62 protein-coding genes and 1 tRNA gene (1 of these 63 only partly in view) are annotated in these 56,250 nt (G+C 42.9%); 29 read left to right on the forward strand and 34 right to left on the reverse strand.

Annotation, left to right across the window (positions count from 1 at the left end):
• The 3 genes from IM515_RS10165 to IM515_RS10175 form a co-directional block, all read right to left on the reverse strand.
• Nucleotides 1-1,573, reverse strand: a 1,573-nt coding sequence (locus tag IM515_RS10165; protein WP_287697979.1) for a tetratricopeptide repeat protein, incomplete at its 3' end; no start/stop codon positions are given.
• Nucleotides 1,574-1,735: 162 nt separating this feature from the next.
• Nucleotides 1,736-2,140, reverse strand: a complete 405-nt coding sequence (locus IM515_RS10170) for a hypothetical protein (RefSeq protein ID WP_287627535.1) — start codon at nucleotides 2,138-2,140, stop codon at nucleotides 1,736-1,738.
• Nucleotides 2,141-2,268: 128 nt separating this feature from the next.
• A complete protein-coding gene (locus tag IM515_RS10175; RefSeq protein ID WP_287627536.1) occupies nucleotides 2,269-2,487 on the reverse strand; it encodes a hypothetical protein in 219 nt (72 codons plus the stop codon).
• Nucleotides 2,488-2,815: 328 nt separating this feature from the next.
• Between IM515_RS10175 and IM515_RS10180 the strand changes: the two genes are divergently transcribed.
• On the forward strand, nucleotides 2,816-3,472 hold the full coding sequence (locus IM515_RS10180; protein WP_002765229.1) for a nuclear transport factor 2 family protein: 657 nt from the start codon (nucleotides 2,816-2,818) through the stop codon (nucleotides 3,470-3,472).
• Nucleotides 3,473-3,811: 339 nt separating this feature from the next.
• On the opposite strand, the gene IM515_RS10185 is transcribed toward IM515_RS10180, so the two are convergent.
• Nucleotides 3,812-4,468 (reverse strand): class I SAM-dependent methyltransferase, encoded by a 657-nt coding sequence (locus tag IM515_RS10185; protein WP_287627538.1) that lies wholly within the window; start codon nucleotides 4,466-4,468, stop codon nucleotides 3,812-3,814.
• 220 nt (nucleotides 4,469-4,688) lie between these two features.
• Between IM515_RS10185 and lysS the strand changes: the two genes are divergently transcribed.
• On the forward strand, nucleotides 4,689-6,296 hold the full coding sequence (lysS, locus tag IM515_RS10190) for a lysine--tRNA ligase (RefSeq protein WP_287627539.1): 1,608 nt from the start codon (nucleotides 4,689-4,691) through the stop codon (nucleotides 6,294-6,296).
• Between the two features lie 59 nt (nucleotides 6,297-6,355).
• Here the strand turns inward: lysS and IM515_RS10195 are convergent, their stop codons facing one another.
• The 3 genes from IM515_RS10195 to IM515_RS10205 all read right to left on the reverse strand — a co-directional run bounded on the left by IM515_RS10195 (nucleotide 6,356) and on the right by IM515_RS10205 (nucleotide 8,785).
• On the reverse strand, nucleotides 6,356-6,709 hold the full coding sequence (locus IM515_RS10195) for a DUF1257 domain-containing protein (RefSeq protein WP_002731874.1): 354 nt from the start codon (nucleotides 6,707-6,709) through the stop codon (nucleotides 6,356-6,358).
• Between the two features lie 134 nt (nucleotides 6,710-6,843).
• Entirely contained in the window at nucleotides 6,844-8,355 is a 1,512-nt protein-coding gene (ycf46, locus tag IM515_RS10200; RefSeq protein WP_287627540.1) for a stress-responsive protein Ycf46, read from the reverse strand.
• 79 nt (nucleotides 8,356-8,434) lie between these two features.
• A complete protein-coding gene (locus IM515_RS10205) occupies nucleotides 8,435-8,785 on the reverse strand; it encodes a slr0373 family blue light stress response protein (protein WP_228021039.1) in 351 nt (116 codons plus the stop codon).
• A 112-nt stretch (nucleotides 8,786-8,897) separates the two neighbouring features.
• On the opposite strand from IM515_RS10205, the gene IM515_RS10210 reads away from it, so the two are divergent.
• Nucleotides 8,898-9,023: a hypothetical protein gene (locus IM515_RS10210; protein ID WP_287633123.1), complete on the forward strand. Its 126-nt coding sequence runs from the start codon at nucleotides 8,898-8,900 to the stop codon at nucleotides 9,021-9,023.
• A 142-nt stretch (nucleotides 9,024-9,165) separates the two neighbouring features.
• On the opposite strand, the gene IM515_RS10215 is transcribed toward IM515_RS10210, so the two are convergent.
• Nucleotides 9,166-9,921, reverse strand: a complete 756-nt coding sequence (locus tag IM515_RS10215) for an amino acid ABC transporter ATP-binding protein (protein WP_287627542.1) — start codon at nucleotides 9,919-9,921, stop codon at nucleotides 9,166-9,168.
• Between the two features lie 198 nt (nucleotides 9,922-10,119).
• Here IM515_RS10215 and IM515_RS10220 point away from each other — a divergent pair, with 198 nt between their 5' ends.
• From IM515_RS10220 to IM515_RS10225, 3 genes are read left to right on the forward strand one after another with little or no spacing between them, the layout of a single operon-like run.
• Nucleotides 10,120-11,631, forward strand: a complete 1,512-nt coding sequence (locus tag IM515_RS10220; RefSeq protein WP_287627544.1) for an ABC transporter permease subunit — start codon at nucleotides 10,120-10,122, stop codon at nucleotides 11,629-11,631.
• Between the two features lie 39 nt (nucleotides 11,632-11,670).
• Complete coding sequence (locus IM515_RS25890; protein WP_071824355.1) at nucleotides 11,671-11,808, forward strand: BrnT family toxin; 138 nt, start codon at nucleotides 11,671-11,673, stop codon at nucleotides 11,806-11,808.
• Nucleotides 11,762-12,004: a hypothetical protein gene (locus tag IM515_RS10225; protein ID WP_287627545.1), complete on the forward strand. Its 243-nt coding sequence runs from the start codon at nucleotides 11,762-11,764 to the stop codon at nucleotides 12,002-12,004. Before IM515_RS25890 ends, IM515_RS10225 begins: the two co-directional genes overlap by 47 nt.
• A 677-nt stretch (nucleotides 12,005-12,681) precedes the next feature.
• On the opposite strand, the gene thiD is transcribed toward IM515_RS10225, so the two are convergent.
• The 3 genes from thiD to IM515_RS10240 all read right to left on the reverse strand — a co-directional run bounded on the left by thiD (nucleotide 12,682) and on the right by IM515_RS10240 (nucleotide 15,750).
• Nucleotides 12,682-13,482 (reverse strand): bifunctional hydroxymethylpyrimidine kinase/phosphomethylpyrimidine kinase, encoded by an 801-nt coding sequence (gene thiD / locus IM515_RS10230; RefSeq protein ID WP_287627547.1) that lies wholly within the window; start codon nucleotides 13,480-13,482, stop codon nucleotides 12,682-12,684.
• 6 nt (nucleotides 13,483-13,488) lie between these two features.
• On the reverse strand, nucleotides 13,489-14,736 hold the full coding sequence (gene ftsZ, locus IM515_RS10235) for a cell division protein FtsZ (RefSeq protein ID WP_287627548.1): 1,248 nt from the start codon (nucleotides 14,734-14,736) through the stop codon (nucleotides 13,489-13,491).
• A 192-nt stretch (nucleotides 14,737-14,928) separates the two neighbouring features.
• Nucleotides 14,929-15,750: a cell division protein FtsQ/DivIB gene (locus IM515_RS10240; protein ID WP_287627549.1), complete on the reverse strand. Its 822-nt coding sequence runs from the start codon at nucleotides 15,748-15,750 to the stop codon at nucleotides 14,929-14,931.
• A 245-nt stretch (nucleotides 15,751-15,995) separates the two neighbouring features.
• Between IM515_RS10240 and ctpC the strand changes: the two genes are divergently transcribed.
• On the forward strand, nucleotides 15,996-17,288 hold the full coding sequence (gene ctpC, locus IM515_RS10245; RefSeq protein ID WP_287627550.1) for a carboxyl-terminal processing protease CtpC: 1,293 nt from the start codon (nucleotides 15,996-15,998) through the stop codon (nucleotides 17,286-17,288).
• On the opposite strand, the gene IM515_RS10250 is transcribed toward ctpC, so the two are convergent.
• The gene (locus IM515_RS10250) at nucleotides 17,278-17,463 is read right to left on the reverse strand and encodes a hypothetical protein (RefSeq protein WP_002789307.1); all 186 of its coding nucleotides are present in this window, start codon (nucleotides 17,461-17,463) and stop codon (nucleotides 17,278-17,280) included. The genes ctpC and IM515_RS10250 overlap by 11 nt on opposite strands.
• Before the next feature lie 206 nt (nucleotides 17,464-17,669).
• Here IM515_RS10250 and IM515_RS10255 point away from each other — a divergent pair.
• Nucleotides 17,670-17,742 (forward strand) — tRNA-Gln (locus IM515_RS10255).
• A gap of 1 nt (nucleotide 17,743) precedes the next feature.
• On the opposite strand, the gene IM515_RS10260 is transcribed toward IM515_RS10255, so the two are convergent.
• Together IM515_RS10260 and IM515_RS10265 are read right to left on the reverse strand one after the other, a co-directional pair.
• Entirely contained in the window at nucleotides 17,744-18,793 is a 1,050-nt protein-coding gene (locus IM515_RS10260) for an AI-2E family transporter (RefSeq protein ID WP_287627551.1), read from the reverse strand.
• A 21-nt stretch (nucleotides 18,794-18,814) separates the two neighbouring features.
• The gene (locus IM515_RS10265; RefSeq protein ID WP_167341553.1) at nucleotides 18,815-18,988 is read right to left on the reverse strand and encodes a hypothetical protein; all 174 of its coding nucleotides are present in this window, start codon (nucleotides 18,986-18,988) and stop codon (nucleotides 18,815-18,817) included.
• 403 nt (nucleotides 18,989-19,391) lie between these two features.
• Between IM515_RS10265 and IM515_RS10270 the strand changes: the two genes are divergently transcribed.
• Nucleotides 19,392-19,793, forward strand: a complete 402-nt coding sequence (locus tag IM515_RS10270) for an FHA domain-containing protein (RefSeq protein WP_002765209.1) — start codon at nucleotides 19,392-19,394, stop codon at nucleotides 19,791-19,793.
• A 154-nt stretch (nucleotides 19,794-19,947) separates the two neighbouring features.
• Nucleotides 19,948-20,340: a DUF4278 domain-containing protein gene (locus IM515_RS10275; RefSeq protein WP_002765208.1), complete on the forward strand. Its 393-nt coding sequence runs from the start codon at nucleotides 19,948-19,950 to the stop codon at nucleotides 20,338-20,340.
• 135 nt (nucleotides 20,341-20,475) lie between these two features.
• On the opposite strand, the gene IM515_RS10280 is transcribed toward IM515_RS10275, so the two are convergent.
• Together IM515_RS10280 and IM515_RS10285 are read right to left on the reverse strand one after the other, a co-directional pair.
• Nucleotides 20,476-21,066 carry a DUF4276 family protein gene (locus IM515_RS10280; RefSeq protein ID WP_002789303.1) on the reverse strand — a complete coding sequence of 197 codons (591 nt, stop codon included), beginning with the start codon at nucleotides 21,064-21,066 and terminating at the stop codon, nucleotides 20,476-20,478.
• Nucleotides 21,066-22,250, reverse strand: a complete 1,185-nt coding sequence (locus tag IM515_RS10285; protein WP_287627553.1) for an AAA family ATPase — start codon at nucleotides 22,248-22,250, stop codon at nucleotides 21,066-21,068. Before IM515_RS10285 ends, IM515_RS10280 begins: the two co-directional genes overlap by 1 nt.
• Nucleotides 22,251-22,582: 332 nt before the next feature.
• On the opposite strand from IM515_RS10285, the gene IM515_RS10290 reads away from it, so the two are divergent.
• A complete protein-coding gene (locus tag IM515_RS10290) occupies nucleotides 22,583-23,719 on the forward strand; it encodes a geranylgeranyl reductase family protein (RefSeq protein WP_287627554.1) in 1,137 nt (378 codons plus the stop codon).
• On the opposite strand, the gene aroB is transcribed toward IM515_RS10290, so the two are convergent.
• Complete coding sequence (aroB, locus tag IM515_RS10295; protein ID WP_287627555.1) at nucleotides 23,696-24,796, reverse strand: 3-dehydroquinate synthase; 1,101 nt, start codon at nucleotides 24,794-24,796, stop codon at nucleotides 23,696-23,698. The two genes, IM515_RS10290 and aroB, sit on opposite strands and share 24 nt — an antisense overlap.
• Nucleotides 24,797-25,039: 243 nt before the next feature.
• Nucleotides 25,040-25,435: a hypothetical protein gene (locus tag IM515_RS10300; protein ID WP_287627556.1), complete on the reverse strand. Its 396-nt coding sequence runs from the start codon at nucleotides 25,433-25,435 to the stop codon at nucleotides 25,040-25,042.
• Between the two features lie 414 nt (nucleotides 25,436-25,849).
• On the opposite strand from IM515_RS10300, the gene petN reads away from it, so the two are divergent.
• The 4 genes from petN (at nucleotide 25,850) to IM515_RS10320 (ending at nucleotide 28,936) form a co-directional block, all read left to right on the forward strand.
• A complete protein-coding gene (gene petN, locus IM515_RS10305) occupies nucleotides 25,850-25,939 on the forward strand; it encodes a cytochrome b6-f complex subunit PetN (RefSeq protein ID WP_012265708.1) in 90 nt (29 codons plus the stop codon).
• 16 nt (nucleotides 25,940-25,955) lie between these two features.
• Nucleotides 25,956-26,099, forward strand: coding sequence for a hypothetical protein (locus IM515_RS10310; protein WP_002768280.1), 144 nt, complete (start codon nucleotides 25,956-25,958; stop codon nucleotides 26,097-26,099).
• 42 nt (nucleotides 26,100-26,141) lie between these two features.
• Nucleotides 26,142-27,395 carry an exonuclease subunit SbcD gene (gene sbcD, locus IM515_RS10315; RefSeq protein ID WP_193959184.1) on the forward strand — a complete coding sequence of 418 codons (1,254 nt, stop codon included), beginning with the start codon at nucleotides 26,142-26,144 and terminating at the stop codon, nucleotides 27,393-27,395.
• Nucleotides 27,396-27,490: 95 nt separating this feature from the next.
• Entirely contained in the window at nucleotides 27,491-28,936 is a 1,446-nt protein-coding gene (locus IM515_RS10320; RefSeq protein WP_287627590.1) for a serine/threonine-protein kinase, read from the forward strand.
• 6 nt (nucleotides 28,937-28,942) lie between these two features.
• Here IM515_RS10320 and IM515_RS10325 read toward each other — a convergent pair whose 3' ends face one another.
• From IM515_RS10325 to IM515_RS10345, 5 genes are all read right to left on the reverse strand, one after another.
• Complete coding sequence (locus IM515_RS10325; protein ID WP_287627558.1) at nucleotides 28,943-29,395, reverse strand: ATP-binding protein; 453 nt, start codon at nucleotides 29,393-29,395, stop codon at nucleotides 28,943-28,945.
• Nucleotides 29,382-30,377, reverse strand: a complete 996-nt coding sequence (locus IM515_RS10330; protein WP_190719505.1) for an anti-sigma factor antagonist — start codon at nucleotides 30,375-30,377, stop codon at nucleotides 29,382-29,384. The genes IM515_RS10325 and IM515_RS10330 overlap by 14 nt, the downstream gene beginning before the upstream one ends.
• 114 nt (nucleotides 30,378-30,491) lie before the next feature.
• A complete protein-coding gene (locus IM515_RS10335) occupies nucleotides 30,492-31,142 on the reverse strand; it encodes a DUF3318 domain-containing protein (RefSeq protein WP_002756971.1) in 651 nt (216 codons plus the stop codon).
• 368 nt (nucleotides 31,143-31,510) lie between these two features.
• Complete coding sequence (locus tag IM515_RS10340; protein WP_287627559.1) at nucleotides 31,511-32,140, reverse strand: ribonuclease D; 630 nt, start codon at nucleotides 32,138-32,140, stop codon at nucleotides 31,511-31,513.
• 206 nt (nucleotides 32,141-32,346) lie between these two features.
• Entirely contained in the window at nucleotides 32,347-33,348 is a 1,002-nt protein-coding gene (locus IM515_RS10345; RefSeq protein WP_004159947.1) for a CAP domain-containing protein, read from the reverse strand.
• A gap of 363 nt (nucleotides 33,349-33,711) precedes the next feature.
• Here IM515_RS10345 and IM515_RS10350 point away from each other — a divergent pair, with 363 nt between their 5' ends.
• Nucleotides 33,712-34,098, forward strand: a complete 387-nt coding sequence (locus IM515_RS10350) for a hypothetical protein (RefSeq protein ID WP_002756975.1) — start codon at nucleotides 33,712-33,714, stop codon at nucleotides 34,096-34,098.
• A 91-nt stretch (nucleotides 34,099-34,189) separates the two neighbouring features.
• Here IM515_RS10350 and IM515_RS10355 read toward each other — a convergent pair whose 3' ends face one another.
• A complete protein-coding gene (locus IM515_RS10355; protein WP_287627560.1) occupies nucleotides 34,190-34,948 on the reverse strand; it encodes a GAF domain-containing protein in 759 nt (252 codons plus the stop codon).
• Nucleotides 34,949-35,184: 236 nt separating this feature from the next.
• On the opposite strand from IM515_RS10355, the gene lnt reads away from it, so the two are divergent.
• Nucleotides 35,185-36,711 (forward strand): apolipoprotein N-acyltransferase, encoded by a 1,527-nt coding sequence (gene lnt, locus IM515_RS10360; RefSeq protein WP_287627561.1) that lies wholly within the window; start codon nucleotides 35,185-35,187, stop codon nucleotides 36,709-36,711.
• A gap of 60 nt (nucleotides 36,712-36,771) precedes the next feature.
• Nucleotides 36,772-37,014 (forward strand): DUF8620 family protein, encoded by a 243-nt coding sequence (locus IM515_RS10365; RefSeq protein ID WP_193959178.1) that lies wholly within the window; start codon nucleotides 36,772-36,774, stop codon nucleotides 37,012-37,014.
• 393 nt (nucleotides 37,015-37,407) lie between these two features.
• Here IM515_RS10365 and IM515_RS10370 read toward each other — a convergent pair whose 3' ends face one another.
• Nucleotides 37,408-39,795, reverse strand: a complete 2,388-nt coding sequence (locus IM515_RS10370; protein WP_287627562.1) for an ATP-dependent Clp protease ATP-binding subunit — start codon at nucleotides 39,793-39,795, stop codon at nucleotides 37,408-37,410.
• A 661-nt stretch (nucleotides 39,796-40,456) separates the two neighbouring features.
• Between IM515_RS10370 and IM515_RS10375 the strand changes: the two genes are divergently transcribed.
• A complete protein-coding gene (locus IM515_RS10375) occupies nucleotides 40,457-41,002 on the forward strand; it encodes a PEP-CTERM sorting domain-containing protein (RefSeq protein ID WP_287627563.1) in 546 nt (181 codons plus the stop codon).
• 346 nt (nucleotides 41,003-41,348) lie between these two features.
• Here IM515_RS10375 and IM515_RS10380 read toward each other — a convergent pair whose 3' ends face one another.
• On the reverse strand, nucleotides 41,349-42,302 hold the full coding sequence (locus IM515_RS10380; protein ID WP_287627565.1) for a branched-chain amino acid ABC transporter permease: 954 nt from the start codon (nucleotides 42,300-42,302) through the stop codon (nucleotides 41,349-41,351).
• Between the two features lie 688 nt (nucleotides 42,303-42,990).
• Here IM515_RS10380 and IM515_RS10385 point away from each other — a divergent pair.
• Entirely contained in the window at nucleotides 42,991-43,563 is a 573-nt protein-coding gene (locus IM515_RS10385) for a manganese efflux pump MntP (RefSeq protein WP_004159957.1), read from the forward strand.
• On the opposite strand, the gene queC is transcribed toward IM515_RS10385, so the two are convergent.
• The 4 genes from queC to IM515_RS10405 all read right to left on the reverse strand — a co-directional run bounded on the left by queC (nucleotide 43,552) and on the right by IM515_RS10405 (nucleotide 45,822).
• Nucleotides 43,552-44,280, reverse strand: a complete 729-nt coding sequence (gene queC / locus IM515_RS10390) for a 7-cyano-7-deazaguanine synthase QueC (RefSeq protein WP_004159959.1) — start codon at nucleotides 44,278-44,280, stop codon at nucleotides 43,552-43,554. The two genes, IM515_RS10385 and queC, sit on opposite strands and share 12 nt — an antisense overlap.
• Nucleotides 44,280-44,642 carry a hypothetical protein gene (locus IM515_RS10395; RefSeq protein WP_002781773.1) on the reverse strand — a complete coding sequence of 121 codons (363 nt, stop codon included), beginning with the start codon at nucleotides 44,640-44,642 and terminating at the stop codon, nucleotides 44,280-44,282. The genes queC and IM515_RS10395 overlap by 1 nt, the downstream gene beginning before the upstream one ends.
• Complete coding sequence (locus tag IM515_RS10400; RefSeq protein WP_002736011.1) at nucleotides 44,639-44,956, reverse strand: hypothetical protein; 318 nt, start codon at nucleotides 44,954-44,956, stop codon at nucleotides 44,639-44,641. Before IM515_RS10400 ends, IM515_RS10395 begins: the two co-directional genes overlap by 4 nt.
• 248 nt (nucleotides 44,957-45,204) lie before the next feature.
• Nucleotides 45,205-45,822 carry a 7-carboxy-7-deazaguanine synthase QueE gene (locus IM515_RS10405; protein WP_287627566.1) on the reverse strand — a complete coding sequence of 206 codons (618 nt, stop codon included), beginning with the start codon at nucleotides 45,820-45,822 and terminating at the stop codon, nucleotides 45,205-45,207.
• Here IM515_RS10405 and IM515_RS10410 point away from each other — a divergent pair.
• From IM515_RS10410 to IM515_RS10445, 8 genes are all read left to right on the forward strand, one after another.
• Nucleotides 45,799-46,356 carry a Ycf51 family protein gene (locus IM515_RS10410; RefSeq protein WP_002789277.1) on the forward strand — a complete coding sequence of 186 codons (558 nt, stop codon included), beginning with the start codon at nucleotides 45,799-45,801 and terminating at the stop codon, nucleotides 46,354-46,356. The genes IM515_RS10405 and IM515_RS10410 overlap by 24 nt on opposite strands.
• Nucleotides 46,357-46,375: 19 nt before the next feature.
• Nucleotides 46,376-47,485: an iron-containing alcohol dehydrogenase family protein gene (locus IM515_RS10415; protein ID WP_287627568.1), complete on the forward strand. Its 1,110-nt coding sequence runs from the start codon at nucleotides 46,376-46,378 to the stop codon at nucleotides 47,483-47,485.
• Between the two features lie 171 nt (nucleotides 47,486-47,656).
• Nucleotides 47,657-47,866, forward strand: a complete 210-nt coding sequence (locus IM515_RS10420) for a type II toxin-antitoxin system HicB family antitoxin (protein ID WP_002739801.1) — start codon at nucleotides 47,657-47,659, stop codon at nucleotides 47,864-47,866.
• Nucleotides 47,867-47,897: 31 nt separating this feature from the next.
• Nucleotides 47,898-47,987, forward strand: a complete 90-nt coding sequence (locus tag IM515_RS10425; protein WP_287627591.1) for a type II toxin-antitoxin system HigB family toxin — start codon at nucleotides 47,898-47,900, stop codon at nucleotides 47,985-47,987.
• Between the two features lie 4 nt (nucleotides 47,988-47,991).
• Nucleotides 47,992-48,213 (forward strand): hypothetical protein, encoded by a 222-nt coding sequence (locus tag IM515_RS10430; RefSeq protein ID WP_287627570.1) that lies wholly within the window; start codon nucleotides 47,992-47,994, stop codon nucleotides 48,211-48,213.
• A gap of 182 nt (nucleotides 48,214-48,395) precedes the next feature.
• On the forward strand, nucleotides 48,396-48,590 hold the full coding sequence (locus IM515_RS10435; protein WP_502881971.1) for a hypothetical protein: 195 nt from the start codon (nucleotides 48,396-48,398) through the stop codon (nucleotides 48,588-48,590).
• 240 nt (nucleotides 48,591-48,830) lie between these two features.
• Nucleotides 48,831-49,271: a hypothetical protein gene (locus IM515_RS10440; RefSeq protein ID WP_287627571.1), complete on the forward strand. Its 441-nt coding sequence runs from the start codon at nucleotides 48,831-48,833 to the stop codon at nucleotides 49,269-49,271.
• Between the two features lie 419 nt (nucleotides 49,272-49,690).
• Nucleotides 49,691-50,689 (forward strand): hypothetical protein, encoded by a 999-nt coding sequence (locus tag IM515_RS10445; protein WP_287627573.1) that lies wholly within the window; start codon nucleotides 49,691-49,693, stop codon nucleotides 50,687-50,689.
• A gap of 67 nt (nucleotides 50,690-50,756) precedes the next feature.
• Here the strand turns inward: IM515_RS10445 and IM515_RS10450 are convergent, their stop codons facing one another.
• The 4 genes from IM515_RS10450 to IM515_RS10465 form a co-directional block, all read right to left on the reverse strand.
• Entirely contained in the window at nucleotides 50,757-51,623 is an 867-nt protein-coding gene (locus IM515_RS10450; RefSeq protein ID WP_287627574.1) for a hypothetical protein, read from the reverse strand.
• An 18-nt stretch (nucleotides 51,624-51,641) separates the two neighbouring features.
• A complete protein-coding gene (locus tag IM515_RS10455) occupies nucleotides 51,642-52,286 on the reverse strand; it encodes a hypothetical protein (RefSeq protein WP_287627575.1) in 645 nt (214 codons plus the stop codon).
• Between the two features lie 9 nt (nucleotides 52,287-52,295).
• Nucleotides 52,296-53,318, reverse strand: a complete 1,023-nt coding sequence (locus tag IM515_RS10460) for a GUN4 domain-containing protein (RefSeq protein ID WP_287627576.1) — start codon at nucleotides 53,316-53,318, stop codon at nucleotides 52,296-52,298.
• Nucleotides 53,319-53,390: 72 nt separating this feature from the next.
• Nucleotides 53,391-54,599 (reverse strand): hypothetical protein, encoded by a 1,209-nt coding sequence (locus IM515_RS10465; RefSeq protein ID WP_002739520.1) that lies wholly within the window; start codon nucleotides 54,597-54,599, stop codon nucleotides 53,391-53,393.
• 775 nt (nucleotides 54,600-55,374) lie between these two features.
• Between IM515_RS10465 and IM515_RS10470 the strand changes: the two genes are divergently transcribed.
• Nucleotides 55,375-56,250, forward strand: partial view of a HetZ-related protein 2 gene (locus IM515_RS10470; RefSeq protein ID WP_002767266.1) — the 5' portion only. It continues 258 nt past the right edge of the window; the window shows 876 of its 1,134 coding nt (coding positions 1-876); it begins with the start codon at nucleotides 55,375-55,377; the stop codon falls past the right edge of the window.

Genomic DNA, 56,250 nt, shown 5'->3' on the forward strand with positions numbered 1-56,250 from the left:
ACGCTTCACCCCCCCGATCACCGATTTCCCGTTCGATTGCTAAGGACTGTTGATGAAACTCGATCGCTTTTTGGTATTCTCCTAGGGAATAGTAAACATTGCCTAAATTACCGTAGGAAGACGCTTCACCCCCCCGATCACCGATTTCCCGTTTGATTGCCAAGGACTGTTGATAAAACTCGATCGCTTTTTGGTATTCTCCTAGGGAATAGTAAACATTGCCTAAATTATTGTAGGATGCCGCTTCACCCTCCCGATCACCGATTTCGCGTGTGATTGCTAAGGATTGTTGATGAAACTCGATCGCTTTTTGGTATTCTCCTAGGGAATGGTAAACATTGCCTAAACTGGTGAGGGATGCGGCATATTTCCAGTTGGTTTGCTCCTCCTGTTGTTGGTAAACAGTGACTAATTCAAGGTAATAATCCGCTAGGGTTTGATAATACCCCCGTCGGGTGAGAAAATCCTCGATAGCACGGAGAATATCAAAAGCATTGTCGTACTCGGTTAACTGATAGCGATGATAGAAAATTTCTAGGTAAGGTTGCACATCGTTGAGGATTTCCCAGGAGTCGGGTTGAGCAATAGAAAGATAATAGGCGATCGCTTTTTGGTGTAATTCCCTTTGATCACCGGCTTTGTATTGTGCATATTCCCAAACTAAAGGCTGAAAACTAAAAATTCGCTGGCGATTTTCCTCTTTTTCTTCTAATAATGATCGTCGCTGTAATTCTCGCAGATCTGCCGTGATCTCGGATAGTGCGATCTCTGGGTAATTATCCATCACCGCTTTGGCTGCCGGAGAATCAAATTCTCGGCGATAAATGCTGGTTTTAGTGAATAATTCCTGCTGTCTTTGGCTAAGTCGCTGAAAACTAGCATCTAAAACTAAAGCAATTCCCACTGTCTCTTGACGATGACTCCCCACCACCTGCGGATCGCTCAAAAGTTGCGATAAATTTCCTAATCCTAAATCCGCTAACCTTTCTAAACTGGGGTTTTGCGGAAATTCTGCTAAGATTAAATCCGCCACCAATCGCAGGAGTAATGGATGACCATCCACCCGTCGAGAAAAGTTCTCTAGATCCCCTGTTATTTGCGATTCTGCTAACAATTGCGCCCCTTCAGGAGGTTTCAAACCTTTTAGCTCAATCCAACGGTTAAAACCCCTAGTTTTTGGCTTTTCTCTGGTGGTGACTATAATTTTGCTGGTGTCACCTTTTTCTATCCAAGCAGTGAAAAACTGCTGATAAAATTCATTATTCCAAGAACCATCTTCCCCTAATAAACTCTCTAGATTATCGATAATAATTAGGTGGCGATGGCGTTGCAATTGTCTGATTAAAGCTTCCTGTAAATCTATTTCTTTTTCGGGGACAGGATAACCAAATTCCGTCAGGAATTGGCGAGCTAAACCACTAAATCCCCCCAGATTTCCCGCTTCCCACCAAAAGCGTTTTGGGAATAAATCTTCATCGTCCCCTAGGGAAGGATCGAGGGGAATTTCCTCCTCAAAAATTTTACTGGCTAGGGTAGATTTTCCAATTCCTCCAACTCCTTTGATGCCAATCATCGCAACATTTGGATCAGTAAACCACTGCTTAATTTGGGTGATTTCCTCCTTCCTTCCCTGCCAATAGGCGAGACGTTTTCGAGCATTTCCTCCCTTGTAAATACTCCTTTGACTACTGCGATTATTTTCTATTGCGTCTGCTTTTGCGTGCAGATCCGCCAGTCATTCAGGAGGGATTCCTAGATTTAAATCACCCTTAACTTCTTGAATGTTCAATTGTTGTTTAATATCTTTGTTAATTTGCATACCAATTTGAGTTTTCGTTTCTGTTTGATTCTGATTAATTGTCATAATTTGTTGTGCTAGGGTTTGGATTTCTTGGGCAAAATTGGGGTCTTTGAGCATTTCTACCTGTAAAAAGGGAACCACTTGCTGTTCAATCATCGCCTCGGATTTAGTTTGTTCGGCTGCCGCTAAAACCTTGGCTGCGGTGGGTTCCTTTTGTAACTTTTGCTTAATTTTTTGCCACAATTCTACACCTTTATCCATTGCTCCTTCCGTTAATTTACCGATAACAGCTTCAAAGGCAATTTTAGCGATTTCGGCGGCGGCTAACTCTGCTAACATAATCATCAATGGGGAGAATTTTTCGCCATTCTAGCACAACGGCAACAGCAGTTGTGGACGGTTTAAATGTTTGGTTGACTGTTCAAGAAGTAAAGAACAAAACTCTGATATCGTTGCCACAACAGGATTTAGATTAGGGCGAAGCGGACGCGCTGGTAAGCTAAGACATATTTAGGGTTTGCGGCAAAAAGTACGGGCGAAGCATTCGGATAGAAAATCTCCGGTTTCACCGATAGGTTATTGCCCGAATGCTTCGCCCCTACAGGACGCGGGCCGATGAAGACGCAAAAATCTTGCACCTGTTTCGCTCGTAAAGCCACAAAACCCCTACCTTGCCTACATTTCACATTTATTCAGCAAACCCTATTTAAACTGCTTATTCTTAGATTAGCCGAATCTCCTCCAATTCCTTTACTGTTGCCTCTTGCCTCGTCTCAACAAGCAATTTAAATGCGCGGGCAGCCTATCAGTCCACAGGGGTTATTTGCGATCATGAAAATTAAGACATAGTTAAGCGATCGGGCATAACACACCATTGGAGCGGACAATATTGGTAGGTTTTTGTTGGGAGGGAAACGTGATCGTTTGCCCCTCAATTAAGCCGTTAGGCAAATACGAGATATTTGTTTTTTAGGTAAGTCTCAGCAATTGTAAAGATCACAGAAGGAGTTAAATATGTCAGAAGAAAATATTCCTATTCAAATACAAGATAGAGATAATGTACTTGCGGCTGATGACGGCATAGAATGGCGTTATGGAAAACGCCCCGATTATTCAGGAACGAATAAAACGTTAAGGGTGCAAAGCGAAAAACATCATCCCACTGGCTCCTTAGAAGCTATTGCACAGAATTTAGTAAGAACATTTGAAATGGAAGCCACTTACAAGCTAAATCCCAATCAATGGACATCGGTTGATATAGATCAATTTAGAATGCGTACTAACCACGGTCCTGAATATACAGTACAAGATATTATAGAACGCGGAACTTATAATTTATTTTTAGGCGAAACACCGGTTTATAGTTCAAAAGCTGAAGATTTTGAATCAGGTGCAGCCAGTTTTATGAATGCTTTTAAAACTGGTTTTGTTTGGGAAGTTATTGAGGCTTATAGCGGTCCGCCAAGAGTTATTTTTAAATGGAGACATTGGGGAACACATCAAGGAGAATTTAAAGGTCATGCGCCTACCAACAAACTAATAGAAGTATATGGCATTACAATTGCTGATGTAAATGCAGATTTAAAACTAACTTATGTCGAACATTTTTTTGATAATAGCCAATTTTTAGAAAAATTGGTTTCTGGCGGAAAGTGTCCAATGCACAGTTAGGAAATGACAAGGGTGGGATCACCCACAAATCTGCAAAATCCATCGGGTTACTTTTGGTCCTCTAGTCATTTCATACTAAATCCGTTGAGTAACGCACAGAAAACGGGTTTCTCCGAGAAACCCGTTTTCTCCTCATAAAAGCAAAAAATTGAGGCACTTTTTCCCTGAAAATTTAGGTAATTGGCCACCTCAAAACCGGTAAAACCCCACACCCTGTCCCCACGAAAAACTTTTTCAGATGAACGTAGGTTGGGTTGAAGCATGAAACCCAACGCCTGCCCATGTTACGCTACCGCTAACCCATCCTACAAATAATTGTGCCTCCCTACTTAACGGTGATTATAATCCTAGAGAGGATTCTTTTTTTCCTATCACTGCATAGAAGGGATCAGCAACCATAATTCCTAACATTTGTAGGAAACTGGGGGTAGTAGCAGGACGAACGATCGCCTGTACTTCCCTAAATCCCGCCACCGATTTAAAATAGGATTTCACTAACGCTACCCGGCCTAAATCGCTATTATCGCGCCAAGCAGCGATCGCTTTTTGGTAAAACATTCGATTGGAAAAACTAACCACCACCAGACCATTAGGCCTTAAAATGCGATACAGTTCCGCAAAAATCGCCTCTGGATACTGCAAATACTGCACCGACACCGTTATTAACACCCCATCAAAAGAACTATCCCCTAGGGGCAATTTTGGCTGTGCATTGAGGTCTTGGACAAAATAACTATGCAAGCGGGGATTTTTGGCTAACTCCTCCCCATTCATCCCGTGACCTTCGATATGCTCAAATTCCATCTCCTCCGGCAAATGGGACACCCAGCTGCTCATCAGGTCTAAAATGCGCGTATTCGGCGATAAGATCTCTCGGTAGAGAGCGGTTAATCGATCGATAAAACCCTCATCCACGTGGGTGACAAAGCGGGGAAAAGCATAAAAATCGCTGTCTTTCGTCGGATCGAGTTTAGTTCTTTCTTCGGGTCGGAGCATTTTTGTCAAGTTAATTTTACCATTCTTAACATAGCCCAGAGACAGAAAAAAGGGTTAACCGAACTGGTCAAAGTTAGATGGCACAAAGAAGACGATCCCCTGAACCCAGGCCAAAGATTTACACCTCATCTCGACCTACTCCAGATAACTGAGTATGTCAAGTGTTGGATATTCCCTTAGAATGTAAAATGTAAAGACTGTAGATACATAAGGTTAATTCATGTTTTGGGCCGACAAAATTGCTGCGGATGCACAAATAAACCAAGTTGTCAACGATTCAAAAACCCCATCTGGAAGAGTTCATGTTGGATCGTTGAGAGGGGTTGTGATCCATGATGTGATTGATCGAGCCTTAAAACATGGTGGTAAATCATCGAAATTCCTCTATGGTGTTGATGATTATGATGCACTTGATACTGTTCCCCATTATCTCGATCGAGAGAAGTTTGCACCTTACTTAGGGTTTCCCCTTTGCAATGTCCCTTCACCGGACAATAGTGCCAGCGATTATGCAAAGTACTTCATGGGGGAGTTTCTAGAGGTTTTCGAGCATTTGGGGGTTAGACCAGAGGTTTACTATTTGCGTGATCTATACCGCTCAGGTCGATTAAATTCCTACATTGATACCTTCCTCAAAAACGCTCATTTGGTCAGAGAAGCCTATCTAGAGGTGAGCAAAGCGCGTCGGCCAGATAACTGGTATCCCTTTCAGATCGCTTGTGAAAATTGCGGCAAGATTGCAACAACGGTTGTGTCAGATTATAACGGGTCAGAAGTTTTTTATACTTGCAAACCTGATGCAACAGATTGGGTTCAAGGTTGTGGTCATTCAGGCTGGGTTTCTCCTTTTAATGGCAATGGTAAATTACCTTGGAAAGTTGAGTGGGTGGCAAAGTGGGATCTATTGGGAATCACCATTGAGCTTGCGGGTAAAGATCACTCCCAGAAAGGAGGCTCTAGAGATGTCGCGAATGCAATTTGTCGAAAAGTGCTACGAAAACAGCCACCTTTCCATTCACCCTACGAATTCATTTTAGTCAATGGCACGAAGATGAGTTCATCAAAGGGGGTTGGTTCAAGCGCCAAAGAAATCGCTGAGTTACTTCCTCCTGAGCTACTTCGATTTTTAATGCTACGAACTCAGCCTAAGACAGTTATTAACTTTGCGCCCAATTATGAAACGACAACTCGGCTATTTAGAGACTACGATTCTCTAGCTGATAAGTATCAAGCTTTATCAGCAGATGCCCAGCAAGAATCTGCTTTGCCTGAAGAGTTAATGCCATTGTTTTACTCTCAACTTGATGGAGTAATTAAGCCTTACCATCCTTTTGATCTCAGCACGCTGATTTCTTTACTGCAAGTGCCTCATCTCGATATTCGTCAAGAGATTGAAAAACGTAGTACTCAGCCTTTAAGCGAATATGATTGGCAAATTGTCAATCAAAGGATTTCAGTTGCTCAAAAATGGTTGGCGGACTATGCTGACGAAGAAGAAAAATTGGTTCTTTATCTTGACAGGATTCCTGAGAAAGTTAGGGACTTGACTCAGGAGCAGGTTGCTTATCTTAGACAGCTAACTCATAGCTTGACAGATGTTCAAGGTTGGGAAGCTGACGAATTGCAAACAACCTTATTTGCAACAGCAAAAGAGTTAGAAATGCAGCAACCCCTTGCATTTAAAGCTGTTTATTTATCGTTCTTAGGTAAAGAGCGTGGGCCAAAAGCTGGAGCTTTGCTGTCTTATTTAGAGCGTGATTTTGTGATTACTCGTCTTCAAGATGTTGTGCAAATAAATGAATCTCAGCTTGCTCTTATTTCTGAATAGACAGAAAAAAGGGTTAACCGAACTGGTCAACCCCTAGGCTTGGGAACGCGCTGTAAATCTTAGCTTTGAACGACTAGCTTAACGTTAGCGTTTTGCAGACCGCGCTGTTTCACTTCGGATAGGGTTTTGTTCACAGCGTATTTTTGGTTGATCGAGTTGATCAATTCGGTTTGATTGTGTTTTTTGGCTACACCCCAGAGGTCAGCGATTAAATCGAAACTGCCGTCGGTGTTGCGAGACCAACCGAGATCATATTCGCCATCGAGAACAGCAACGATGTCGGAGCGAACCCGTTGACCGTTGTAACCACGAACATCAGCTTCGGTTTTCACGCTAATGCCGAGGTCGCGGAGAGAAGCTTTGAGGATTTCGGCATCGGTGATTTTGGTCCGGAGAGTGCTGAAATGAGACATTGGAATTTCCTCTTTGTAGATAAGAATTAACAACAACAGATTGAGAGTTAAAGAGTGCCGCCAAGCGGCTTTTCGAGGCATTGCTAGTTCCTGAGAACTAGCCTTTCATCCCGTTGGGACCGGGCGAAAGTCTGTTAGAACTCCAATCGCTGGTACTCAGCGACGGAGGCCGAAGCAGGTCGGGCGCGTTGTCTGGCCCAATCACGCAGGGCAGTTACCTGTTCGGTCATGGTGCGAGATAGGGGCAGGGTCGCCTTAATCGCCGCAATAATGTCTAATTGCGTGAATTCGCGATCTTGGGCGAAGGCCTCATACATGGCGGCAATCAGCGCCTGTTCTATTTCCGCACCGGAAAACCCATCGGATACCTTGGCTAACTGCTCCAAATCGAAGCGAGAAATGTCGGAGCGTCGTTTAGTCAGGTGAATATTAAAGATATCTTGTCTTTCTTCGGAATTGGGCAAATCCACAAAGAAGATTTCATCGAAGCGCCCCTTGCGGAGAAATTCCCCCGGTAGCCGTTCAATCCGGTTAGCTGTGGCCATGACGAAGACGGGCGAGGTTTTTTCCTGCATCCAAGTCAGGAAGGAGCCGAAGATGCGGCTAGAGGTTCCCCCATCGGAATCGGCGGATCCTGTACCACCGGCAAAAGCTTTATCTAATTCATCGATGAACAGAATGGCCGGAGAGATGGATTCGGCAGTTTTTAAGGCATTACGCAGGTTAGCCTCGGAACGTCCCACCATGGAACCATCGTAAACCCGTCCCATATCTAAGCGCAGGAGCGGTAAACTCCAGAGGCGCGAGGTGGTTTTAGCGATTAAGGACTTACCACAGCCCGGCACTCCTAAAATTAGCATCCCTTTCGGTTGCGGGAGTCCGTAACCTCTGGCTCTTTCTGTAAAGGCGTTCGAGCGCTGTTTTAACCATTTTTTTAGTTCTTCCAGACCGCCGACGGCATTGATGGTCTCGTCCTCTTCAATGTATTCTAAAATTCCGTTGCGGCGAATCAGTTGTTTTTTCTCGGAAAGGACGATTTCTACCTCGTCTTCCGTCAATTTGTTCGCTTTTACATAGGCCTTGCGGTACACCTTTTCGGCTTCATCTTTGGTTAAGCCTAAGGCCGCTTTCAGGAGTTTTTCCCGTATCTCTGTGGTGGTACGACGATTTTTATTTTTGGCTAGGTGTTGCGAGAGAACCGTATCTAACTCTCCCATGTCCGGCAGGGGAAAATCTAGAACTACCACGTCTTTCTCTAGTTCTATGGGGACTTCTTGCAGGGGAGACATTAAAACAATGATTTTTTCGGTTCCTTTAAAGCTGGCGATCGCATCTCTTAACCAGCGAGTCACTGGAGCAGAAGTGATGAACGGATGCAGGTCTTTGAAGATGTAGATGCCCGCTTCCCGTTGACGCACTACCCATTCGATCGCCGCTTCCGGCGACACGGTATTATGTTGACTGGTTTGGCGCGGTTGACCCAGTTCGATCATGCCGTGGGTGACAGTCCAGACAAACACCCGTCGATGTTGTGTATTTAGTTGGGCTATTTTGCTGATGGCTTCTTCTGCCCTTTCCTCCTCGGAGGTGACGAGGTAAATCAGGGGATACTGAGCCTTGACGAGAATTTCTAGCTCTTCTTTCATAACATCGACCCTATTTGTGGTAACGGTTTAGACCTTGGGCGGCTGATGGCTGTAGATGCCTTGTTCGGCTACTGCGAGTTTAGCAGGGAACTAAGGCTGCTTCTCCCTCTGCGGTTCCTTGAGCGCCAACGGGTTCGGGAACTTCGATCGGGAACTCGTCGCCCACTATTGCGGGCTGGCGTTTGATCGACCTTAGCCGATCTTCTTTCATCACTAACGCGGCATCACACTCGGGACAGACATGAACCTGATAGGTTTTGCCGTAGGCGGTGGCTTCGATTTCCTCTACCTTTTCGGGGTATTTCAGGTAAAAAGCGATCGCTTTCTCCACCAGCCCTGACATCGATTCTTCATCGATCGCGGCTCTGATCTTTAGTTGACGATGGACTCCAGGGGGAAGGTACAGTGTGACTTTTTGCTTGTCTTGCATATCACTAAATTGGTTTACCCGGGTATGTGTCTCTACTATAACCACTGTCTTTCTCTCCTGTCAAGATGGTAAGCTGTTATAACGGCATAATTGTAATATTTCTTTACAATTGTTGGGGAAGTGGGATGAGGAAGTGGGGAAGTGGGGAAGTGGGGAAGTGGGGAGGTGGGGAAGTGGGGAGGTGGGGAAGTGGGAAAGTGGGGTGATAGGGAAGTGGGGTGATGGGAAAGTGGGGTGATGGGGAAGTGGGGAAATGGGGAAATGGGGAAATGGGGAAATGGGGAAATTGAACTAAAACCCCAAAACCCCAAAACCCCAAAACCCTAAAACCCCAAAACCCCAAAACCCCAAAACCTGACTCCTATTGAATTCAGCCAACCCTAATTACTATTGATGCGACTTAAAAAAGCTTGTAGGCGCTCGCTGTGGGGATTATTAAAGAAGGTGTCGGGATCGCCTGCTTCTTCGATCACACCTTGATTAAAGAACAAAACCTTGTTAGAGACTTCCTTAGCGAACTGCATTTCGTGGGTGACGACCACCATAGTCATACCGTCATCGGCCAATTGACGCATAACGTTTAACACTTCCCCGACTAATTCCGGATCTAGGGCCGAAGTGGGTTCATCAAATAAAATCACCTCTGGTTTCATGCAGAGACTGCGAGCGATCGCCACCCGTTGTTTTTGGCCTCCCGATAATTGGTCGGGATAAACATCGGCTTTTGGGGCCAAACCCACCTTTTCCAGATACTGAATTGCCGTATCCTTAGCCTCATTTTCCGAGTGGTGTAACACTTGCTTGGGGGCCAACATCAAGTTTTGTAAAACGGTGAGATGGGGAAAAAGATTAAAGTGTTGAAACACCATACTTACCCGGCTGCGTAACTTGCGGAGGACTGATTGATTTAACTTCGGGGAAGAGATGTCAATCCCCATCACCTCCAAGCGGCCGCCGTTAATTGTTTCCAAACGATTGAGACAGCGTAAAAAGGTACTTTTGCCGCAGCCAGAGGGACCGATTACCGATACCACGTCCCCTTGATAAAGAGTGCCTGTAACTCCTTTAAGTACCTCTAAAGAGCCGTAACTTTTGCGTAAACCTTCACTAACAATCACAGGGGTGGTAGTGGTCATGATGTCCTCTCGTAAAAAATTTTACATTCTGTATAAAGGTATCGAGATTAGTTTCTGCCAGATTGTATCCTTGACGACATTTTATCAAGAGGAATAATCATAATACTCAAATAGTCTCTCTACATCTGTCTTAGGTGAGGAGTAGGACGAAATCCTTAACTTAATTGAGTAAAAAAATCAAGGAGAAACAATTAAAAAATGATTAAATTTTGGCGAGGGCGGGCGGTGCAGAGAGTCATCTTTGCCTTGTTAGGATTAGTCTTGGCGATCGGATTAAGTGTTATTCCCGCTTTTTCCCAGACCCCTCCTAATCCCTTTCGAGTCGCCACAGAAGCAACTTTTCCGCCCTTTGAATTTCAACAAGGGGGACAATTAACTGGGTTTGATATCGATTTAATGCGGGCGATTGGCAAGGAAGCCGATCTCAACATTGACTTTAGAAATTTACCCTTTGATGGTATTATTCCGGCTCTACAAGCAAGAACAGTGGAAGCCGCTATTAGTGGCATGACAATCACCGCCGAACGCGCCCAAGCGATTTCTTTTTCTCGACCTTATTTTAGGGCTGGTTTAGCGATCGCTGTTCGGGAAGATAATAAGACGATTAGAAATTTTGAAGACTTAAAAGGCAAAAGAATTGCCGTCCAAATTGGCACAACGGGAGCCTTAGAAGCGACAAAAATACCTGGAGCAGTGGTTAGTCAATTTGACTCGGCGGCTTTAGCTTTGCAGGAATTACTTAATGGTCGAGTTGAGGCGGTAGTTAACGATAAACCCGTGACTTTGTATGCAATTAAAGAAGCGGGTTTACGGGGAGTAAAGGTGGTCGGAGAATTATTAACGGAGGAATTCTACGGCATTGCTTTACCCAAAAATTCCCCCTATCTCCAGTTAATTAATGATGCTCTCGGTCGAGTCATAGAAAGTGGTCAGTACGATGTTATTTTTCAGCAATGGTTTGGAGAAAAACCGCCGGTCTTACCCTTAGTTGCCCCAGCTTTAAAGAATTTACAGGAATCGAGGTTTAACTGGGGAGAATTATTCTATAACCTGATTGTGAAAGGGGTTCCCTGGACAATTCTGTTAACGGTTCTGTCTTTTCTGTTCGGGTTAATCGGTGGAACTTTAGTGGCTATTGCCCTGATTTCTCCCTACAAATGGTTAAAAATAATTTGCCGCATCTATGTGGATTTCTTTCGGGGAACACCAATGCTGGTGCAATTATTCTTGATCTATTTTGGTTTGCCCGGATTGTTCCGAGAAATTGGCTTAAATATCGACTTAGATCGTTTACCAGCGGCCCTATTTGCCCTAAGTTTAAATGTGGCGGCCTATTTAGCTGAAATTATGCGCGGCGGTATTCAATCGATCGATAATGGTCAATGGGAAGCTTGTTCTAGTCTAGGAATGTCCCCGGTGCAAACCATGCGCGAGGTGATTTTTCCCCAAGCTTTTCGCCGAATGTTGCCACCCTTGGGGAATGAATTTATTACCCTAATTAAAGATACCAGTTTAGCGGCAGTAATCGGTTTTGAAGAATTATTCCGGCAAGGTCAATTAATGGTAGCCACTACCTATAAAGCTTTCGAGATTTATATCGCCGTTGCTTTAGTTTATTTGGTTTTAACTACCCTTTCCTCTGTGGTATTTAAGCGCTTAGAGATTTATATGGATCCCCTACATAAATCTAAACAGGAACAGAAAGCTTAGGGGCAACAGAATCGTAGAGATTATGGCGAAAAACGGACGATAGCGTTTGGAGAACTTGAAAAACAGGTCTATTGCCTTGTATATACCTTAAGAGGCAAATCGTGTCGATTAATTAGTGCTAGGAGGGCAAATGAGCGTGAACGAAAAGCCTATTACAGTTTTCTTAAAGGACGGTAGCCAAGAGAAAATCGTCATCGAGTCCGGCACGGAAAAACTAAAAGAGAGGGAACGTCTCAACAAGATGACCGAAGAGGAAATAGATCAAGCTGCCCGTTCCGATCCCGATGCGTTACCGGTAGAGGATGAGGAAATCTGGAAACAAGGTAGATGGGTAGGTCCTGAACCTTTATCTGAATTGGTTAGGACTTGCTGAAAAAGTAAGGGCGAAGCATTCGGATAGAAAATCTACGGTTTCAGCGATGGGTTATACCCGAATGCTTCGCCCCTACAGGACTTGGCGTTGCTGAATCAAGGTATGAATGACAATCTTGCACCCATCCAAAAGTTAGTTTAGGTCTAGGTTTTAAAAATCCCACAAAAGAAGATTCATATCTCAAATCAGCAACGCCAAATTACTTTGATAGCAAGGATTGCATTGCATCTTGACAATTAGTGTTTAATGAACGAATAGTGCCGATAGTTGGGCTTAAGTCGGGAACAAGACTTGCCCTGAGCCAGCTTGCCCTGAGCCAGGCCGAAGGGGTCGAAGGGGTCGCTCGATTTAGCAGTGGAATTAGCCCTACGCCGATTGTAGGGCTAATTCATGAATTAGCCCTACAATCGGCCTTGTCAAATTGAAAGATGCTCCGAATCAGCACCGGAGCATTGCATCTTTCCTCTTCTGATCTGACAACGCCCTCGATTTCCTGACGTAATTGCCGATTACTCTTGACAAGTTGCTGGTTTTGTGCTTCTAGAGACTCAACCCGTGCCTGGGTGGCTTACAATTCTTTAACTAATTCCCGATAGACCGAGAGGGGAACCGAGGGGCGACCAGTGCAACTCTGGGGTATTTGGGGGGAAGTACGCGGCGTAGTGGTCATGAATTGACTAATTTAGGGCTTTTAAGCGGTAAAAATGACCCACTGGACCGGTTCCGCGACCGATAGCGAGGGAATGCTCAAGGGCGTTAGTAACGTAATCCTTGGCTTTTTTCACCGCTATTTTCAGGTCATCCCCCAAAGCGAGGTTAGCAGCGATCGCAGCCGATAGGGTACAACCAGTCCCGTGAGTATTATTGGTTTCGACGCTTCTGGTCTTAAAAGTTTCCCATTCCTCCCCATCAAAGCAGAGATCAACCCCACGCAGCCGGCCTTTCATCCCTCCTCCTTTCACTAATACTGGTGTGGCCGACTTCTGGAAAATAATTTCGGCGGCCGCTTTCATCGTCTCAAAATCATTGATCTCAATGCCACTTAAAAGCTGTGCTTCGTAACGATTGGGGGTAATAATCGAAGCCAGAGGAATTAAACTATCCAAAAGACTATCTACAGCCCGATCATCAATTAATTTGGCTCCTACCCGCGAAACCATAACCGGATCCACCACTAAACTGATTAAACGCCAGCGCTCGATCGCCTCGGCCACTGCTTCGATAATCTCGCTGCTGAACAGCATTCCCGTCTTGACCGCTGACACAGACATATCCCTGACCACGGCATCGATTTGGGCCGTGACCATTTCTGGACTTAGGGACTCGACGCGCTCGACCCCTAGGGTATTTTGGGCGGTAACGCAGGTAAGGGCGCTGGTGCCGTGAACTCGATGGAAGGCGAAGGTTTTCAAATCAGCTTGAATTCCCGCGCCGCCACCACTATCGGAACCGGCGATGGTGAGGGCAATGGCAGTCATAGGCGGTTAGCGATCAAAAGGACGACGACGTTGCAAGAATTCGGGGATATCTAATCCCGCCGGTTTTGGTGGTTCGGGAGTGGCTGCTGGACTGGGTGCGGGGGTATTGATCACCACCTTGCTACCGGTGGAACGAGAGGGGGATTCCCCGGAAAAACCGGTGGCAATGACGGTAATTCTGACTTCTCCCTGCATTTTCTCGTCAATTACTGCCCCAAAGATGATATTAGCGTTGGGATCCACCACTTCATAGATAATTTCGGCGGCGGCATTGACTTCGTGTAGGGTTAGATCTTGACCGCCGGTGATGTTAAAGACTACGCCTTTCGCCCCTTCGATCGAGGATTCCAGTAACGGTGAGGATATAGCCGCGATCGCGCCTTCCTTAGCCCGAGATTTTCCCGAACCGATGCCGATGCCCATTAGGGCCGAACCCGCATCGGCCATCACTGCCCGCACATCGGCGAAATCCACATTTACCAGACCGGGGATAGTGATAATATCCGAGATACCCTGTACCCCTTGCCGCAGCACATCATCAGCGACCCGAAAAGCCTCCTGTAGGGGAGTGTCGGCGGGTATTACCTGTAATAACTGGTTATTGGGGATAATAATCAGGGTATCGACCCGACTTTGTAAACCGCCCACCCCCTCATCGGCCTGATTAGTGCGACGACGACCCTCGAAGGTAAAGGGACGAGTCACAACTCCCACGGTCAAACAGCCGATTTCTTTGGCAATTTCGGCCACAATTGGAGCGGCCCCCGTTCCCGTGCCGCCGCCCATGCCGGCGGTAATAAAGACTAGATCGGTTCCTTCCAATGCTTGGGCGATTTCATCCCGAGATTCTTCCGCCGCTTTCTGTCCGATCGCCGGATTGCCCCCCGCCCCTAGGCCACGGGTTAATTTTGTCCCGATTTGTAACCTCTGGGGGGCGGAGGAGTGGGCCAGGGCTTGGGCGTCGGTGTTAATTGCCCAAAATTCGATTCCAGTCACGCCACTGGCGATCATGCGGTTAACGGCGTTACAGCCCCCACCGCCGACCCCGATCACCTTGATCTTGGCGACATTACTTGGCACGATGCGATTACTACGACTTTCTTCTCGGGGTGTCATCTGTGATTCATGGGGGCGAGTAAATAATACTCCAGCATTATTCTGAGAGTAATGATTATCTTCGCTCATAGCTGAACTGGCATAATCGTTACTGTTCAGATTGGGATAGGTGGGAACGATTTCATTAATCGATGTCATTGGAATTGGAACACTCTTAGTACAAGCTTCTGTTATTGGTTTGATGAATCAGAGATGCAATGTTAACACTATCACTAATATTATGTCGGTTCCAGTATCTACATTATCAGTTTCTGGTTCAGAAAATCATAATTTGGGGTTTTTGGCAATACCTAAAGGGAATAATTGCGGTTATTTGCTGATCAATTCCAGTTAATCCCTAGGAGTTGCCGTTACTTTGGCAACCATAGGGGCTGGCTGCGGTTTTAATTGTACAGTGGGAGCATCGGGATTGCTCAGGTCAATGTAGAGAATTCGCGCCAGAGGTATCTTGGATGACAATGGCCGCGATTGTACGAGAGCGGTTAATTTTTCGGGCAATCTATCTTTATAAAAACCTAAATAGACCTGTCCCAGTTGGGTTTTTAGTACAAGATTACTAGGGTTGCGCCAATCGATGGCGGTAACTTTAATTGATAAGTTATCAATTAAGGGATAAATTTTTTGCCACTGTTGTTGATATTGTCGGTCGTAACCAAGCACTTCTAGGCTAGGTAATTGGGTTTTGGGCAGAGTTCGACCATAATAGTTTTGAGGAATTATCGTTCCGGAGGCATCTAAAAAGCCTTGCTGTTGATGGGAACGCCAACGGGCAACAGGTTTTCTTTCTTGAATAGAAACAATCACTTTCGGGGGTAATAATTGCCGCTCGATCTTAACGTCGGCAATAGCGGGAATAGCCGCTAATTTTTCTCGTAATTGATGGGTGGGTAATTCCCAGAGAGACAGAGGATAGCTTAATTTTAGCCAAGCACGAATCGACTCGGGTGACATTAATTCCGTGCCTGCGATTTCCACCTGTCCGGCCTTGCTAATTGTCCAATAGGGTGAAGTCATCCCCCAAGCTAATCCCGTCGCTAAACCACTAACCACCAGAAAGCGACCTAGGGCTTGCCACACCTTTGATCGCCTTTGGTGGCGCAGGTTTTGTCGTTTTTGTTCCAGGGAGAGGGATGAAAGGATTTGATCGCTCATAGGGAAAATCTGGGGCAGTTTTGCTGTTATCTTAGGTCGCGAGGTGGGCTGCTGGCAACTCGATCGCTACTCAAGTAATCAGTTTGACAAAGAAAGAGATAATAAATGTTATAACAGTAGTAGTCTACAGGCGTTCTTTTGTCTGTCTCCAGTAAACCTAAACGCTCCTTTTTGCCAAGATATTTCGACGGTCAGCCAGAAAGAGCGTTCTGGCAAGAACAGCCTAATTTATCCGAAAATTACCTATGGTTATCAACAAACGCGGACTTGTTCTCGGTGCTACAGCAGTGGTCCTGTCTACCGTCGCCGTCACGGGGGCGGGATTCCGACTCTCCCAAAGTCAAGCTTTTTTTCAGGAAAGTCCCAAGGAAACCGTTGATGAGGTTTGGCAGATCATCAACCGCACTTATTTAGATGGCACTTTTAATCAATCGGACTGGAACGCCATCCGCAATCAGTATTTAAATCGTTCCTACAAAAATCAAGAGGAAGCATACACCGCTATCCGCGAGATGTTGAAAACTCTCAATGATCCCTATACCCGTTTTATGGATCCCAAAGAGTTTAACAATATGAAGATCGATACATCGGGAGAATTGACTGGGGTAGGGATTCAACTGACCAAAGATGAGAAAACCAAGCAGTTAGTCGTGGTTTCACCTATTGAAGATACTCCCGCTTCTAAAGCTGGTGTGCTGCCCAAAGATGTGATTATCGCTATCGATGGTAAATCTACCGAAGGCATGGAACTCGATCAAGCGGTGAGCATGATCCGCGGCAAAGTGGGGACAAGCGTTAAGATCACGATTCAACGGGGTGAGGAGAAGAAAGAATTGACTCTTACCCGGGCCAAAATTGAAATTCACCCGGTGCGCGCCCACACGGAAAACACCCCGATCGGTAAAATCGGTTATATCCGTCTTAATCAATTTAGCGCCCAAGCTAGTGGCGATATGAGTCAAGCGATTCGCGAATTGGAAGCCGAAGAGGTGAAGGGTTATATTCTCGATCTGCGTTCTAACCCCGGCGGTTTACTCTACGCCAGCATCGAAATCGCTCGGATGTGGATACCCGATGGTTTAATTGTCTCTACGGTCGATCGCAAAGGGGTGACGGAACGTCAACGGGCCAACAATCAAGCTTTGACTAATAAACCGCTGGTTGTTCTCGTCGATGGTGGTTCCGCCAGTGCCAGTGAAATTCTCTCTGGAGCTTTACAGGATCATGATCGGGCGGTTATTGTCGGTACGAAAACCTTTGGTAAGGGATTAGTGCAATCGGTACGCAATCTCAGTGACGGTTCGGGATTAGCGGTGACAATTGCCAAGTATCTTACCCCCAAAGGACGCGACATCAATAAAGATGGTATTCATCCGGATGTGGAGTCGGAACTGAGCGAGGAAGATCGCAAAAATCTTCAACAGGAACGGGATCGTGTGGGAACCTTCCAGGATCCTCAATTCAAGAAGGGTTTTGAAATCTTGGAAAAAGAAATCACTGAAGGCAAGAAAACGCCCACCAATACCGCTAAACAATAGGTTGACATTTGCCCGCTCGAATTAAACCCACCCGACGGGCGATCGCTTCTCCCCGCTCGGCAAAAGGACCCCAGTATTGACCATTAACTGGGGTTTTTCCGTTTTCTAGGGCTATAATCTGACAAATTCCCGTATTTTCCTGGACAATGTACCAGTTTTGTTCGCTATTATCCATAGATTTTTCTCCTTATACCCCAAACCCTAGGGTTGATTCATAGTAGGGTTGATTCATGAATCAACCCTACCCCAAACCCCACACCCCAAACCCCACACCCGAAACCCCACGAAAAACTTTTTGCCGCAAACCCGAAGTAAAAAATTTTTATCAACTTCTTGACAAAACCGGGGAGATAAATGCTAATATTAAAAAGGTCTGTCCAATGGGGATTAGCCAAGCGGTAAGGCAGCGGGTTTTGGTCCCGCCATTTCCTAGGTTCGAATCCTAGATCCCCAGTTTAAGATTTTTTATTCCCAGTCCGCCAATGATTGAGAATATCCTCGATCAAAGCTTCCTTGAGCCAAATGCGAGCGATAAGCGTCAGGGGGACCGCCAGAAATAGCCCTAAAAAGCCAAAAATCGAGGCAAAAAACAACTGGGCCAACAGGGTAAAAGCGGGTAAGAGCTTGAGCGATCGCACTGTTAAAATGGGCAGCGGTGAATGATGGTCGAAATATTGAATGAACAGATAAATACTGCTGTAGAGTAGTAAAACCGCCCAGGGTTGCCAGGGAGCTTCCAGAAGGGCGATAGAAAAGGGTAAAATCGTGCTTAGAACCGGCCCGAGGTTGGGGATAAAGGTGAGAAATCCTGCCAGAATAGATTGGGAAAAAGCGAGGGGAATGCCAATCAGGGATAGACCCAAGCAACTGCCCAAGGTCATAATCAACATATGACAGAAAATCCCTTTCAGCCAAGCTTTTAAATCTCGATCGCACTGTTCTAGGATCGATCGTACTCTAGGACGGTAGAAAGCGGGAAATAAACGCAGAAAACAACGGTGGTAAGCGGCAGGATCGGCGAGAATCATCAAGCTCAGGGCAATAATTAGCAGTAAGCTGAGGATAATGCCGAAAGTACCGTAAAAAATGCTTAAACCCCGGCCAGCAATTTGGTTAATCAGGGGTTGTAATTGAGCCAGCAGCGTTTTAAAGTCTGGGAAGACAGTGGCCAGACTAGGATCGAGATAATCCTCAAGACTATGGACTTGTCCCCAGAGTCTTTCTATAGCTTGGGGAAGTAAACTAAATAATTGGCGAAATTGTTGGACTAAAGCGGGTATAATCCCCACAAAAATACCGATAATACCAATAAAAAAGCCAAAAAGAGTGATAATTAGGGCGGAGGAACGCTTGAGGTGATGACGCTGCCACCAAGTCACAGCCAAATTTAAAATCTGAGCCAGAAGAATCGCCATCAATAATAATAAAAGAATCTGTCGAATCTGCCAGAGAATCAACAGACAAAAGACTAACAGGACTAAACCGAGGCTGCTGCCAAAAGTCATGATGAGTAAGGAGAAAAATTCCTAATCAGTTATTGTCCGTCTCCAGAGGGCAAAAACCGTGAGCAGAAAAGGAGTAAAAACCAGAATTAAAGTGTTAAGAGGACTGGGAGCGATCGATAATAAAGGGGCAAGATATTTAATTCCCAGGGAAATCAAAGCCGATATCAAGATTATTTTGATAATAAAGCCGCTCATAGATCAATGTTTAGGTGACACCAGCACTATCTTATCCCTGAAGAGGTTAAAAATTGCTCAAAATGTGGAAATCATACCCCATCAGTTTTATTAATACTAGGGCGAAGGGGCTAGATTTTCTGGGGGAGGTCGGTTCTGAGGGAACGGGAAAGTGTGAGACAATAGAAAGAAAAGGCTTAGTCAATTAACTAGAGATATTCATTGCTAGGATTAAAGACTTATCCTAAATCCGGTTATTAAAAACTGATTATTTATTCCCCCTTTTGCCTCTTGCCTCTTGCCTTTTGCCCGTCCTGATATGTAGCCTATACTCAACGGATTTAGTATTAATGGCAAGAATGAATCTTGACAACAAATAAAATTTACCCTGTCCACCGCCTCTATCTTGCCGCCAATAGTCACCGTGATCACTTTAACTCTTTTACACCCCAGCCAGTCCACGCCCCTACAACATTGGCAGTTTGACAATGATCAATCAACCATTCTCATCGGCAGGGCGCTGGATAATCATGTAGTTCTCTATAGTGCTGTGGTTTCGAGGCGGCACTTAGAAATCCGCCATAATAATGATCACGATGATTGGGAATTGGAAAATTTAGGGGCAAATGGGACGTTTCTCAATGGCAAACCGGTCGAGAAAACCGTCGTCGTTGATGGTATGGTGGTTCGTTTAGCCGCCTCCGGCCCGCAAATTCAAATTCGTCTCATCAATGAGGACGAGCAACCAAAATTAATCCTCAAACCCCTAGAGGCTCCTTTGGTGGGCGACCAAACCCAGCCGGAAAAGGATACTATAGCCAGCTAGAAAATATTAAATTTTTATAAAGTTTTTTCAATTTCCTTAACAAAATGTAAAAATAGATACAGAATAAGAAATAAAATCTTCTAACTTGTTGTCCCTAAATAGAGACGACAAGAGAGATTAAAGTCACTTTAAAGCATTGCAGGGAGTCGGTGATATGACGTTAGCCTATCGAGGAGTTAAGTACGAAAGGGATTCTCTCCCCTTGGAGATGAAGACCGGAGATATCGGGGGTAAATACCGAGGTCAAGACTGGAATCACCATTATCCTCGCCATATGCTCCAATTAGAGCCGAAACTGCATCGTCAGTATCGTGGAGTTGCCTACAGCACCCGTCCTCATCTTACCGGGCAAGTCATCCCAAGCACTTGTCCGTTGCCCGTTGTCAAACCCCCTGTTGTTGTCCAAGAGGAAACCCTTTCTAGCATCCATCTGAACAATATTCGTCTTCGTCTGGAACGTCGTTTACAAATCGCTCAAGAGAATGGGGATGAAACCCTCGTTAATCTCTTGAAAAAAGAATCCCAAGACTTAGCCTTAAACTGCTAATCTAGCAGTTTTTTTGCCACTTTCCCCTCGGTTCTGCCGGGGGGAATATTTTTGGGCGCAAAAATCTTATCGATAGAAATTATCACCCTGGTTAGGAGTTTACAGGCTTTTAATTAGATTAGGTCGAGGTCTATTTTAGTTCGGGTTCGGATGGGGGCGTTGTATCATTTCCACAACATTTTTGATACCTTGGATAAAAGTTTGAAAACTACGGGATTTATTTTCAGTTAGGGAAAGATGGGGGGCAATCTGTTTAGAATGGGTTCCTGCATAATACTCTTTCACTAGCTTTTTTAATTCTTGTTTGGCCGAGTTAAGCAGGTCTGGTTCTCTGTATTTACTTTTATTTTGTTTTTGGCTGAGACTATTTAAATTATACGCCTTGGCCACCGCTGCTAAATCTCCCAGAAACCAAGATTCTAATTCATGGCAAATAATCCGAATTAAGACTTGAGCATCACTGGCATTTTGACAAATTTTCCCTAGTTCTTTTTTGAGTTCTTGACAATCGTGGGAGTCCTGATCATGGACAATGATAAATTTGGTATTGGGACTAGATTTATTGAAAGCTTTGAGTTTTATAGGAATAGATTTGGCTAGGTCTTGTTTACCTTGATGACTGATACATATATAGCTTATTTCTGGGGGAATAAGCTTAGGCAAAAGTTCGTCTAACACATTTTCTATAGATGACTCTTCTAGCAAAAATACGATATCATAGTTCATTAGGGTGCTACTCCTTCAAACCAGCCTTGATTCCAAAGATAGCCGGGTAAATCGCCTTCCGCTACTAAGTTTTTGAGGATTTCGCTATCGGCAGCCCTATGGATTTGGGTGATACCTTGGGATTTAATTAGCCAGAAAATACTAGCTAGTGGAACCGCGTTGATAAAATCGGGGGAGTGGCTAGAAACAAATACCTGACCCCCCCGATCGCTATAGTGGGCGAATTCTTCGGCTAGTTCTTTTAATAAAGTAGGATAAAGTTGGTTTTCTGGTTCTTCGACACAGAGTAGGGGATGAGGATTGGGATCGAATAGTAATATTAAATAAGCGAACATTTTCATAGTCCCGTCAGAAACATAGCGATCGATAAAAGGGTCTTTAAAGGCCTGATCTTGAAAACGTAAAATCAAGCGACCGTCTTCGGTTTCTTTGGCTTCCACAGAGGAAATACCCGGAACTCGTTGTTTCATTTTTTCGAGAATTTGCTGAAAAATTTTGGGATATTGTTGATAAATATATTGAGCGACTGTAGCTATATTGTCGCCGGTGGTGGATAAGTGTTCAGCATAAGATATTTCTTGACTTCCTCTAGCTTCGCTAATATGAAAGTCAGAAACGTGCCAATTTTCAATCAGAGAACGAAAGGCTGTAGCGGCTTTAAAACGTTGAAATTGTCCTAATCCTTTGATTGCTAGTATGTCGTTAGATTCTAGCTGTTGTTCTTCTCGATCGAGTTCTTTATCCGGTTTACTAAAATCTTCTTCGTTGGTGATAGCATATCCTTGGCCAAGTTGAAAATCTAAAAAATGAAAAGGTTTACCGTGTTCACCCCTTTTATAGCGAAGTATTTCGCGTTTGATAACGGGGCGATTATTGTTTTGTCCAATTATAAGTATATAAGTAACCAGACGTTCTGTATCTAAGATTTTCATGCGAAATTGCAGCTCGATTTCAATATTTTCCTGTTCTTGACCTCTAGTGATAATTTCTCTATAACCGCCGCGAATTTGTAAAGCTTGGCGAATGTTGTTTTTGAGGGCATCTCGCAGAAACCCAAAAATATCAAATAGAGTAGATTTTCCCGTGCCGTTAGCTCCAATAATCACACAAAAAGGGGGAATATCTCTTATGTGTATATTTTTAAACATACGATAGTTTTTTATTTTAATAGAAACAATTTTCATGATATAATCGAGCCGTTATAGTTTTTTTGATTATACGATTGATCCGGTGAAGATAAGTAGGTAGGCGTTAAAAATTATCAGACACCCCCCTTATCAAGGGGGTATCGAACCTAAAATCCATTTTTAATTTAATTATAACCAGCTACTTAATTGATCAATTAGCTAAAAAAGCCAGAGATTAGGCTCTCTGGGAAATTGGGGGATAAATCAGCTAGAAAATAGAGAGGCAAGCTCAACCGACTGAAGAAGGGACAAGAAACCAGACTCAACACAAGTTGCCCAAAATAGCGTAAATTGTCTATAAATTTGTTCAACGACTTCAATTAGTACAAATGTTTGACTGTATTATCATCGGTGCGGGACCAGCAGGAGCGACGGCGGGTTATCATCTAGCTAAAAAGGGACGATCGATCCTGATCCTCGATAAAGCGAAATTACCCCGTTATAAACCCTGTGGTGGGGGGGTATCCCCAGCAATTAAGCAATGGTTTGATTTTGACTTTACTCCCGTGATCGAGAATACCGTCACGGAAGTACAGTTTACTTGGAAACAGGGGGATACCGTCACCACTAAGTTAAATATGCTAGAACCGATGTGGATGGTACAAAGGGATCGTTTCGATGATTTTTTAGGTCAACAGGCGATCGCAGTCGGGGCAACTATCCAAGATAACAGCGAAGTTACCCAGATCAAATTCGTCCAAGATCACTGGCAAGTTACCACATCCCAGGGAACATTTTCAGGTAAATATCTGATTGCTGCCGATGGTGTTAAGGGTAATACCAGTCGCTGGTTGGGATTACCAGCGAAAAACGAAGCGATCGGGGCTACTCTGGAAATTACTAACGCAGAAGCGACTATTCCACCCCAAAAAGCTTTTTTTGATTTTGGTTCCCTAAAAAATGGTTATATCTGGGCTTTTCCCAAGTCTAATGGTTACACAATTAGCGGTGCTTGTTTTAAGGGCAGCATCAAATCCGAGGAGCTAAAAAAACAACTGTTAAATTATGCCCGTCAAAAGGGCTGGAATTTAGAGGATTATCACTATAGTGAGTATGCTTTAGCTTTTTGGAACGGAAATCAACCGCTACACGCCCAAAATGCCCTAATTACAGGAGAAGCGGCGGGGATTCTCGATCCTCTCATCGGTGAGGGTATCCGTCCGGCAATTTTGACGGGAGTTAAGGCAGCCGAGGCGATTGAGCGAGCTTTAGCCGGAGATAATCAGGCTTTAGCGAGCTATAGTCGGATAATTCGGGAAGAATGGGGTGAAGATATGGCTTTAGCGGCCAAATTGGCTGGTTTATTCTATCAATTTACCCAAATCGCCTACAATGTCGCCGTTAAACGTCCGATCGCCGGTCAACTGATGGGACGTATTCTCGTGGGAGATTTAAAATACCGGGATGTTACGGAACAAGCGATGCAACAATTGAAAAAGCGTTTACTGCCCGGATTCGGTTGGTGATAACACCTCACGCACCAGGGTGGGGGTGACTCGATCGCTAATGGTGACTTGGCCGATCGCCGTTGGTAAAATAAATCTAACTTGGCCATCTTTAACCTTTTTATCGGCAGTGAGAGCATTGACCATCTCATCGGCATTTAAAGGCGGAATACGGGTTTCTAAGGCGGCTTTTTCGATTAGATCGGTTTGACGTTGATTTTCCCCGGCGGTCCACATTCCCAGTTTAACAGCGATCGCTCCTGCCGCCACCATCCCCAGGGCCACCGCTTCCCCGTGGTTAACGCTAGTATATCCCGTTAAACTTTCAATGCCGTGGGCGATCGTGTGACCATAGTTTAAGATCGCCCGCAAACCCGCTTCTTTTTCGTCTTTGCTTACCACATCTGCTTTAGCTTGGCAAGACTTTGTAATAATTGTTTGCAATAGCTCGCCATCGATCTGAGAAAAACTAGCTAAATTGTCCGAGTCTTCTAACTGTTGAAATAACTCAGCATCCCAAATTACACCGTATTTAATCACTTCTGCCATTCCTGCCCGAAATTCTCGCACGGGTAGAGTTTTAAGCACGTCAGGATCGATCAGAACTAATTTCGGTTGATAAAACGCCCCGATCAGATTTTTGCCCTGGGGATGATTAACACCAGTTTTACCCCCGATGGAAGCATCCACCATCGCTAACAGGGTGGTGGGAACCTGGACAAAATTAACACCCCGTAACCATGTGGCTGCCGCAAATCCCGTCATATCCCCGATCACACCACCACCGAGGGCAACCATAGTCGAGGAACGTTCCAGCCGGTGAGCGAGGGCGGTATCATAAACTTGGGCGATCGCATCGAGGGTTTTATAATTTTCGCCGGCGGGGATCAGATGAGTAAAAACGACAAATCCCGCTTTTTCTAGAGAATTAACGGCTATTTGCCCGTAATAGTCAAAAATTTCGGGATTAGAAACCAATAAAACCTTTTTACCTAAGTTTAACTGGCTCATTTCTCCACCGAGATTAGCTAAACTGTCCTTCTCGATCAGAATATTATAGGAGCGATCGGGTAAATTAACGGGAATACAAATAGCCATAGGGTGTGGGGTGTGGGGTGTGGGGTGTGGGGAAGTGGGGAAGTGGGGAAGTGGGGTGTGGGGTGTGGGGTGTGGGGTGTGGGGTGTGGGGAAATGGGGAAATGGGGAAATGGCGTGTGGGGAAGTGGTAAGAATAAATAAAATAATCTCCTGTCTCCTGTCTCCTATCTCCTGACTCCTATCTCCTGACGACCGACTCCTGACTCCCGACTCCTGACTCCCGATAGCCAAAAAGATGATCGGTTATTGACGCAGCTTAGTCAACCCTAAGAGCAGACGACAGGATAAAAAACAGATAAAGCTCTCTCCCAGAAAGAGACTTAATTGCCCACTGTCAGCGATCAAGTCTGTGGATAATTGTAGGGGAACTAGGCCGCGGACTAGGGCAAAAGCTGCTACTGTACCATCTTTGAGATGGGGATTATCATCGTTACGGACGACATAACGATAGGTGACACCGAAGAGAAATCCGCTCATTATCGCCCCGGATATCTTGACAAAAGCGCCAATTACTGTGAGGGATTCCCCTAACAATAGTCGATCAACAGTTAAAAATAGCAGATAGGGAACCAGGAAAGCCAGAGCCGAGATACTCCCCACCTGTATGGATTCGATTCTTTCCTTGAGCGTAATTTGCACGATCGCCTCTCTAAAACGGAGTCACTGATGGAGTATTATCGAAAATTCGGGTTGAAAACCTCGCCCTTTAGGGCGACTTTATGTTAGCATTAAATTGAGTCGTTGACTTTGGGAACGCAGGAAACAAGCGACACTCCGTAATCCCTAAATCTCTAACCATCACTGGTACAAAAGCTTTCATCGTAAGTCCACATGGTAAGAGCGAAAAACAATTAAATACTGTGGGACACACAGAAATTTACGCTTGGGGAGTAGTCTTTAAGAGTGCTTACCTTGTAGGTGTAGTCGGACTAGACATGAAACTGTAAGACCAAAATTAGCTTTGCTAGTAGCGGCAAGATTCAGCCCAAGAATCTCCGCACTTTTAGGGCGGAGAGTGTCAACTCCTAGGTAATTCGTTTAACAAAGGCAATTATGGATATTTTGACACTTGGTTGGGTTAGCATTCTCGCCCTGTTCACTTGGTCGATCGCCATGGTGGTTTGGGGTCGTAACGGTTTCTAGGTAATCTATAGATACCATGGAAACATCTTTGATTCTCAACACTCTCTTTCTAGTCGCCTTAATTCTCCTCGTTGTCGTCAGTGGTGGCATTCTCTACCTGACGACTACAGAATGGCGCGATCGCCGTCGTCAAGATGGCGATAAAAAATTAGGAAAATAATCCTGAACAGGTGTACTTAATTACGCCTGTTTTTCCTTTACTATGATTAAAATACTGCACTTATCGGATATTCACATGGGGAGCGGTTTTTCCCATGGACGTTTAAATCCAAAAACGGGATTAAACACGCGTTTAGAAGATTTTATGGGCAGTTTAAGCCTCTGTATCGATCGGGCTATTGCCTCCCCTGTGGATCTAGTTCTTTTTGGGGGAGATGCCTTTCCCGATGCCACTCCTCCTCCTTTTGTTCACGAAGCTTTTGCCAGTCAATTCCGTCGTCTTGCCGATGCTAATATCCCGACGGTGTTATTAGTGGGTAATCACGATCAACATTCTCAGGGTAATGGCGGTGTCAGTCTCTCCATCTATCGTACCCTAGCGGTGCCGGGGTTTATTGTTGGCGATCGCTTGACCACCCATCGCATCACCACCCGCAACGGCGATATCCAAGTCATTACTTTACCCTGGTTAACCCGCGCCACCCTCTTAACCCGTCCCGAAACCGAGGGTTTATCCTTGAGTGGAGTAAATGAATTATTAATTAACCGTTTGGAACCAGTTTTAGAAGGAGAAATTCGCCAATTAGATACAAGTTTACCAACAGTTTTATTAGCCCATTTAATGGCCGATCGAGCTAGTTTAGGAGCAGAAAGATTTTTAGCGGTTGGTAAAGGTTTTACCGTACCTTTATCCCTGCTAAATCGTCCACAATTCGAGTACGTTGCCCTCGGTCATGTTCACAAACATCAAAATCTTAATCCTAGCAATGATCCGCCCATTGTCTATCCGGGGAGCATCGATCGAGTGGATTTTAGCGAGGAAAAAGAAGATAAAGGCTATGTTTTAATAGAAGTGGCTAAAGGAGAGGTTAAATGGGAATTTTGTCCTTTACCCGTGCGTCCTTTCCGTTCCATCGAAGTGGATGTTTCTGAGGCAGAAAACCCCCAAAAAGAATTGCTGAAAGCTCTCAAAAAACACGATATTCAGGAAGCAGTTATCCGCTTAGTTTATAAAATTCGCAGTGAACAATTAGAACTAATCAACACCAATCAGCTTGACGAGGCGTTAAAACCTGCCCATAGCTATAGTATTCGTGCCGAGTTAATTAGTCAATTAACCCGTCCCCGTTTACCAGAATTAGGGGTGGGTAATCAATTAGATCCGATGGAGGCGTTAAAAGCTTATATCGATAATAAGAAAGATTTGCGGGATATTGTTGATGATATGTTAGAGGCAGCCCAGCTTTTATTAAATCAACAGCCAGAAATTTGGCTAGAGGAAGAAACCTCGATTTAGCTATCAGTTATCAGTTATCAGTTATCAGTTATCAGTTATCAGTTATCAGTTTACTGCTCACTGAAACATCTTCCCTATCCCTGTTTAAACAAGCCATGAGTTTATGTCTTAATCCCGATTGTCTATATAACAATGATCCTACAGATAAATTCTGTCAAAAATGTTGCTTTCAATTATTACTAAAAGATCGTTATCGTGCCATAAAATTAATTGGTCAAGGAGGTTTCGGTAAAACTTTTCAAGCAATTGATGAGGATAAACCTTCTCAACCCTATTGTGTGATTAAACAATTTTTTCCTAGCGCTCAAGGCAGTAATGCTCTCAAGAAAGCGGCGGAATTATTTAAAGAAGAAGCGATTAGTTTAGATAATCTCGGTCAACACCCACAAATTCCCTCTCTCTATGCCTATTTTACCAGCAATGATGGGCGACAATATCTTGTTCAAGAATATATTGAGGGAGAAAATCTAGAACAAGAATTACAAAGCGAGGGAGTTTTCAATGAAGAAAAGATTAAACATCTTTTATTAGAAATTTTGCCAGTTCTTGATTTTATCCATGCTAAAAGAGTCATTCATCGAGATATTAAACCAGCTAATATAATTAGGAGACGCAGCGATAATAAAATAATTTTAGTTGATTTCGGTGCCTCTAAATTTATGACTATTGCTAATCTTTCCCTAACAGGAACAGTGATCGGTTCGCCGGGATATATCGCACCAGAACAAGGCAATGGTAAAGCAATTAATAGCAGTGATTTATATAGTTTGGGAGTCACTTGTATCTATTTATTAACGGGAATATCTCCCTTTGAATTATTCGATGTGAGTGAACATGAATGGGTATGGAGACAGCACCTCTTTAATAATCCTGTTAGTGTTGAATTAGGTAAAATTTTAGATAAATTAATTGAATTTGGCACCAAAAAACGTTATCAATCAGCCGGGGAAGTCCTGCAAGAGTTAGCAGTAAAATTAGCCTTCGTGATTCCGCCAAAACCCCGATCACAGAATACAATTCAAGAAACGGTTTTGCCAGTTTTTCCAGCCGCCACCAGGGAGGAAATTAACCTCAAAAGTGCCAAGGAAATTGATTACACTAACCTACGGGATTTCTTAGCGCAAGAAAAATGGCAAGAGGCAGATCAAGAAACGGCTAATCTCTTCTTAAAAGTTGCCGATCGAACTAAAGAAAAATATCTTAAGATAGAAGACATAGATAACTTTCCCTGTGAAGATTTAGCCACTATCAATCAACTCTGGTTACAATATAGTCAGGGAAAATTTGGTCTATCTGTTCAGAAAAGAATCTATGAAAGTTTGGGAGGAAGCAGCAATTATGATCAACAAAAATGGAACGCTTTCGGGTCAAAAGTCGGTTGGCGAGTTAATAACAAGTGGTTATACTACGATCAAATTACTTTCTCTCTCAAAGCACCCTCTGGACATCTTCCCACCCTTGTGTGGGGTGTGGGTGGTGGCATAATTCTTTTTTCTCGTCTGGAAACCTGTGCCATGGACAGAGTTTCTAGCAGGGGATAAATTGACTTAAAAACTTTTCTGGAGAATTAAACAATTTCTCCCTTCGCCAGTGCGGATATATTGTAAAGTATCAGTAAGAGAACGCATAAAAATTAATCCTCGATCGCTTTCCATTTCCAAAGGTGCGACGGGATGTTGTTGTAGAGAATCAAGTTTTGCTTGCAGATCAAAAGGTTGACCGTGATCCCATATTCTTATTTCTAGAGAATGGGACTGTAAAGTTAATTCTAGATCGATGGGTGTAGTTGGTGGTAAATGTTGGTGAGCGTAACGGACAGCATTAGTAAATCCTTCGGCTAAAGCCACCTTACACTGCCAAAGCACCGAGTCGGGTAGAAAAGAGCGGCCGTGGGATTCAAACCATTGTAGGACTGGGATTAAAGCTGCCAATTCCGTCCGGACTTGTAGATGGAATTGGAGGGGGAAAGAAGGGGAATTTAAGACTTCAGAAGGCACCACTGTTTTTTTGAAAGAGAATCAAAATTGTTTTAAAAATCAGTTGTAGATCGTAGCCTAAACTCCAATTTTCTTGATAGCGCAAATCTAGTTGAATTACCTCTTCAAAATTACTCACCCGAGAGCGACCATTCACCTGCCATTCTCCCGTCATACCGGGTTTTACATCTAAACGTTGCCATTGGGGAACATCGTAGCGTTCCACCTCATCGGGGGTGGGAGGACGAGTGCCAACAAGACTCATTTCACCGGTGATCACATTCCAAAACTGGGGCAATTCGTCTAAACTGGTGCGACGTAAAAATTTTCCTACCCGGGTAATCCGGGGATCATTTTTATTTTTAAAAAAAGCTCCCTCCGCTTGATTGGGGATTTTATCCTTGAGTGCTTCTGCATCCACACACATGGAACGAAACTTAAGAATTTTAAATTCCTTTCCCAACCAACCGCAGCGGGTTTGACTGAAAAAAATTGGACCGGGACTGTCTAACTTAATAGCGATAGCAATGGGGACAAAAATAACCCCCGTGATTAATAAACCCACGATCCCACCAACAATGTCAAGACCGCGCTTTAACCAACTGCGAATCGAGGGATGGGTTTCCGGTAGATGGTTTTCATTGGCAGTAAAGCTCTTTTCTTGGGCTGCTAGGGGGGAGGTTTGGAAAGTGAATAATTGATCTAGTCCCGTAATCGATAAAACCCCCATCACTGGGGGATGGACGTTAGCCAGCACTAACTCGATATTTTCTGCCCTGGCCGCTTTGAGATTATGGACTAAAGCACCCACACCACTACTATCCATAAATTGAGTGGCATTTAGATCAAGAATGACTTTTTCGGGAGTGGGTGTTTGGGCGATGAGATGGTGAAACAGATCCTTGAACTGTACTGCTTCCAAGACAGTCAAGCGATCCGGCATCCGCAAAACCGGATACTCCATCGGAATGATCAGAAAACGTGTTTCAGGAATTTGGGAAGTCATCGACACAAAGAGATGGTTTGATAGATGAACAAGGCCTGATGACCCACTTAAATGTTTACTACACTTTTCCCCAAATACCAATGGGTAATGTCAGAGATTACCTGTGATCATCGGCTAACGAATCTCACCTAGGGGCGGACGGCCTTGGGTTTGGGCTTTCGCTTTGGCTGCACTCTTTCTCAGGGCATCTAAACGGGTCTCATAACGCTTACGCAGACGACGGTTGGGCGTTTGTTCAATTAGGGTTTTAAAGGCACTGCCTAGGCTCTTGTAGGCGTTGGGGAGAGAATAACCGAAACGGGTGGCCAAGGCGATCGCTTTTTCATCGGCTTCGATCGCTTCTTTGAGAATTTTATCGCCATTATTTTTGCGCCAGAGACGATAACCGGAAATCCCACATAATCCCATAGCCAAAAGCAATAATAACCCGTCCTGTACCCATAATTCCCCCACCGCACCACCTAAGCCAATAGCGAGGGCGGCCATTTCCCAGCCTTCCCGAGGAATACTATCATTTTGAATCCTGGCGACTTCATGCCAAAAGAGCAAATTACGCTGATCGATGGCTAAATTTTCCCATTTTGCCAAATCTATCTGAATTTCTACCTCATCTCTGCCAATTTCTTCACAACGGATCAGGGGGGGATTAACCTCTGTGGAACCTTCTACCGTTACCCAACTTTGTAATTCTGGAGGTAGTAGGGTTTTTAGGCGCCGAAGTTCGCTCATTTCGGCTCGTGCAGAGGAGGCCGCATAAGATGTCATAGATTTTTTACCTATTCTCTACCAATGACGATGATTTCTATTTTCGATCATAGCGGTCTTTTTTGTGATCTTGGCAGCTTTTGGCCCTAGAGAGCATTTTCAGTGATCAGTAAACAGTGATGGAAGTGGGAAGTGGGGAAGTGGGGAAGTGGGGAAGTGGGAAGAAACCATCCATAACTGGGTTTTTAAAGTTCGATTGGGAGTCAATCATACTAAGTAGGTGGGTGTTAAAAATTGTCAGATACCCCCCTTATTAAGGGGGGATTAAGGGCGGATCAGCACCCCCCTTATCAAGGGGGGATTAAGGGGGGATCAAAGACAAAATCTCTCTTCTATTTACTTATTAAATAGACTGTAACTTGTGCTGACTAATGCTCAAATATATCTTTATATTGCTGTAAATCTAAAGCGGTAAAAATGGGGATACAACTAAAGCACTTTTGGGCTAACTCCCATCTTTCTTCTCTTTGCAGCATCATAATTAATTTATCTCGCACTGACAGTAAATAGCGCACATCGTTAGCCGCGTAACTCAGTTGTTTTGGAGTAAGATTAGCGGCATTTCCCCAATCAGAACTTTGAGCGGTTTTGTCTAATTCTATGCCTTCCAATTCCTGCACGAGACTTTTTAAACCGTGACTGCTGGTATAAGTCCGAGCGAGTTTACTGGCGATTTTGGTGCAGAAAATCGGTTGAGTGGCAATGGCAAAAGTATGGGACAGTTGAGCCACATCAAAACGGGCGAAATGAAAGACTTTTTCTATCCGCTCATCCTCCATGACCTTTTTGAGATTAGGAGCCTCTGTTTGCCCCCTAAAAACGCGAATAGCGGTGACAAAACCACTGGGATCACAGAGTTGAATTAAACACAGTCGATCGCGCCCTGGAATTAATCCCATAGTTTCTGTATCTACAGCGATCGAATTAACCCCTAGATAACGGGATAATAGGTCATCACTTAAATCTTGATCGCACACTTGAAAATTATCTAAGTTCATATAGTTAGAAGATAGGAGAGCTTTTTTCAGTTATCAGTTATCAGTTATCAGTTATCAGTTATCAGTAAAAAGACAGCACTGTTAATGCGATTTAATACTCCTTACTTAAGACTGTTCACTGAAAACTCAAATCTGATAACTGACAACTGAAAAGGCTGATAGTTAAAAACTGATAATTAAATTTAAATATTATCATGGTCATTTTGTCAACGCTTTTTAACAAAAAGTTGTGTAAAGTAATATTCACCAGCATTATTTTTAGCGATACCGATACCAGTGAGATTATAATCACCAACCATATTTTTTTGATGGCCGGGGCTATTAATCCACCCCTTAACGGCAACAGCAACGGGGTCAGGATATCCCTTCATAAAAGCCAAATTTTCGCCCATTTTTTCTAAAGGGATCATCCTTTGTACTGCCTTGAATCTTCCCTCGAAACCATCATGACTAAAAGGAGCCTGTTTATTGGCCATTTTTTGACTAAATAAGCGAGCTTCATGACTAATGCGAGCATCGAGACGTAGGGGCGGTAAATTTTGAGAAATTCGGTAGCGATTAACTTGATAATTAGTGTTCTCTTCGAGGGTAATTAAAAAAGATTGATTCCCGATAAGATCGTAGCTAAGAGGATTAGTAGAAACGGGAGCGGATTGACGTTTTAGAAATATTTGAGTAAAGTATAATTTCCCTTGATTATCCGTCGCTACTCCAATCCCAGTACTATCAAAATCTCCCTCCATATTTTCCCGATGACCTTGACTTTTAATCCAGCCATCCACAGCCATCATTACTGGGTCATCATAACCTTGATTAACTGCCAGATTTTCCCCCACCGCTTGATAGGGAACCGAAACGCCAATAGTTTGCGCTCTTTTGTCAAAATCTTGATGACTAAAAGGAACTAAACCCGCAGCCATGCGTTGGCTATGTAATCTTGCCTGTTGAGAAATTGCTCGATTTAACAGTAGGGGAGATAAATTACGAGATTGACGATAGCGATTTACCTGTTGATAGATTTTATTCTCTAAAACAAGTAAAGTTGCCGCATCTAAAGGGGAAGGAGAGGGAGAAGGAGAGGGAGAGGGAGAGAAAGATGATAGGAGTTCCGCAAAAGAGCTATAGTTTAAGGCACTACAGGCCATTAAACTTGTCGAGACAAGCATCAAAATTCCTAACCGATAAGGTTTCTTAAAAAAACTTTTCATCAAAAAAATTGGGTCTGAAACCCCGCCGTTCTAGGTTGGATTTACTGTTAAATACTAGCGCATTTACAGGATATATGCCAGAATGTCATAGCATTTTTCTAAAGTAATGACAGAGATAGTGAATTTCCCTCACCCCCAGAAAGGGAGAGGAGCGGGGGTGAGGGACACGAATAAAGAAAAATGGCATAAGGCAGCTGGGAAACCCCCCCCCCAGGGATCGCAAGCAGAAACCCAAATGGTCAGGTTTGGAAATCACCGTCCGGCCCCAGGGGTGAGGATATCAACTTTTTGGTGCCAGGGTCAAGACTTGTTAAGATTGATCAAGCCGTTCGCTCAAATTTACCACTTCTGTGGCTCTCATTTATGGTAATCGACTTTCTGCCCTTCACTATCAATATTTCCCCGGCCTTTATTGCCGGTAGCTGTCTCTGGTCTTTAGCATTATATTTGGGGTTAGCTGGGGTGCGAAATTGGTTTATAGAAATTTTCTATCGCTGGTTTAATTTTGCCGAGCGTTTCCTCTATACTTCCCTAGAGGAGTTTGAAAAAACTCGCATCGCCAGAGAATCACAAAATGCTTTTTATGCCTCTATCTTTAGTATTATTCCCTTTCTCATCCTCGGCGGTTTCTCCGATTGGTTAATCGAGATTAGTTTAGGAAAAAGTTGGCCGATTAGTGTCGGTATTCTCGCCTGTGTTGCCTCTGGTGTCTATGAATTAGGACGGCAGGACGGCAGCGGTAATCAGTAAACAACGGTCAATTAAGCTGTTAACTATCTCAATTACTCCTTCGGACTGCACCGGAGTGGCAAGTTAGTCAATTTTAACCCTTGAATAGCGCTTAATCTTTTCCTTCCAGACGATTTTTATGTTTATTAAGAGTCTTTTGTAGTAAATTCAAAACCTCATTAGCAATCTCAATAACTTCATGAGTTACAAAACCGGCCTGAGTTAATTCTTTAAAAAAAGCCTTAGCGACAATTTTGGCTAATTTCGGCGGATAAGGATGAACAGCGATCGAATGTTCGGACTGAATTTCTGCTATTTCTCTAGTCACTGCCATGGCCACAAAACGAGATTTTAACATCCCTTGCAAATGAAAAATTTGCAGGGATTGGGCCGCCTGTTGAGCGAATAACTGCAAGATTTCTAAATCTAAGGGTTCAAAATGTTTTTTGTCTAGGGGAAAACTGAGATTAATTACCCCGATTACCTGCTGATTGAGGATAATCGGTACGGAGATAAAACTATTATTATTTGATCTTTTGGGATAACGGGCTGCAGTGGCAAATGGCGATCGAGTGATATCCTTAATTAGTAAAGGTTTTCCTGTGGTCGCTACAGTATCGGCAATAACTTGATCGAGTTTAATTATTTCTTGATCAGCCAAAGGTGATAGATCATCATAATGGGCAAAAACTTCTAGATAATCGGTAATTTCCCCTTTTAATTCCTGTGGAGAGCTTAACATAATTGAACAGTGCCGCGCTCGCAATTGATGAGCGCTCATACTAGCTATTTTCCCAAAAATATCTTCGAGATTTTCCTCAACATTCAAGACAAGAGCCAGAGTAGCTATTTTGGGATTAAAATTATCCATGTATTCAATCACTTATTCAGTCCGAGTTTAGGCTTTCAGGGTGAGGGTGACATTCCTCATCTCCCTGTTTGTCTGAGTCTATAGCTTGCCATAGCATCTGATTGGGGGGCTTTTTTACTCGCTAACTGATCTATTGTAGATGTAGCCAAAACTTCTGTGTCTCTCTTGTGTTTTGTCTTCCCTCTAGCTACTCTGATCTAGTAGGTCAGAGGAGTTTAACCTGACTGGAGTGAAAGATGGTGCGTTTTCTCTGGGCAATTTTGGCCGGTGTGGGGATGGGGTTAACAGTGGCGCCGGTTTCTTGGTGGTTACTCGCTTGGATTTCTCTCGTCCCCCTGTGGATTATTGTGAGATTAGCGGAAAAATCCCTAAAAAAACAGCTTTTATACGGTTTTGGCTGGGGTTTTGCCTACCATGGTCTGGCTTTATTCTGGATCACGGGAATTCACCCGATGACGTGGATGGGTGTCCCCTGGTTAGCGAGTTTGTTAATTGCCCTATTTTGTTGGTTGTTTATCACTTTTTGGGGAACGGCGATCGTGCTAACTTGGACGTTAGTTATGTTTTATGTCAACAAAAGTGTTAATCAGTCATCTTTTCGGGATGCCCTCCTACGGGTTTTCATCGGCACTGCCCTCTGGTGTGGGTTAGAATCTCTCTGGAGTCAATCCCCTCTCTGGTGGACTACCCTTGCTTATAGTCAAAGTCCCCATAATTTATTGATTCTGCAATTGGGCAAATTATCGGGTTTTACGACGGTAACGGCGGCAATTGTGGCATTTAACGGTTTAATCGCCGAAAGCTTGCTCCTAATCCGTCAATCGCGGCAAAATCTCGCTTTTCTCTCTTTACCCCTGCTTATTTGTTTTAGCCTGCATCTCTGGGGATGGAACACATACCATAAACCGATCGAAAAGTCAAGGGATTTAGGGATAAAAATTGGCGTAATTCAGGGCAATATTCCCAACACGATTAAACTTTCGCCCCTAGGATTTCAAAAGGCACTCGAAGGTTACACCACTGGTTATCAAATTCTCGCCGATCAAGCAGTAGATGCCGTCTTAACTCCTGAAACCGCCTTACCCTACTATTGGGAGAACTTAGTCAATAATAGCTCGATTTATTCGGCAATTTTAGCCAAAAAAACGCCGATCTGGTTAGGTGCATTTGGCAAGGTGGACAAGGGTTATAACAATAGTCTCTTGACCATTGATGGCGAGGGACAGGTGATTAGTCGGTATGATAAAGTAATTCTCGTGCCTTTAGGCGAATACGTTCCTTTTCAGGAAATTTTGGGCGGAATTGTTGATCGCCTTTCTCCCTTGCAAGCGCACTTAATCCCGGGAGATGCCGCTCAAATTATTGACAGTCCTTTCGGTAAAATAATTGTGGGCATTTGTTACGAATCGGCTTTTTCCGAACATTTTCGCCGTCAAACTGCTAGAGGAGGCGAATTTATTATTACTGCTTCTAATAACGCCCATTATAGCCACGCCATGCCCGCTCAACACCATGCTCAGGATACCATGCGAGCGATCGAAACCGATCGATGGATGGCCCGGGCCACCAATACGGGTTATTCTGCTTTTGTCGATCCCCACGGTAATCAGCTTTGGCTATCGGATCTGGATAGATATCAAATCCATAGCGAAACAATTTATCGACGGGATACAAGAACTTTATATGTGCGCTGGGGAGATTGGTTAACTAAAGTTTTAATCATTACTGCCGGACTCGCTTGGCTCTGGAGAGCTTGGGATTAAGGTGACAGTGCTATACTTTTTCCTGAATGAACTGTATAAATAACCTAAGTTTTTGATGCAATGAAAGAGCAATTGGTCAAGTGGTTGAATAGAATCTTAATATTTGATGTGTTTTTGGTAATAGCGGGTTTTCTCTGGTTTGCCGTGGCTGTTATCGGTGAATCCACAGGAATTCCCCTAGGATTTAAACTTTTTCAGCGTCTTTGGCTGCCCTTATTCAATCCTGCTATTAGTATTTTAATTGCGGGGGCGATTTTAAGCTGGGCAATTAATCAAATTCAAGAACGCTTGTCCCCTAAATAGTAGGGTTGATTCATGAATCAACCCTACCCTTGATAAGGGGGTGTCTGATAATTTTTAACGCCTACCTACTTAGGAAAAATAATCCCAATATTTTCATCCTTGGCGGTGCCAACTTTGGCATCGGGACTGACTTGAAAGAGGGTGTAGGGTGTGGGGAGTGGGAAGAATAAATAAAAATAATCTCCTGACTGGAAAGAGGGTGTGGGGTGTGGGGTAGTGGGGTAGTGGGGTAGTGGGGAGAATAAATAAAATAATCTCCTATCTCCTATCTCCTAAGGACCGACGACCGACTCCTAACCCCACCAATAAACTTTTTACCGCAAACCCTACTTAGATGATAAAAATCGGGGTTGAACATTTTTCAACCCCGAAAAAAAGCAATTTTTGAGGGGATTAACCCACTGGTTGTAACTGTAATTGCGAGAGAATATTGTTCTGCTCGGAGCGCCGATGACTAGAGACTGTCACCACAGCTTCAGTAGTTACATCTAATATCGCATGGTCTCCAGAATTGACTTTTCCCGATAACATCGCGACCGCTAAACTATCCTCTAAGCGTCGAGTTAAAGCACGACGTAAAGGCCGCGCACCGTAGCTAGGATCATAACCCTCATTGATGACCAAATCCTTAAAAGCGGCGGTAACTTCCACAGAAATACCTTTTTCTGTCAATTGTTTGGCTAGATCTGCGATCAGAATATCGGCAATCTGGGTAACTTCTTCGCGAGTTAACTGTCGGAAAACGATAATTTCATCGAGACGGTTGAGAAATTCGGGACGGAAATATTGTTTTAACTCCTCTGTCACCCGATTAGAAATCTGTTGGTAGTGCGATTGAGCAAAATCGTCAGCAATCTCGAATCCTAAGCTATTACCGCCTTTTTCGATGACTTTTGAGCCAATATTCGAGGTCATGATAATTAGGGTATTCTTAAAGTCCACCCGACGACCTTGGGAATCGGTCAAATGACCATCTTCTAACAGTTGCAGGAGAAGATTAAAAACATCGGGATGTGCTTTCTCGATTTCGTCAAACAAAACTACTTTATAGGGTTGACGACGCACTGCTTCCGTTAACTGACCGCCTTCATTATAACCGATGTATCCGGGAGGCGCACCAATTAACTTAGAAACCGTGTGGGATTCCATAAATTCCGACATATCTAGGCGAATCATACTGGATTCCGAGCCAAAGAGCAACTTAGCTAAGGCTTTCGTTAATTCAGTTTTACCGACTCCCGTGGGACCGGCAAAAATAAACGAGGCAATCGGACGATTAGGATTCTTTAAATTTACTCGCGCTCGACGAATAGCACGAGAAACGGCATTTACTGCCTCCTGTTGACCAATAATCCGCTCATGCAGTTGATATTCCAGATTTAAGAGCGATTCCGACTCAGTTTCAGTTAATTGGGTAACGGGAATACCTGTCCAAGCGGCGACAATTTGGGCAATTTCCTCCGCATCCACCACCGGAATTAAAGATTCGGGGTTAATTAGGGGTGATTCTTCGCTAACCTCCGCGGGACTTTTACTTTGTAGGGAATAGCGCAGATGGGTGCGGGATCCCGCTTCATCGAGAAGATCGATCGCTTTGTCCGGTAAAAAGCGATCATTGATATAGCGCGAGGATAGATGAACAGCAGCTTCGATCGCTTTTTGAGCGTATTTTACCTGATGGAAATCCTCGTAGGTGGCTTTTAAACCGCGTAAAATCTCGATCGCTTGCTCTTTAGTCGGTTCTCCCACCATAACTGGCTGAAAACGTCTTTCTAGAGCCGCATCTCGCTCAATATGCTGTTTATACTCATCGAGAGTGGTGGCCCCTAAACACTGTAACTCGCCGCGAGCTAAAGCAGGTTTAAGCAAGTTAGAAGCATCCATAGCTCCTCCCATGCTACCAGCACCCACAAGAGTGTGAATTTCATCAATAAACAGGATAATACTGCCCGATTTGCGAACTTCCTCCACAACCCCCTTTAAGCGTTCCTCAAAATCGCCGCGAAAACGGGTTCCCGCCAGTAAAGACCCCATATCGAGGGCAATTACCTGTTTATCCCGCAAAAGTTCGGGAATATCGCCATTATGGATGCGTTGTGCTAACCCTTCAGCGATCGCTGTTTTGCCCACCCCCGGCGCACCGAGTAAAATCGGGTTATTCTTGCTGCGACGGCCCAAAATTTGGATAACTCGCTGGATTTCTGGCTCTCTACCGATTACAGGGTCAATTTTGCCATTTTTGACCTCTTGGCTTAAATTGCGACTATATTGGGCTAAAATACCGCCTTTAGGAGCATTTTTCTGGTCTTCATAGTCACTGCTTGCCGTGAAGCGACCACTAGCGACTTTTTCCCCAGCATTTTTCAGTAAAAGGCCGCGAAGTTTGATCAAATCAACACCCTGCATAATTAAAATTTTAGCGGCTAGGGATTCGGGATCGGTGGTGATAGCGAGTAATAGATGTTCAGGTGCGATCGCCTGTTCCCCTAATTGTCGAGCTTCCTGAAATGCTTGCTCGAACATCTTTTTCGCTTTCGGGGTAAAAGGGATGTTAACGGGACTGTAACCGGTGCCGCGGCCGGTCATTCCTTCAATCACGCGGCGACTTTCGTGCAGGGTGACTTTTAAATCCTTGAGAATTAAGGCTGCGGTGGCGGTGGCTTCTCCTATCAATCCTAACAGTAAATGCTCCGTACCGACGACACTGTGACCGGTACGACGGGCTTCTTCTTGGGCGAACATCACCGCTTTGATAGCTTTCTGGTTAAAGTATTCAAACATGATCGACGGCTTCCTGGCTACTGGGCTTTACCTGTTACTGTAACGTTTTCTTTACATTAGCCGGAAGGGGGATATCCGTATCAGTAGGGTGGGTTAGGGGACAGGAGTGGGGAGTGGGGGTAATTCAAGAATTTATCACTCTGATAACACTAGAGGACAAAGACAACAGAAGGTGGGGAGTAGGGGCAATTCATGAATTGCCCCTACTGGCGGGCGCATCGCACGGGTCATCTTTTACATCAGCCGAGGGGCGGCTTCTGTGGTAGGCCGCCAATTGCGAATCGAGTTGCTCTGATGAGCTTCTGGTATTGCATTATGAACTGGAGGCGGCGTGAATTCTGCTTAAGGGAAAACGCTATGGCTCAAGTAGCGGTTAGCGAAATTTTGAACCCTATTACCGAATCTGACACACCGCGCCACAATCCCTCACGGAAGGCGATAGGTCGCCTGAGAAGCAGTAAAACAGGGGAAAATACCTGAAACTCTTTCCCCTGTGAATCCCTAAGCTAGGGAGAAGAATATAAAGATTTATTAAATTGTAGCTTTTGCTACAGTTGTGGGGGGGGGAGTGTGTATGCTTCTGCTATCTCCCTTTGGTGTTGGGTTGGGGTTTTGCTTGACTCAAGGTACATGAGCTAATAAATGTATAGAAACAGTAAAAATGAATATCTTACAAAGATTATCAATGGTTCCAATAATAACAATGGTTACTGCGGTGGGTGTTGCTGTTGCTGTTGAACCTGCTCAGGCAGCTACCCTTTGTTATTGCTATGAGGTTAACCGACCCGGTGTTCCTAAGTCTTTGTATAATGGGAGTTGGCTTTTCGGAGTAAGTCTAGATACGGTTATGAACAAAATAACATTTACAGTTAAAGGTAGTAATTCTCCATCTGGAGGAAAATTTAACGGTACTATGTATATGTACGGCGTAACCGAGTCTAATGGAACATATAGTTTTCACGGTACTAATAACAGGTTAACAATGAGCGGTGAGTTTACCCCTAGTACACATACGTTAATAATTAAAAGCCCAATCACAAGTACGTCTTCTGGTGGTCAAGAGATACCATTCAATGTTAAGCCATGCCCTGAACCCACCTCAACCATCGGCCTCCTCGCCCTCGGCACTCTCGGCGCAGCTTCAACCCTCAAACGCAAACTAAAACCTTCCCAATCTACCGAAAAAGAAACCACAAAAGCAGGCTAAATTGTTTCTAAAAATACCATAAATGCCCCTTCATTCAGTAAAACTCGTAGGTTGGGTTGACGCAAGGAAACCCAACAACTTCCTGGAATATTTTGACAATCTTGGTTGGGTTTCGCCTTTTGATCCGATTGGTAATACCTGCTCAATAATAATAGCTCAACCCAACCTACGGCTGTAACGTTTTCTTTACATTAGCCGGAAGGGGGATATCCGTATCAGCAGGGTGGGTTAGGGGACAGGAGTAGGGACTGGGGAGTTTTTTGCTGTGAACAGTAAACAGTAATCAATTACCTGAAAACTAAAATCTGATCAGTGATCACTGATAACTGATCACTGATCACTGTAATTAGGAATCAACTCGACTAAGAGAGGAACGTCTTTTAAAAGGCATTAGTTTTTTGATTAATTCAGGTGTAATTAAGCCTTGGGGATAAAAAATCGTTCCCAAAACAATTAAAATTCCAAAAATAATCAAACGACCATCGCGCAAAAAATTCCCTAACCAAATCGGTAAACCATTCACACCGCCGAGGGCGCGTAAAACTTCGGGCAAAGCAGTTAAAACAATGCCTCCCACCACCGGCCCGACAAAAGTTCTTGAACCACCAATTAAAACGAAAGCCAAGAAAATAATACTGGCATCAAAAGTTCCTTGACGGGAATTCCAAGTATTGAGAAAATGGGCGCTTACCGCTCCCACAACTGCCGCTAAAACTGCCCCGAAAGTGAAGGATAAAACTTTGTGATAGGTGGGATTAATTCCCATGGCCGCAGCTGCCAATTCATCGGCACGAATGGCATTAAATGCCCGACCAATTTTGATGTTTTCTAACCGGTAGAGAAACAGCATAGTTAGGAATAAGAGGGGCAAAGCCAGCCAAAGGTAGGCTAATTGAGTAGTGAAAGGTTGGGGAATGGCGAAAATACCGACTGCACCGCCAGTTATATCGAGATTAAGGGCAATAATTCTCAAAATTTCTACCCAGGCGATCGTGGCAATAGCTAAATAAATACCTCGCAAACGGAGAACAGGAATACCTAAAACTATGGCTAATATTCCTGAAATAATGCCAGCAATTAACATTTCTAAAAAGACCAAAGCCAGGGGATAATTGCTACCAGTATTAGTAAAAACTTTCGTGGAAAGAATGGCGGTCACATAACCACCTAAAGCGTAAAAACCGGGGGTTGCTAAGGATAATTGACCAGCCATTAAGGGCAGATAAACTGAAATGCCTAAGCTGGCTCCAAATACCATTGAAACAATTAAAAAACCATAGGTGTTAAAAAAGTCAGCCATATTTTCAGTGAGCGGTTATTGGGTGTTTAAGTTAGGGGAGTCAATTAGCTAATTTTATCACCGTTCTCTCCCCTCTCATTCTCAGGTAATTCTCGAAATTATCATGATTTTTTACTTGGCACTTTTCCTATATGGTAGCGTTAGCCACCTTAAAAGCAGACGGGATGATCGATGATGAGAAAAAGTATCTTCCTTAACTTTGTCTGGGAAAAAATTCGGGGGAATTTATGAAACAGCAGCATTGGTTGGTTAACTCCGAAAACTGGTTACTCGGACTCCTACGGCTGAATTTCCTGATAAAATCGCAGTAGCGGGCGCAAAAGTCCTAGAAGCTGAGGATATCATCAGTTTTACCCCAGAAGCGATCCATCAGGTGCAGGCGAGGCGATCGGTGAGGAACCAGTAATATGCTTTTAAACGTTTTCAATTCGATCCTCTCACTAATTAAGTAGCTGGTTATAATTAAATTAAAAATGGATTTTAGGTTCGATCCCCCCTGCCCCCCTTGATCCCCCCTTAATCCCCCCTTAGTCCCCCCTTGATAAGGGGGGTGTCTGACAACTTTTAACGCCTACCTACTTAGGTTAGAGAAATGATAGATAAATGAGAGTATCATGAGATAAATATGAAAGTTTTTTGGGGAAAAATTAGTTAAGATAGGGGGAAATTAAAGGATAAACAACTATAGATGTTTACTTCACTCGAACTTTTGACCATTTCTTTTGTAGCCGTGGGATTAGCCGCCGATGCCGTGGCCGTTTCTCTGACCAGCGGCCTGATGATTCGTCATATTCATGTTAATAAGGCTTTGAAAATTGCTTTGTTTTTTGGCGGATTTCAAGCGATTATGCCGATGATCGGTTGGGGTATTGGTCTAACCTGTCGCGATTTCCTCGCCTCTTTTGACCATTGGATCGCTTTTATTATTTTAGGGGCGATCGGCGGTAAAATGATCTACGAAGCTGTTCAAAATGATGACGAGGAAAAAAAATTTAATCCTCTAGATTCCTATACTTTAATCGGATTAGCGATCGCTACTAGCATCGATGCTTTAGTAGTTGGTTTGGGTTTATCGATGATTAAAACTCCCTTACTTTTAGCTTGCACTGTTATCGGTTCTATTACCTTTGCTTTATGTTTTATAGCTGTTTTTATCGGGCATAAATTCGGTAATTTATTTAGCCAAAAGGTGGAAATTCTCGGCGGTTTAGTTTTAATATTAATCGGCAGTAAAATCCTTATTGAACATTTAATTGCCTAGATTATCTCCATTTTTCACTATCCTCCCTATTTTCCCCGACTGTTTCAACAGGGGAGTGGCTAATTCGGGATAACCGGCCTCAATTAAAGCCTGATCTCTGATGCGACAGGAATCGCATAAACCACAGGGTTCAACTTCACCTTGATAACAAGACCAAGTATCAGCAATGGGAACCCCTAAACTAACAGCACGACGGACGATATCTACCTTACTATCCATCACCAAAGGGGCAATTAATTGGGGTGCTTTCCCTTCTAAACCCGCTTTTGATGATAAATTAGCTAAAGTTTGAAAGGCCTCTAAATACTGGGGACGACAATCGGGATAACCAGAATAATCCACCGCATTAATTCCTAAATATATCGCCTCTGCTGCCCTTGCTTCCGCTAAAGAAAGAGCGATCGAAATAAAAACTGTATTTCTCCCCGGCACATAGGTAATCGGGATAATATTCGGGTTAATTCCCTCTTGGGGAATAGCAATAGATTGATCCGTTAAAGCGGAACCTCCCCACAAAGATAGATTGACTTCGATCAGATGATGTTCTTTGATATTGAGGAAATTAGCAATTTTTTTCGCCGCTGCTAATTCCCGCTCGTGTCTTTGTCCATAACGAAAGGAAAGGGCGATTAATTGATAACCAGCAGCTAGAGCGATCGCTGCTGTTGTCGCTGAATCTAATCCCCCGGAAAGTAAAATAATTGCCTTTTTTGTCATTATCCTAATGTCACCTGTGTTTGTTGATAATTAGCTACTAAGATAAATTGTTTTAGCCACCGCGAACCTAACAAAATCTCCTTAATTGCCTCCCCTGCAAAGACGGGAATTTCGTATTCCTGACCATCAATTCTTACTCTGCCTAAATATATATCAAAAAATGCTTCTCCTTGAGCGGTTATCAATTTATTTTGTCGCAAAAAACGCCAATCAAGACTGTCAGCATCTTGACTATTTATGGCTAAAAACTCGGTAAAACCCGTATCCAGCATAACTTCTGCGGGTAGAATCAATCCATCATCGCCAACTAAATCGATATCAAAATAAATTTGTCCTTTGGTTCCAAATCTCCCTTCAATCATATTCTGCCACTAACTCCAGTTTCATTAATGCCAAAGATATGATGGATTTTGTCGGGATATTTTGCCCTTGCTTTTTTACTGGCCACTTCTTGATCGGGATCGATAAAATAATCGCCGCTATCGGGTTCGATCGCAATGTACCAACCATAGTAATGTTTCATTAACCGGGGCTGTAAACTCTGAAAAATCGGCCAACAACGATGATAAAATTCTAATTGTCGGGCGCGATGTTTGGCCTTTTCTTCCTCGGTAGATTGAATCTCCGGAAAAACTCGACCACGACGCACTACTCGTTCAGAATTATTGTTAGACATAGTATTTAACCTCTTGTTAGTCAATTAGGGTTTGGGAATTATGAATTATGAATTGGGGAGATGGGGGAGTGGGGAGACCACTTCGTGCGCGTTGCGGGGGGAGATGGGTAGTGGGGAGATGGGGAGTGGGGAGAATAAATAAAAAGTAATCTCCTGATAACTGACTCCTGATAACTGCTCACTGCTCACTGCTCACTGCTCACTGCTCACTGCTCACTGCTCACTGATAACTGATAACTGATAACTGACTAGCGGACTCCTAAAAACTTATGGGTTTGGAGACTGAGGCGCCATTGGGGATGTCGGAGAACATAATTAAAGACTAACTCTTTGCTTTCTACTGTATTCCATTCGGGTTGCAGATATTTAATCACCCCTTCCGATAACTTATTTTCCTGCATAGCTGCCCATTCTAAATCCTCTGGATGAGCCACGACAATTTTTAACTCATTCACCCGTGCATAAATACTAGGATCGGGCATTTTATAAGTTTTAGGAGAAAAAGTCACCCAATCGAAAACCCCGGTAAAAGGATGAGCGCCAGAAGTTTCTAAATGTACCCGTAAACCCTGATTTTTTAATTCCCTGGTTAAAGGATCAAGATTGTGCATTAAAGGTTCACCCCCGGTAATCACCACCATAGCGGGGTTAGCGTCTTTTGCCATCTCTACCAATTCCCGCACCGATTGTTGGGGATAACGGTGGGCATTCCAAGACTCTTTTTGGTCGCACCAAGGACAATAGACATCGCAACCTCCTAAACGGAGGAAAAAAGCATTGCTTCCCGTCCAAAAGCCTTCGCCCTGCACAGAATGGAAAGTTTCGACAACAGGATAGGTACAATGGTTTATGCTAACCGTTTTCATAGAATCAGTATTATAGAAAATATGGACATTCCCCTGAACTTTGCCAAATACATCCAATGGTCTGGTATTGCCACGCTGGTTTTTTTGGTACTCACGATTATCGCTTTTCTCGTCGGTTGGGGAATCCGCTTTCGTCTCGTCGGTGTCACTAGCTTTATGGCTGTGTTGACGGTGGGGATTTTCGGTCTTGGGTTGGGACTGTTTACCCGCACAGAAATTCCGGGAGCGGTGAGATTCTCCCTTGTCTATGATAACGGAGCTAATCAAGCTGTTATCTCCCTGCCCAATACTGTTACTCCCGAGCAGGTGGAAGCAACCCTAAAACAAGCCGCTAGTGACTTGTTTTCCTCTGGTCGCGCCGGTGCTGGCGGTAATAATCAATTTATCATTAGCGCTCGCACTCTCGTTCACCCTCAGCCCGGTTTATCTGCTCCTTTGTACCTGGGACAGATTAAAAAATCCTTCTCCGCCCCGGGGGATAATACTCCTGAACTACAGCTTTTTCCCGAAAGTTTCGCTAAAATTAGCCAATAATCCTTGAGGTTGTCAAAAAATGTCCAATGCTGTCGCTGTTTTGCCCCTGTTAATCGCCCCCGCACAAGTGATTCGGGGTGACAATGCCCTAGAAGAATCCACCGGCAAATTAGCGGATTTGGGTAAACGTCCCCTCGTGGTGGGTGGCGATCGCAATTTAGCTTTTTTGTCATCTCCCCTGAAAAATCTCACTCCTAGCTATCACAGTTATGCCCCCGATTGTTCGGAAAATTCCCTAGCATATTTAAAGGCATCTGTCAAGAGTCATGAGGCAGATTTTATCATCGGTGTGGGTGGCGGCAAAGCCCTCGATACGGCCAAATTACTCGCCCATCAGTGCCATTTGCCGATCGCCACGATTCCCACCTCCGCCGCCACCTGTGCCGCTTGGACAGCCCTATCTAACGTCTATTCCGACGCGGGGGCGTTTCTTTACGATCTGTCCCTAGCCCGTTGTCCGGATTTATTAATTCTCGATTACGGTATTATCCAAACTGCCCCGAAAAGAACCTTAATCGCTGGTATTGGCGATGCGATCGCTAAATGGTACGAAGCTTCCGTCAGTAGCGGTCATTGCACAGAAACCCTGATCATTGCCGCTGTCCAACAGGCCCGGGTTTTGCGGGATATTCTTTTCCAAAAATCCCCGGCAGCCCTGGAAAATATCGGCGGAGAGGACTGGAAACAGGTGGTAGATGCCACCGTTTTATTAGCCGGAGTAATTGGTGGTTTAGGGGGCGCTAATTGTCGTACCGTGGCCGCCCATGCAATTCATAATGGTTTAACCCATATTCCCGCTTGTCATCATGCCCTGCACGGGGAAAAAGTCGCCTACGGCATTCTCGCCCAATTGCGTCTAGAAGAAATAGTTTTGGGTAATCAATTAGCAGTATCGGCCCGGGGGCAACTAATCCAGTTTTATGAACAAATTGGTTTACCGAAATCCCTAGAGGATTTAGGATTAAAAGATGTTTCCCTTGCCCAATTGCGCCACGCAGCCGACATTGCTTGTCAGCCTAATTCGGACATTCATCGTTTGCCTTTTACGGTTTCCCCGGAACAAGTTATGGCGGCCATGGTTTCCACTACCACTGCTGATACAATCGGGCAGAAAGTTAAAGCTAATTAAGGGCAATATTTTCGGGACTTATGGCTTTATCTGCTGCGGGTGAGTAGTGATTTTATTGTAGTGGTGATAGCGCAAACCTTTGCTTTGTTGGTCGAAATCCAGCGTTGATGTTCCTATTGGGACTCTTAAAAATATATGGCGACAAGCTCAAATCGAGGAGGACAAAATATAATGCGATATGCAGTTGTTATTGAAAAAGGAGAAAATAGCTACGGTGCTTATGTTCCCGATCTTCCCGGATGTGTTGCGGTTGCAGAAACATTAGAAGAAGTTAAACAATTAATTGCTGAGGCAATAATTTTTCATTTGGAAGGCTTAAAAGAAGATGGATTAACTGTTCCTGAATCATTGTCGATCTGTGAGTATGTAGATGTAGCTTAGGGGGTTCCAAGGTGGAAATAAGATTAGACTCATAGCGGCGACTCATTACAATCGACAAAAAATTTATATTCGAGAAGTTTTAACTCATCCTGAATACGACAAAAACAAATGGAAGGAGTAAAAAAATGCCGACTATAGATATAGAGAAAACACGGCAAGCCTGGACAAACTTAAAGCAAATACTCTTTATCCCTCGCAGCGAATCAGAATATGAGCAATTGGTAATTATGTTAGATAATTTGATAGATGAAATAGGAGAAAATGAAAATCATCCTCTTGCTTCTTTAATGGAAATGTTGGGAATATTAATAGAAAATTATGAACAGGAAAATGTTCCCGAATTATAAATGGTAGGGGTGGTGCATTCCCAAATATTGGTTAACCTTGAAATTGTCATGTTTTCAGGGAACACACCCTAGGCAGAGATGCGCGCGCCCTGCAAGAAAATATCCTTACCTTCCTGATCGCCTACGAAACCGCCGGCGATCGGGAACGGGCGGTATTAGCCCAACTGTCCCATCACGACCTCTTGACCAAGATTACCGAGATCGATTACCGTCTGGGCGGTTCATCCACCGAAACCTATCTAACAAGAATCGCCCAACGAGAACAGTTAGAGATTCAGTGGAACCGTTACCGTCTCGAACGGGAAACCGCTAAACGACAACTTCTATCCCTGACCGGGTTTTCCGCTACTGAAACCCCCAGGGAAACTACTGGGTAATGGGTTGATATTGTGAAATTGTAAATTTTTGTGGAGAAGTGCGGTCAGAACTAGGAATCTTAGCTACTCTTTTAGAAGAGTTCCGTTATTTTAACTTACTGTCAGGAATTTAGTTAAACAAGGTTTTTGGCAATAGGCTAATCTGGCTAACACGCTTTTGGGCGTGATATAGGGAAAGTTTCCGTATATATGTAGTTAGCCTTCAATGTAAAGTCAGATAGATAGTAGAGGATGACCTATATGAATGTCTCTAAAAACATTTTGTTGGAAATTAGCGGTCAAGCTGCTAATAGCTACTATAACTTTTTATCCCCTGCCTTATTTAGTAAAACAACTCTTCAACTTAGTGAAACTCGCATCATTGAACGAACACGGAAAATGATAGCATCACGACACTGTGAGGTCATTTTATATGAAGTTGATTCTGTAGAAATTGTCGAAGATGGGGTTTCTTGGCTTCTCGTGCTTGGATTCTTTGCACTTTTTTTCTACGGGTTAGGTATTATCTTTTTTATTTTTTACTTTTTCTTCAAGTATAAATACCTTATCATTCGCAGCGGTAGTAACGCTCAGGTTTTATGTATTTCTGGAGCAAACCACATGGAAAAGGCTAAGATATTTATGGAGGAGGTTCTTAGGCAATCTGAGAATGCAAAGCCTAAAGGGTTGAGATACAGTTAGAGCATGATTGAAATCAGCAAAATCGAAACCTATCTCAGTGGTTTAAGTCATTGGGTGATCGCCGAGCAAAATCGCGCATAGACATTCGTACAATCCACGAAATGTTAGACCAGTGTGATCGCTATCGCCGTAGGGTGCGTTCCCTAATGCAAGTCCTACGATTTTGGGTAACGCACCACGCACATTCTATCTCCCGATAGCGATCGCTAAGGGTCGAATAATTGTAAATTTTTGTCAAGAGGTGCGGTCAGATTGAAGAATAGTTGTTACAACACCAGAAAACTCGTGTTATTTCAGCCTATTGTCAGGAATTTAGTTAAACAAGGTTTTTGACAATATGCTATGGCTAACACGCTTTTGGGTATGATATGGGGAAATTTTTCTTGCGATTGCACTAAAATAGATGGATATACAGAAATTTGACCCATATCGTTACCATAGAAAGTGTTATACAAAATAATGACGGACATTTATTTTTATTACAATTTAGGGTAAAACTTATGGTTTTGAAGGATGGTTTAAGTGATGATGAGTTTAAAAAATTGATTGAACGACTTTCCTATAGAAAACAGTATAATCAAGAGGTTATCACTCTTGATGCTGTTAAAGAGAGTCTTCAAGAACTAGGATTATCTGACTTATTAATGGATAACGACATTGAGGAGGTTCGCAGACAAGTGAATAAAGAATTTAACAAACAACAAAGAAAAAATTACCTAATATTTGCTTCTGTTTTATTAGTTTTAACTATTCCCTTATCTGCTTTTGGCGGCTATAAATTTAAGGAATGGATTTCCAGTTTTTTTCAGCAATCTAGCAATTCCGATTTAGTTCAGTTATCAGAAAAATTAAATACACTTGAGTCGGAAAACAAAGATTTGCAAAGAAAAATAAAAGAGCTTGAAGATGAAAATCAATCTTTAAAAGGTTCAAATGTACCCAGTCCATCGGCTTCATTCGCACCTGATAATGAAACTGTGTCAGAGCCGTCTTCTTTTAATACGGATAAGATTGTTAAAGTCCAATCTTTAATTTTTCAGTTCAAAGAATGTCAAAGATCAGCAATTTCTTCAACACTTCAAAATATTAAGTGTTCTCTTTTGGTGACAAGTACACAAGATAAAAACAAGCTCTATATACACGGAAATTATAATTCTAACAATAGAAGTCGAATCATTGAGGATGGTAAAGAACTAATTGCAAACAAAGTGGATTTTGGCAGTAATTCTGGCACTTATCAAGCCGACAATATTTTGATTAAAGATACTCCAATTGAGGTTATTAATACTTTTGAAAACGTTCCACAAAGTATTAATAAAGTTGGGGTAATTGAAGTTAGTTCTTATCTAGAAAGTCCTGAATTTAATGATAATGTTAAGGCCGAATTTTATAATAAAACGTTATCAAGTTCTCAATAAGTGTACTGGAGTCCATCGTGCCAGTGAAACTCCAGTTCTCTACCTGATTATGGTTTAACTGTTTATCTCAGTCACTTAAAGTTTGTTTGATAATTTTCCTGAGTTCTTTCCATACCATTTCACCTCTCAAAAACTCCCAAGGTTTAGACTCTAACACTTCTTCGTAAAAATAAACTTGCTTTTCATTAAGAGTGTAAACAATTGGTACGATATACCATAGAATATCTACCGTTTCTTCAAAGGGATTTGTCTCTGTAATTTGTTGTTTTGTTTTCTCATCTATGAAGTTTGTCATAGAGATAGAAAAACAAATATTTGTAGGTATCTTCAAGTTAAAAACAGTTTGTAAAATACCAGAAAAGTTAGAGTTTTTTTTGGCGTAATTGAAACAATTCGTTGCAAACTCTCTTAATGAGTTATCATTAACAGAAGAAAAATAGGAAAAGATAAAAAAAGCTTCTCCTCTCATTGGCAGACCACCAATTGATGTTTTAAAACTAGCTGCCTTAGCTACTTGTTTAAAAACTTTGCCATCATAGATAATATCATTGTAAATGGATGAGCAACCTTGACTGATAAGTTTTGGTTTGACTTTTACTAAGTATTTAGTGATGCAATCTTCGTTGCTGTTGACGTAATCAAAGTTTTGATAAAGTGAATTTCTCGCTTTTCTTAGTGATTCACAGCCTGGATTTTCCTCAAATAATTTGGTAAATACTTGTCGTAATTGCAGAATATTAAGAGAATTACATTGACAAATAAAGTCTTGAATGATAATCTGTAAAGTTTGTTCATTCCTCAAATTTGCTGTAGAAAATCCCCCTTCCCAAATGATAGCAATAAAAAGAGAAGGGTTAGATTCATAGAGAGAAATTAAATCTCTAATAATTTGACTTTTGAGAGAGCCTAAATAAGATTCAAAAGGAGTATTCATAAATTAAATGTTTAACTGCTATATTTGGTTTGAGGATTTTTCTTGTAGCAAAGCACTCACCAATTGCAAAACTTTACTATTTGGATTTTCTTTATGTAGTGCTTTAAATATTTTAAACTGATCGTTAAGTTTCAAAGTATAACAACGATTAATAAATTGAAAGACAATAACTTTGGGTGCTTGATTTTGAGGAATTGTTGCTAAAGGAAACCCTGCTGACCCAACAGTTGCTTTAAATAGTTCGCTATCTGCTCCGTAAAGTTCTGACAATTCCTTTACCAAAACATCTTTGGTCAAAAAACCAGATTCCTCAAGTTTTTCCTTTTGTCGATCAAGTAAAAGTGAAAACTTATCTTCAAAATTTTCAGAATTTTGCAATAATTCTTGATTTTGCATAAGAATAGTAAAACAAAATTGTATTCCTAAAATAAATTGTTCTCGTAATTCTTTTATTTCAGTTTTTGTCTCAAAGATAGCATCAAGAGACTCACGAGTAAGGCTTTGACCTTCGGCAATCATTGCATCTAGTTTTGCCTCACGGGAGTTCTCTATTTGATCATCATAAAGACTCAAGACAAACTCAACAGGAACTCCAAATGGGCCTACTACGGAAGCAAGAGATTTGGCGATCGCTCGAAGGTAATTGGGTATTTTTTGAGACATAATTTAAAATTATAATAAAGGAATACTGATTACTTTTTGCTGGAGAACTGAAATAAAAGTATCTTCGGCAAAATGTTTGTCACCTAAATTCAATGTCCAAGCACTAAAATGGAAGTCTCTCATTTGCTTTTCTGTGGGATATGCTTTTTTCCCCTGTAGCCAAGGTAAATGACCGATTGGAGCGTCCAAATGCCAAGTCAGATCATTGTAACCTAACCACCGCCCATTTTTTCGCCATCCGACACGATTCGCAAAAGCATAGTAATCTTCCCCTTCTTGTTCATAGATACGAGCTTGAGTGGACACACCAAATTTGTTGTGGCTATACTTTTTCCAAAGATTATCAAGAATAATTAAGTCATTATCAGATATTCTTTTAAGTTCAGTTGATGATAAGGCCTCATTGGGAATTTTTACAACAGAAAAATGAGAGGTTGATGTAAATTCTGGTTTATCGGTAGCTTTATAAAGAAGCCTGATCGTTTCCTGATCAGCTTCTAGCCAACTTTGTGCTTCTAGGAGTTGGCGAAGTTTGCTATAGCTAACCCCTTTATCAGAAATCAACTTATCTCTGTTTAAAAAATCATCTACGCTTTTTTGATCTTTAAATTTAAGCGTTGTTTTTTCTGACAAGTGAGGTAAAAGAGCTTCAATAATTGTATCTGCATTGCCGTTCCAAGTTTGGTATAGTTTATCATTGAGTAACGGTAAACTTTCTAATACCTTTTGTTTTTGTTTATTATCTGAAAATAAGGGAAGTACCTTAGTTTGGTCGGAATAAATTTCCTGATTGAGGACGGCAAAAAGCTCTCGCTTAGGAAAATTTTTGTTTAAAAAAGCTTCGCTCAAGACAACGATTACAAAACGAGAGATTCTTAAACCCTCATTTACTTTGGCTGTAATACTATCTCCCCATTTAATTTCAGCCCGATCATACCAAAAAGTAATGTCAGCTTTTTCTAAGCATGAAACTAAAGGTTCCACAATCAGGAGTTTGTCTTCACTAGCATGACAAATAAATACGTCTTTCATAGTCTCTTTCATAAATGATTCTGGATGACTTAATTAGAAAAGAATTGTTAACAGATAACGAATTAGATTACTTTAAGCTTCTGATTCAGCCTCCTGTTTTATGTCAGAGTTTGATAGGTTTTTTGAGAAAATCCATAATAAACCTAAGATTATTGCCAAACTTATCAAGAAAATGACGACTCCCATTATTAGTTGTGAGCTTAGATAATTATTCGAGACAAAAGCAATACTTGATGGTATGTTATAACTTCTATGATGAGAGAGACTATCCTCAACAGGAACCTCAATTAAAACAGACTTTGATGAGCCATCAAAAGCTGATTGATTAATTTGGAAAAATTTAGAATATCGCAATACCCAAAAAAGTGAATTCTTATTATTAGTCATACTGGTTACACCAGTCCCATATTTAGGTTCAGCAATCATTGATGGATTTTGTCCATCAAAATCAGAACGAACAATTCCGTCGCCATAATTAGGATTAAGTAAACCAATAGTAAAGTATAAAAACTTACCATCTGTTAATAAAGTATCCTCATAATTATTAATGGACAAAACTCCTTCACCTGTCCAGTTTCGTAAAATCGACAGTGCATCAATGGCTAATAAAACGGGATTGCTTATTTCTATTTTTAATAGAAGTTCGGTTGGCTTCCCGAAGCCGCCAGATTGATTACGAAGATTGCCGTCAATATGTGTATAAATAAATTTTCCATCTGTTGTTAAATGTTTTATCTGAGGTTTAAATGTTGTAGATTCATAGGGAAATTCAAAAAGCATGGAAAAATTATCCCCGTTGATATCTGATCTATAAATAAAAGGCTTTCCCTCTAAATTTTGTCCTAACCAAAAAAGAAACTTCCCGTCTGTCGTTAAAGAACTAGGAAGCCATCGTACTATTTGAGACCCGGCTTTTTGAGAAAGATCAACAACAACAGATGGTTTAGAACTATCAATGTCCATCTTATAAACATACATGGAAATGTTATTGTCATTACCTTCTTTAAACTCATAATCATAATCCAGCCAAAAAATAGATTTCCCACTACTAACCAGATTGATTCCTGTCTCATATTTCTCCTCAATATTAAATGTTTTTGGAATATCAAGAAATATAGATGGTTCAGTGTTATTACTTCTTAAAATATAAAATATGTCTTCTTTTTTCGTCGTCCAAATTAAATTACCTTCCTTTAGTTGTCCAAAAGCAGGGTATGCAGTTATAACTAGCGACAGTATGAAGATGAATAAAATAGTCAGTAATCTTAGTGTTTTTTTCATATTTAAGCCAGATGCGAATCAATTTAGCTTTCTTGGGTTTCTTGTGATCTATAGCTTTTCAAATGGAGTCTGGACAAGGCTTTCATGGCTTAGTTACCCAAGAAACTGTTCACAATACCCTTTGTCACAAATCGCCGAGAAGAACGTTACTGAGTGTTCGGTCGAACCGTAATCAAAATTAAGGACTTAACCTCCGCATCCGCATGAATGGCTCACTGAAAAAACCTATCCTTATAATATTCCATCACCCCCTAAGCGATCAAGTCCTTACACCGAAGATTGTGTTCTAATCCGCTTCTTATATAACACTTGCCGATTCCTCGCCGAACATTTCTCAGGCAACTTCGCCAGTTGGCTGCTGAAAGAGACTGTCATGATGGCGAAACTCAAACCATCGGAACTTTCCTTCGATCCAATTTAAGCCGATGCGATGATTGTACTCTAATCCGAGGATTCTATTTTTCAAATCAAGTTTCAAACGTTGCCAAAGGAGGAAATCCCATTTCGGATGTTAGATTGCCGAGTTCGAGGTTTGCAGGGCTTGCTTTAGGGTGGCTCTTCGTTACTTGGTATGGTTTGATCGGGTGGCATCAATCGCCCTAAATCCTTATCAGGTAAAAGACTTAATTGATTAGTTCGTTCTAGTCGGGTGTGGGGTAAAATTGGCAGCGATAGGCTTTCTCCATGGCTCAGGTTCTAGTATATATCGTGTAAATGCGCTAGTATTTAAACTAAAGCCGTCCTAAAAAGACGGGGTTTGGAACTCAATTTTTCGATGACGACAATAATCGACGAGTTAAGGCAACAATGGCAAGATATACTCTCTCAAACCGAGGATTCCTTAACCGATCGCCAACGGGATACCATTATCAATTGGTTACTCGGTGAAGATAGCCAACGTTGGGAAACTTTAGACGAGAGAGATTTAGAAATCGCTAAACGGGGATTAGTCTATCTTTGGCAAATTTTACAGCAACGCTATCTCAAGGTTAGTCCCACCCGTGCCTATCGTAACCTGATCGATCGTCTCGGTGCTTGTGTCACTCTCCGGCAACAAATTCGCACTTGGGTTTCCTTAAGTCGCGATCGTCGGCAAGCGGTGGCCGATGTCTTGCAGGAAGTTATTCAAGAAATGTTAAATAGCGATCGCTATCTGCAATCCCAGTTAGCATGGATCGCTCGTTGTACCACCGATCAAGCTACTCGCGATCAGCTGCTGTTAGCCACCCTAGAAGAATACGCCCTGCGTCCGATCCGCAATCAACCCCTGTTAGCCTATCGTTTTGTTAATTATCTTCGTCGTCAATCGAGGAGCGGTATCACTAATGTGCCGCAGCAAGAAATAATCCGGATTCTCTCCGATGAAATTAGTGGCGATGAGGGGGAAAATAGCTTAAGTTTACTGGATCAAAATGCGATCGCTATCTACGAAGATCAACGCACTTCCCAAGAAGCGCAAATTCAACGGGCAAAAGTTCAAGAGAGTTTTGCTAGATATCTAGAGGAAAATGTTAGTCCGGAGGCGGTGACTTGGTTTAACCTCTATTTAGGGGGCGAAAACCAAGATGCGATCGCCAAAGCGATGAATATTCCCGTCGAACGGATTTATCGTCTCCGGGAAAAAGTTGGCTATCATGCGATTAAGGTTTTT

The sequence above is a fragment of the Microcystis sp. M44BS1 genome, from assembly GCF_020244875.1.
In the GTDB taxonomy this organism is placed as follows: Bacteria; Cyanobacteriota; Cyanobacteriia; order Cyanobacteriales; family Microcystaceae; genus Microcystis; species Microcystis panniformis.

Coding starts and splice junctions, on each gene's coding strand:
- IM515_RS10170 (WP_287627535.1), bottom strand. CDS start 2,140: ATGTTAGCAGAGTTAGCCGCCGCCGAAATCGCTAAAATTGCCTTTGAA.
- IM515_RS10180 (WP_002765229.1), top strand. CDS start 2,816: ATGTCAGAAGAAAATATTCCTATTCAAATACAAGATAGAGATAATGTA.
- IM515_RS10185 (WP_287627538.1), bottom strand. CDS start 4,468: ATGCTCCGACCCGAAGAAAGAACTAAACTCGATCCGACGAAAGACAGC.
- lysS (WP_287627539.1), top strand. CDS start 4,689: ATGTTTTGGGCCGACAAAATTGCTGCGGATGCACAAATAAACCAAGTT.
- IM515_RS10195 (WP_002731874.1), bottom strand. CDS start 6,709: ATGTCTCATTTCAGCACTCTCCGGACCAAAATCACCGATGCCGAAATC.
- ycf46 (WP_287627540.1), bottom strand. CDS start 8,355: ATGAAAGAAGAGCTAGAAATTCTCGTCAAGGCTCAGTATCCCCTGATT.
- IM515_RS10205 (WP_228021039.1), bottom strand. CDS start 8,785: ATGCAAGACAAGCAAAAAGTCACACTGTACCTTCCCCCTGGAGTCCAT.
- IM515_RS10215 (WP_287627542.1), bottom strand. CDS start 9,921: ATGACCACTACCACCCCTGTGATTGTTAGTGAAGGTTTACGCAAAAGT.
- IM515_RS10220 (WP_287627544.1), top strand. CDS start 10,120: ATGATTAAATTTTGGCGAGGGCGGGCGGTGCAGAGAGTCATCTTTGCC.
- IM515_RS10225 (WP_287627545.1), top strand. CDS start 11,762: ATGAGCGTGAACGAAAAGCCTATTACAGTTTTCTTAAAGGACGGTAGC.
- thiD (WP_287627547.1), bottom strand. CDS start 13,482: ATGACTGCCATTGCCCTCACCATCGCCGGTTCCGATAGTGGTGGCGGC.
- ftsZ (WP_287627548.1), bottom strand. CDS start 14,736: ATGACATCGATTAATGAAATCGTTCCCACCTATCCCAATCTGAACAGT.
- IM515_RS10240 (WP_287627549.1), bottom strand. CDS start 15,750: ATGAGCGATCAAATCCTTTCATCCCTCTCCCTGGAACAAAAACGACAA.
- ctpC (WP_287627550.1), top strand. CDS start 15,996: ATGGTTATCAACAAACGCGGACTTGTTCTCGGTGCTACAGCAGTGGTC.
- IM515_RS10250 (WP_002789307.1), bottom strand. CDS start 17,463: ATGGATAATAGCGAACAAAACTGGTACATTGTCCAGGAAAATACGGGA.
- IM515_RS10260 (WP_287627551.1), bottom strand. CDS start 18,793: ATGACTTTTGGCAGCAGCCTCGGTTTAGTCCTGTTAGTCTTTTGTCTG.
- IM515_RS10265 (WP_167341553.1), bottom strand. CDS start 18,988: ATGAGCGGCTTTATTATCAAAATAATCTTGATATCGGCTTTGATTTCC.
- IM515_RS10275 (WP_002765208.1), top strand. CDS start 19,948: ATGACGTTAGCCTATCGAGGAGTTAAGTACGAAAGGGATTCTCTCCCC.
- IM515_RS10280 (WP_002789303.1), bottom strand. CDS start 21,066: ATGAACTATGATATCGTATTTTTGCTAGAAGAGTCATCTATAGAAAAT.
- IM515_RS10285 (WP_287627553.1), bottom strand. CDS start 22,250: ATGAAAATTGTTTCTATTAAAATAAAAAACTATCGTATGTTTAAAAAT.
- IM515_RS10290 (WP_287627554.1), top strand. CDS start 22,583: ATGTTTGACTGTATTATCATCGGTGCGGGACCAGCAGGAGCGACGGCG.
- aroB (WP_287627555.1), bottom strand. CDS start 24,796: ATGGCTATTTGTATTCCCGTTAATTTACCCGATCGCTCCTATAATATT.
- petN (WP_012265708.1), top strand. CDS start 25,850: ATGGATATTTTGACACTTGGTTGGGTTAGCATTCTCGCCCTGTTCACT.
- IM515_RS10310 (WP_002768280.1), top strand. CDS start 25,956: ATGGAAACATCTTTGATTCTCAACACTCTCTTTCTAGTCGCCTTAATT.
- sbcD (WP_193959184.1), top strand. CDS start 26,142: ATGATTAAAATACTGCACTTATCGGATATTCACATGGGGAGCGGTTTT.
- IM515_RS10320 (WP_287627590.1), top strand. CDS start 27,491: ATGAGTTTATGTCTTAATCCCGATTGTCTATATAACAATGATCCTACA.
- IM515_RS10330 (WP_190719505.1), bottom strand. CDS start 30,377: ATGACTTCCCAAATTCCTGAAACACGTTTTCTGATCATTCCGATGGAG.
- IM515_RS10335 (WP_002756971.1), bottom strand. CDS start 31,142: ATGACATCTTATGCGGCCTCCTCTGCACGAGCCGAAATGAGCGAACTT.
- IM515_RS10340 (WP_287627559.1), bottom strand. CDS start 32,140: ATGAACTTAGATAATTTTCAAGTGTGCGATCAAGATTTAAGTGATGAC.
- IM515_RS10345 (WP_004159947.1), bottom strand. CDS start 33,348: ATGAAAAGTTTTTTTAAGAAACCTTATCGGTTAGGAATTTTGATGCTT.
- IM515_RS10350 (WP_002756975.1), top strand. CDS start 33,712: ATGGTAATCGACTTTCTGCCCTTCACTATCAATATTTCCCCGGCCTTT.
- IM515_RS10355 (WP_287627560.1), bottom strand. CDS start 34,948: ATGGATAATTTTAATCCCAAAATAGCTACTCTGGCTCTTGTCTTGAAT.
- lnt (WP_287627561.1), top strand. CDS start 35,185: ATGGTGCGTTTTCTCTGGGCAATTTTGGCCGGTGTGGGGATGGGGTTA.
- IM515_RS10365 (WP_193959178.1), top strand. CDS start 36,772: ATGAAAGAGCAATTGGTCAAGTGGTTGAATAGAATCTTAATATTTGAT.
- IM515_RS10370 (WP_287627562.1), bottom strand. CDS start 39,795: ATGTTTGAATACTTTAACCAGAAAGCTATCAAAGCGGTGATGTTCGCC.
- IM515_RS10375 (WP_287627563.1), top strand. CDS start 40,457: ATGAATATCTTACAAAGATTATCAATGGTTCCAATAATAACAATGGTT.
- IM515_RS10380 (WP_287627565.1), bottom strand. CDS start 42,302: ATGGCTGACTTTTTTAACACCTATGGTTTTTTAATTGTTTCAATGGTA.
- IM515_RS10385 (WP_004159957.1), top strand. CDS start 42,991: ATGTTTACTTCACTCGAACTTTTGACCATTTCTTTTGTAGCCGTGGGA.
- queC (WP_004159959.1), bottom strand. CDS start 44,280: ATGACAAAAAAGGCAATTATTTTACTTTCCGGGGGATTAGATTCAGCG.
- IM515_RS10395 (WP_002781773.1), bottom strand. CDS start 44,642: ATGATTGAAGGGAGATTTGGAACCAAAGGACAAATTTATTTTGATATC.
- IM515_RS10400 (WP_002736011.1), bottom strand. CDS start 44,956: ATGTCTAACAATAATTCTGAACGAGTAGTGCGTCGTGGTCGAGTTTTT.
- IM515_RS10410 (WP_002789277.1), top strand. CDS start 45,799: ATGGTTTATGCTAACCGTTTTCATAGAATCAGTATTATAGAAAATATG.
- IM515_RS10405 (WP_287627566.1), bottom strand. CDS start 45,822: ATGAAAACGGTTAGCATAAACCATTGTACCTATCCTGTTGTCGAAACT.
- IM515_RS10415 (WP_287627568.1), top strand. CDS start 46,376: ATGTCCAATGCTGTCGCTGTTTTGCCCCTGTTAATCGCCCCCGCACAA.
- IM515_RS10420 (WP_002739801.1), top strand. CDS start 47,657: ATGCGATATGCAGTTGTTATTGAAAAAGGAGAAAATAGCTACGGTGCT.
- IM515_RS10430 (WP_287627570.1), top strand. CDS start 47,992: ATGCCGACTATAGATATAGAGAAAACACGGCAAGCCTGGACAAACTTA.
- IM515_RS10440 (WP_287627571.1), top strand. CDS start 48,831: ATGAATGTCTCTAAAAACATTTTGTTGGAAATTAGCGGTCAAGCTGCT.
- IM515_RS10450 (WP_287627574.1), bottom strand. CDS start 51,623: ATGAATACTCCTTTTGAATCTTATTTAGGCTCTCTCAAAAGTCAAATT.
- IM515_RS10455 (WP_287627575.1), bottom strand. CDS start 52,286: ATGTCTCAAAAAATACCCAATTACCTTCGAGCGATCGCCAAATCTCTT.
- IM515_RS10460 (WP_287627576.1), bottom strand. CDS start 53,318: ATGAAAGACGTATTTATTTGTCATGCTAGTGAAGACAAACTCCTGATT.
- IM515_RS10465 (WP_002739520.1), bottom strand. CDS start 54,599: ATGAAAAAAACACTAAGATTACTGACTATTTTATTCATCTTCATACTG.